This window comes from Geobacter metallireducens GS-15, from assembly GCF_000012925.1.
In the GTDB taxonomy this organism is placed as follows: Bacteria; Desulfobacterota; Desulfuromonadia; order Geobacterales; family Geobacteraceae; genus Geobacter; species Geobacter metallireducens.
In genome coordinates this window covers 173015-229399 of the sequence record NC_007517.1, presented here as the reverse complement: position 1 = coordinate 229399, position 56385 = coordinate 173015, and the positions used below count along the sequence as shown (strand labels likewise).

Here is a 56385-nt window from a genome sequence, read left to right as displayed (position 1 = left end):
CACCATCCCCTTGACGATGGCGAGCCCCAACCCGGTCCCCTTCCCCTGGAACTTGTTCTTGCCGCTGGAGTGATGACGGATATCACCCACCTCGTAGAACTTGTCGAAGATCTTCACCTGCTCATCATGACTCACGCCGATGCCGCTGTCCCGGACCTCCACCTCCAGGTAGCACCCCCCACCCGACTGGGCAAGGAACCGGGAATTGAAGCGGTTGAGGATGTCTCCCCTCGGCGAGAGCCGATCCCTGTCCACAATCCGGGCGTCAACCATGATGGTACCGCCGTCGGGGGTGAATTTGATGGAATTTTCCAGCAGTTCGGTGAAGATATCCTTGAAGCACTCCCGGTCGCCGTTGCAGTGGGGAAGCCTCTCCAGGTCGGCGAAGGAAATCGTGAGGTCCCGTTCGGCCCGCAGGGGTTCCAGCGCCTCAAGGACCTCTTCGAAAACCTGGGAAATGTGGAGGGTCGAGCGGGTGACCGGAGTGCTGTTGGCCTCCAGCTTCGCCACCTTGAGGATATCGCTGACGATTTCGGAAAGGCGTTCTCCCCCCTGATTGATCATGTCAAGGACCCGGCGCGCATCGCTTCCAATCTGAAAGGAGGGGGACGAGAGGAGAAACTCGGTGCCGCTGATGATGCTCGTCAGGGGGGTGCGGAACTCGTGGGAAATCATGCCGAGGAAGTTGGACTTCATCCGGTCGATCCGCTCCAGTTCCTGGTTGGCCCGTTCCACGAGCATCAGGTTGGTGCGGAGCCGGTGCTGGGAGAAGGAGAGTTCGTGGCTGCTCCGTTCCAGGAGGCGGAGGGAGCCCATGAGCTCATCGCTCTTCCACTTGAGTTCATCGAAGAGGCGGGCGTTGTCGATCACGATCCCCACCTGGCCGGCGATGGAAAGCAAGAGGGCCACCTCGTCATCCCCGAAGCGACGTTCCTTCCTGCACAGGAGGTACATGACGCCGGTGACGCGGTTGCGGGCCGAAAGGGGAACCCCGACGAATCCCTTCCACCCCTGGACGGCCGGCGACGAGCCGAAACGGCACTCCGTTTCCAGGTTCGCCAGACTGAGGCTGGTGCCGGAGTCGGCGATCCGCTCCAGGGGGCCTGCCTCATCCCGCCGGGCAAGGAGGAACCGGAGTTGCTCGGGAACGTTGATTGATGCCGTTGGCCTCAGCTTCCCGTCCTGATTGCCAAGGTGTATCCCGCCGCCATTGGCGCCGAAGGCCTCGATGGTCTCGCGAAGCGTCACGTCGAGCACCGTCTCCAGCTCCGTCTCCTGGTTGGCCCGGGTAATGATGCCGACAAGGGTGGAGAGTTCCCGGTTGCGCTGGCGGACCTCCCGTTCGGCCCGGTGCTTGAAGGTGATGTCGCGAACCACGGCATGAACCACCTTCTCGTCCCCCAGGTCGATGAGACGGGCATCGACCTGACCCAGGAAGCACTCACCACCCTTGCGGCGAAACGTGATCCCGTCGGAGCGTCCCCTCCCCCGCCGGGCCACTCGGTGAACGAGGGAGATGAATTTCTCCTGGTCCTCCTCAAGGACCAGGTCCTTCCCCCGCAACGGGATCATCTCCTCCTTGTCGTAGCCGAAGAGTTCGGTTCCGCGGCGATTCACCTCCACCAGCATCCCCGTATCGGCATTGAAGACGAAGATGGCCGTACCCGCCCCCTCCATGAGACTGCGGTAACGGCGCGCGGTCTTGTCCAGTTCCCGCTGGACCTGCATCAGTTCCTTGACATGGGCCAGGGCTTCCTCGCTCTTCATGCGGCGATAGCTTACGGCCATGAATATGAAACAGAGCATGAGAAAGACGAGAACATGGGGGAGAACGCCGAAGATAGAGGCGTTATGGATGCGGTAGGCGACGAACGTGCCGACAAGCCCCAGGAAGAGCAGAACGGCGCCCCCCCAGCCGACAACGAGGCATATCCGATGGTTTGGTGAAGACATGACTACCTATCCATCCCGCCAAGGACTAATGTGATAAAAGCCGCCTTCTCAGCCAATCCATGGCCGTAACCGCGGTGATCGTCCTGATCCTGTCGCGGTCTCCCCTGAAATGGTACCCCTTGGCAGAGCAACCTGCCTGGTCCGCCAAGGCGATGAACACCGTCCCCACTGGCTTGTCCGGGCTCCCCCCCTCCGGCCCGGCGATGCCGGTAACGGCCAGGGCCAGATCGCTCCCGGCCAGTTGCCGCGCCCCCCGGGCCATGGCCTTGGCCACCTCGGCGCTCACGGCCCCGGTCTCGGCCAGAAGCCCCTGGGGAACGCCAAGCAGACGCGCCTTGGCGTCGTTGGCATAGGTGACCGCGCTGAGGAAAAAATAGGCGGAACTGCCGGGAATCGCCGTGACCCGTCCGGCGATGAGGCCGCCGGTACACGACTCGGCCAGGGCCAGGGTCATCCCCGTTTCCCGGAAGAGGCGGGCCACTGTTGTGTCGATGGTTTCCCCGTCCCCGGCGACCACGTGCCCCCCGAGACGTTCCCGCACCAGGGCCGCACCGTCCTCCAGAAGCGCCGTCAGCGCCCCCTCGTCCTCCCCTGTGGCCCGGAGCTTCACCTGAACCACCGGATACTCCACGCAGTAGGCGACCGTAAGCCCCGGCCGTGAGCGGTCCAAGTCCGAGAGGCGGGCGCCGATCTCCGCCTCGGAGAGGCCGAAGACCGTAAGGGTCAAAGTTCGGGTGCGCCGGTGCTCCCCGCGCCGCTCCAGAACCAGGGGAACAACCGTCTCATCCAGCATCACGGCCATCTCGGAGGGGACCCCGGGGAGGAACATGAGGAGACATCTGTCGAGGGGGAGATAAAAACCGCTGGCAGTGCCGGTGGGATTCGGGATGAGTTCCGCCTTGGCCGGCAGAAGGCACTGGCGGCCGTTGGCCGGGTGCATCTCCCGCCCCAGCCGGACGAAAAACTCCCTGAGGTGCCCCATGGCCTCCTCGTTCAGGACGAGGCGCCTTCCCGTGGCCCGGGCAGCGGCCCGGGCGGTCACGTCGTCATCGGTGGGGCCGAGGCCTCCCGTGGCGATGACCACGTCGTGACCACGGGCAAGCTCCTCCAGGGCCCCGGCGATTTCCCCCTCGTCATCCCCCACGGTCAGTTTCCGGGCCGTGACGATCCCCTCGTCGGCCAGCCGTGCTGCGATTCGAGCCGAGTTGGTATCCACAACCTCACCAAGGAGGAGTTCGTCGCCGATGGAGAGAAGCGCCGTTTTCACAGAAACCTCAGGATCACGTGGAGCACCACGCAGGCGTAGATGCCGGCCACCACGTCATCGAGGACCACGCCGTAACCGTTTTTCACCTGCCGGTCGAAGTAGCGGGCCGGCGGCACCTTGACGATGTCGAAGAACCGGAAGAGGAGAAAGCCGATCACGATGCTCCGCCAGTGGACCGGCGCCCCGGCCATGGTTATGAGGAAGCCGATCACCTCGTCAATGACGATCTTTCCCGAGTCCTTCTCGCCGAACTCCCGTTCCGCCGCCCCTGAGACCCATGAAGCGAGGAAGAAGAAGGGGACGAGAGTCAGGAGGTAGAGCCAGAGGGGAAGCCGCGCCAGGACCAGGTAGAGGGGGATGGCCCCCAGGGTCCCCACGGTCCCCGAAGCCACGGGGAAAAACCCGGTACCGAACCAGCTTGCCGCGCAGACGACGAAGCCCCTCATGGCTCCCCCGCCTCCCGCTCCACGATCCGGTAGACCTCCAGAAGCGACATTTCCCGCTCGGCGGCGATCCGGCGGCACGCATCGTATTCGGGGGTTACCCGCACCACCCGCCCGCCGTCGCGGATCACCTTCACCGTCACCGGGCCGAGGGAAGTGGGGCGCTCCTCCTTCTCGCGGGAGAGTTTGAGCCGGGAAGCGGGGTAGAACCGGACCCCGATGGCCGAGGTCTCCCGCAGCACGAGAGCGGCGAGTTCGTCGCGCTGCCCGGGGCGGGCGATGACGGTGAGCTTCACCGCCGGGCGGTTCTTCTTCATCTGCAGGGGCGAGAAGGCCGCGTCGAGGGCGCCGGCCTCCATGAGCCGTTCCAGGACGTGGCCGAGGATCTCCGGGTTCATGTCGTCGATGTGGGTCTCGATGATGCAGACCTCGTCCCGCAAAAGCCCCCCTTCCGCCTCGCCCATAAAGAGCCGCATGACGTTGGGGATATCGTCGAAATCCTTCGTCCCCGCCCCGCAGCCGACGCCGGTGACGGTCATGGCCGGGGCCCGGCCGAAGCCGGTGGCCAGGGCGGCCAGGATGGCGGCGCCGGTTGGGGTCACCCGCTCCCCGCTCCCCGCCTCGCCGTGGATCGGGAGTCCCCGCAGAAGCTCCGCCGTGGCCGGGGCCGGCACCGGGAGCCGGCCGTGGGCCGTTTCCACGAAGCCGCTTCCCAGGGGGAGAGGAGCGGCATGGACGGCGTCGATGCCGAGCCACTCCAGGGCAGCGGCCGTCCCGACAATATCGACGATGGAGTCCACGGCTCCCACCTCGTGGAAGTGGACCCGCCCGATCTCGACGCCGTGGACCTTTGCCTCGGCCTCGGCGAGGCGGAAGAAGATCCGCTGGGCCTTCTCCTTCACCCCTTCGGCAAGCGTACTCTCCTCGATCATGGCGGCGATGTCGGCGTAGTGGCGGTGGGGCTGGTGCTCCTCCACGTGCACCACGAACCGGGCGGCGGCGATCCCCTTGCGGCTCGTCCGCTCCACGGCCAGGGAGTAGCTGGAATGGGGAAGGGGGAGCTGTTTCACCGCCCCCTCCACCACCTCGAAGGGGACCCCCAGGTCCAGGAGGGCCGCCACAGTCATGTCGCCGGCAATGCCGGCAAAGCAGTCGCAATAGAGTATCTTCAAGAAAACCTCATTCCCTGTTGATCTTGCTGGCCGCCACGGCGGCGCCGAAACCGTTATCGATGTTCACCACCGTGACGCCGGCGGCGCAGGAGTTGAGCATCCCGAGGAGGGCGGCGATCCCCCCGAAGGCTGCCCCGTACCCCACCGAGGTGGGAACGGCGATGACCGGCCGGTCCACGAGGCCCCCCACCACCGAGGGAAGGGCCCCCTCCATTCCGGCCACCACGATGAGGACGCTGGCGGCCGTGAGCGCCTCCCGTCGGGCCAGGAGCCGGTGGATTCCCGCCACCCCCACGTCGTAGAGGTGCTCGGTGTCGTTCCCCAGCATCCGGAGGGTGACCAGGGCCTCGGCCGCCACCGGCAGGTCGGAGGTACCGGCCGAGACGACGAGGACCGTCCCCCGCCCCCGCCGTTCCGCCGGCTTCTGCTCCAGGGTGAGGCAGCGGGCGTCGGCGTGCCAGACCGCGGGGGGAAAGGCTTCCTTCACCGCCAGAGCCTTGGCCTCGTCGAGACGGGTCACGAGGATGTTGTTCCCCCTGGCTGCCAGGGAGGCCATGATCCGCTCGATCTGGCCGGCGCTCTTGCCGGCGCCGAAGATCACCTCCGGGAACCCCTGGCGCAGGCTCCGGTGATGGTCCACCATGGCATCTCCAATGTCCTCGAAGGGGAGGTGGCGCAGGCGCTCAAGGGCCTCGTCCTCGCCGATGGCGCCGCTCTTGAATTCGTTCAGGAGAATTTTGAGTTCGTTCGGGTCCATAGCATCCAGCCGGGTATCAGTACATTCTAACAAAAATATCATCCATTGCAGGGGTTGAAAATGCGTGCTGCCGGGAAAGGGGCCAGTGGGTTTGGCGTGATGAAGACAAAAGGGGGGAAACCCAGTGTCTCCCCCCTTTCTTAACGGCTCAGCTATGCTCCCGCGTGGCGTGGAACTGGAGATCCTTCCAGTTGTCCATGGTGTTGTCGAGGCGCCACTGGGAACTGGCCAGGTAGGCCAGGTTCCCCTCACCGTCGATGTAGCAGCTCATGACCTCTTTCTTCTGGAACTCCTCCAGCTTCTTCTTCTCGCCGGTCACCCACCGGGCCGTGGCGTAGGCGGCGGGCTCGTAGGTGGCCTTCACGTTGTACTCGTGCTCCAACCGGTGCATGACCACGTCGAACTGGAGGATACCCACGGCCCCGACGATCCAGTCGGCCCCCATCAGCGGCCGAAAGACCTGGGTGGTCCCCTCCTCGGCCAACTGCGTGAGCCCCTTCTCCAGGGCCTTGGATTTGAGCGGGTCCAGGAGCCGCACCTTGCGGAAGTGCTCCGGGGCGAAGTTGGGGATGCCGGTGAACTTCAGCTCCTCACCCATGGTGAAGGTGTCGCCGATCTTGATGGTGCCGTGGTTATGGATGCCGATGATGTCGCCGGGGAACGCCTCGTCCACGTGGGTCCGGTCCTGGGCCATGAAGATGGTGGCGTTGTTGATGGCCACCTCGCGGCCGAGCCGCACGTGGCGCACCTTCATCCCCCGGGTGAACTTGCCGGAGCAGATGCGGAAGAAGGCGATCCGGTCCCGGTGGGCCGGGTCCATGTTCGCCTGGATCTTGAAGGCGAAGGCGGCAAAGGGCTCCTCGTAGGGAGAGACGGTACGGGTGACTGCCTCCCGGGGAAGCGGCGCCGGGGCGTTCTCCACGAAGGTGTCGAGGAGTTGCTGCACCCCGAAGGTGTTGATGGCGCTCCCGAAGAAGACCGGGGTCTGGAGGCCGGCGAGATACGCCTCCTCCTCGAAGGGGTGGGCCGCCCCCTCCAGAAGCTCGATGTCACCGCGAAGCTCCGCGGCCTGGGAGCCGAGAATCTCGTCGAGGCGGGGATCGTCGAGGCCGGAGAGCGACACGATGCTCCCGGTCCCCCGCTCCGCCTCGGCGTCGAAGATGATGAGCTCCTTGGTGTAGAGGTGGTAGGTCCCCCGGAACCGCTTCCCCATGCCGATGGGCCAGGTCATGGGCGCGCACTGGATCTTCAGGACCTTCTCAATCTCGTCGATGAGCTCGAAGGGATCGCGCCCTTCACGGTCCAGCTTGTTGACGAAGGTCATGATGGGGGTGTGGCGGAGGCGGCAGACATCGAGGAGCTTGATGGTCTGGCTCTCGACCCCCTTGACCGCGTCGATGACCATGAGGGCCGAGTCCACGGCGGTGAGGACCCGGTAGGTGTCCTCGGAAAAATCGTTGTGGCCCGGGGTGTCCAGGAGGTTCACCTCGTAGTTCCGGTAGGTGAACTTCATGACCGACGAGGTGACCGAGATCCCCCGCTGCTTCTCCATCTCCATCCAGTCGGAGGTGGCATGGCGGGCCGCCTTGCGGGCGCGAACCTCGCCGGCCTGCTGGATGGCGCCGCCGAACAGCAGCAGCTTCTCGGTGATGGTGGTCTTGCCGGCGTCCGGGTGGCTGATGATGGCGAAGGTTCGCCGGCGGTCGATTTCCTGCTCGTTGTGCTTCGTCAAAGTCTGCTCTCCGTCATGGTGAAAAGTGCTGAAATTTCTGGACAAACGAAAGGCGAAGAGGATATCTTCGCCAGAATTGACTATACACGAAATCGCCGCGCCGTGACAACCAAAAGAACGCCTTGCCACTACCCCATCTCAAGGACGGATCCATGGACGATTACTACCAGCTTGTGCCAGACGCCGATGCCCGGGAGGACAACCGGCAGATACTCGAAACCCTCGCCGCCATCCGGAAGGGGACCGTCTCCAACGATCTGCGGCTCCTCAACTACTACCAGTCGATCCCGGTCAACTTCGGCGCCACGGTGGAATCCATCGACGGCGACACCGTGGAGCTTGCGGTCCACCAGCAACAGGCGGTGGTCATGCACCTGGAAAAGCAGACCTTCCTCAAGAGCAGCCACTTCCCGAAGGATGTTCTGGCCGCCGTCAGTTACGTGAACATCGACAAGTGCGTGGCCATGGTGACCAAGTTCGCCTATGCGGTGGTGCGGGCCGAGCGGCGCCAGTTCGTGCGGGTGGAGGTGAAAGACCCGATCGAGGCGACGTTCAGCGCATCCGGCGTGAAGGTGACCGGCACCCTCAACGACATCTCCATCGGCGGCATCGCCATCGCCGTCTCTGTCCCCAATCCACCCGAAAACGCCCTGGAAGGGTCGGTGCGGGTCGGGCTCCCCGGCGGACCCTTCGAAATCCCAGCCAAACTCCTGAGAGTCATTCCCGCAAACGAGAAACACCTTGCCATCTGCGAGATCAGGCCCGATGCCCGGGCCGAAAAGGGGATTTCCCAATACATCTTCCAGCGGCAAGTGGAGATAATACGAGAGTTGAAAGACTCGATCTTTTAGGGTGGCTTGCGTCCGGATGCGGCGTCACACTACCGTCTGAAAAGATAGCGGTCCACCGACCACGCCCCCCCGCCGATCAGGACCAGGGACAGGGCCATGCCGAGGAGCGCCAGGTTGTACTCGATGCCGTCCCCCCGGGGGCCGTTGAGGAAGAACCCGTTCACCCAGCTGACCTTGTAGATGGCCACCGCCATGGTGGCGGCGATGCTGAACCCCGACAGCCGGGTGAGGAAACCGCAGAGAACCCCGATGCCGCCGCCGAACTCGGCGATGATTGCCAGGAGTGTCAGAATCGGCGGAATGCCGAGCTTCTGCTCGAAGGTGGCAAAGGTGGCGGTGAGGCCGTGACCGCCGAAGAGCCCCAGAAGCTTCTGGGAACCATGGGCGATGAAAATGGCCCCGAGGGGTATCCGGATCATGAGGAGCGCCAGGGAATCGGCCGTGGCGCCCATGGTGGACCTAGCCATGGAAACCTCCTGCTGCTGACGTGCCGACGCCAATATTATCCGCTGCCGGCCGCTGCTATTCTTGCCACAGAATGCCGCCTGTCCGCAACGGTAAAACGTGCTCCGGCAATCGCGCTTCTGAAGCTTACCGCCAAAAATGTTTGAGCCATGCCCCCCACTTGGAGTACTATCAATTAGTTGATGTTCCAGCAGATATCCCTATCAAACCACAAGGAGACATGACACCATGTTTTTTCCCACGTTCCGCGCCCGCAGAATCAGGGGCAAAGAGGTCTTCCGCCGGATGGTCAGCGAGACCACCCTTTCCGCCACCGACCTGATCTACCCGATGTTTTCCGCCTTCGGCACGGGGATCAGAAAAGAGATCTCCTCCATGCCGGGGATCTACCAGCAGTCCATCGAGCACATCGTCGCCGAGGCCCAGGAGGTGTACGAACTGGGGGTTCCCGCAGTGATCCTCTTCGGCATCCCCGAAACCAAGGACGCCGTGGGGAGCGACGCCTACGACGAGCACGGCATCATCCAGGAAACGATCCGGGCCATCAAGAAGCAGGTGCCGGGGCTGGCGGTCATCACCGACGTCTGCATGTGCGAGTACACCGACCACGGTCACTGCGGCATCATTAAAGATGGCGACGTGGACAACGACGAGACCCTGGAGCTCCTGGCCAAGGAAGCCCTCTCCCACGCAGAGGCAGGCGCCGACATGGTGGCGCCGTCGGACATGATGGACGGCCGGGTCATGGCCATCCGCGAAATCCTCGACAACCACGGCTACAAGCACATCCCCATCATGAGCTACGCCGTGAAATACGCCTCGGGCTACTACGGCCCGTTCCGGGAGGCCGCCGAGTCGACGCCGCAATTCGGCGACCGCCGCTCCTACCAGATGGACCCGGGGAACCGCCGGGAGGCCGTCCGCGAGGCCCGCATGGACGTGGAGGAAGGGGCCGACATCATCATGGTGAAGCCGGGGCTCCCCTACCTCGACATCGTCCGAGACCTGCGAGAAGAGTTCGACCTCCCCGTGGCGGTCTACAACGTCTCCGGCGAGTACAGCATGATCAAGGCCGCCGGCCGGGCCGGCTGGATCGACGAGGAGCGGGTCATGATGGAGACGCTGCTCTCCTTCAAGCGGGCCGGCGCCGACCTCATCCTCACCTACCACGCCAAGGAGGCGGCACGGGTGCTGAAGAGAGGTTAGCCTGATTCCGTGATAAACTTGAAAGGCCTGCCGGTTGGCGGGCCTTTTTTCATGTCCATCTTTGAATAACACGGAGAGACGGAGCGCACAGAGAAAACCAAGAGACTGATTTATTTTGCCCCAAAAACCGGAAAGCAACATTCAATCAGGTTGTCCATGAAGGACCGCCAGCCGATTTACTCCGTGTTCTCCGTCTCTCCGTGTTATTAAACGCTTTTCAAGGCCGCGAGGCACCACCATGAAACGCCTCCCCTTCCGCTATCTGGAACCCACCTTCTGCGCGGGGCTCCTGGACGACCCGGTCCTCCTGGTGAACGTCCGCCCCCTGGGGCGCGCCATCCTCGTGGACTGCGGCCAGCTCCACCACCTGGCCAAGCGGGTCCTCAAATCCCTCGACGCAATCTTTATCACCCACGCCCACATGGACCACTTCATGGGGTTCGACACCCTCGTTCGCCACATCCACGTCTCCCCCCGGACGGTGCAGCTTTTCGGCCCGGCAGGGATCGCCGGGAAGGTGACGGCCAAGCTGGCCGGCTACGACTGGAACCTGACCGAATCCTACTGGTGCACCTTCCGGGTCCACGAGGTCCATCCCGACAGAATCATCAATTTCACCTTCCCCGGCGCCCAGGGTTTTCCCTGTCTGCCGGAGGGGGAAACGCCGCGCGCGGGGACGGAGATCTACCGCAACCCGCTTCTCACGGTGGACGCCGCCATCTGCGACCACAACGCCATCCCCACCCTCGCCTTCCGGATCACCGAGCGCCCCTCCTTCTGGATCGACGGGGGAAAGATCGCGTCGGAAGAGCTTGTGCCGGGGGAGTGGCTGCGGGAGCTGAAGAGCCGCTTTTACCGGGGGGAACTGGATGGCAGAACAATCACGGTCCCCTGCCGGACAGCCGCCGGCGGCGTGGAGGAGCGAAGCGTCCACGGCCGGGAGCTCTTCGAGGCGATCCGGCGGGACCAGGAACCGGCCGGCATCGGCTACCTCACCGACATCGGGGCGAGCGCCGGGAACCTGGCCACGGCGCGGCGGCTCCTGACAGGCGTCACACTCCTCGCCTGCGAGTGCTCATTCCTGGCCGCGGACAGGGACAAGGCCCGCACCTCCCACCACCTCTGCACGACCGACGTCTCGGCCCTCGCCCGGGAGCTCCGCCCCGGCTGGCTCCTCCCCATGCACCTCTCCAAGAGCTACAACACGAAGGGCCACCTCATCTACGATGAACTGGCCCTTGCGCCGGAAACCCGGCTGATCCGCCTCCCCGAGCACCTCACCCCCCGGCCACTTCTGCCGACGGAGTTTCCGAAGCTGGGATGACTGCGGACAGCCCCGTCAGTGGCATCACCCGTTCTGCCTTGAACCATCCCTCCGTAACGGGACCGGAAACGGTGGTGCAACGAAGGCCTCTGATCCCATTCGGGACCGATGACCGGCTCACGCAAGCCCGACCACTTTCAGGGCAACAAGCGTAAGCGTGCTGACCACCCCCCAGAGCGTGACCGCGTGCAAGAGGGGCCTTATCCCGACCGCCCCCACCACCTCCCTGCTGAGCCCCGCGCCAACCATGAACAAGGTCATGACGAGGCATTGTTTGGCGACAGCAGCCAGCACTCCCCAGTACTGCCCGAACATTGGCAGTACTGTTCTGATGGTTGCGGCACCGATAAATCCCACGATGAACAGAAGAATCCTGGCCCTCTGTTTCCCCCCTTTGATCAACGATACCGCCATGACAGCCGGTGCGATCCAGATGGCCCTCGTCAGCTTGACCGTCGTCCCGATGGTCAACGCCAAGGGACCATAGGCGGACGTGGCACCAACAACACTGCTGGTGTCGTGGATGGCAAGCCCGGACCAGACCCCGAACATAGTCTGGTCAAGCTGCAGCCAGCGGCCGATCAACGGAAAGAGCAGGAGCGCCACGGAATTCAGGGTGAAGACCGTTGCCAAGGCCACCGCCGTTTCGTCATCCTTCGCCTTCAAGACGGGTGCCATGGCCGCGATGGCACTGCCGCCGCAGATTGCCGTGCCGAACGAAATAAGGGCCGAGGTGTTGCGGTCCGTCCGGAACAGCGTGCCCAGGACAGAGCCCACCAGGAGGGTCCCTGCGATGCCGATGGCGCTATACCAAATGGAGTTTTTCCCGGTCTGTAGCACCTCGCCCAGCCCCAGCCCGAAGCCGAGTCCGACGACCGAGACCTGCAGCAGCTTTGTGCTGTAGTGGGCGGTTTTCCGGGGCCATTGGTTCCCCAACAGCAGACTGAAGGATATCCCCATGACCAACGCCAGGGCAGTACCAACCCATGGGGTAGCGCACAGTGCCAGTAGAATGACGAATAACACCTTGTGGAGCCTGGTTGCGTTCATGACATCCTCCCCGATGCATGTTTTGATTGCATCATAGGCCATCTCGCATATAATAAAAAATGAGTAATATCTATCAATATGTTCAATATTTTTTATAAGGGACTGCAATGGCTATTACCGTGAGGCAACTGGAAATATTTGAAAAGGTTGCCCGATGCGAGCATGTGACCCAGGCAAGCAGTCAGCTCTTCATAACGCAGTCGGCGGTGAGCATGGCCATTGCCGAACTGGAGCGGCTGGCGGGGGCCCCGCTCTTCGAGCGCCACGGCAAGCGCCTGCTCCTGAATGATCGGGGACGCAAGATCCTGCCGGAAGCCGTGGAGGTGATCAGAAGAATCCGGGCGATAGAGCAGTTCCTCGAAGACTCCGCCGGCGAACCCCGGGGGGTCCTGACCATCGGGGCAAGCACCACCATCGGCAACTATATTCTGCCCGACATCGTTGCCGAATTTTCGAGGAACTACCCCCAGGCAAAGGTGTTGCTGACCATCGCGAATGCCCAGCAGATCGAGAATGCTCTGGAAAATGGGGAGCTCGACCTGGGACTGATCGAAGGGATTCCCCATTCCAGGGTTCTCGACACATCCCCCTGGAAAAATGATGAATTGGTCGTCGTGGTTGGCAAAGGGCATCCGTGGGGGGGCAGAAAAAAGGCTTCTGTGGAGATGTTGCACGGCGCCCCCTGGATCATGCGTGAAAAGGGGTCCGGAACGAGGGAGGTTTTTGAGGCGGCAATGGCCCGAAAAGGGATAGAGTTCTCAATCGCCCTGGAATTGGGGCATACCGAAGCCATCAAGAAGGCCACTGAAGCGGGCCTGGGGGTAGGATGCCTCTCGAAAATTGCCGTCGAAAGGGAGCTGGAACAGGGCTGGCTCGTGGAGGTTGCGTGCTCTCTTGACTTACGGAGAACCCTTTCGGTCCAGACAAGGGAATGTCGATACCAGACGAGGTTATTGCAGGAATTTCTCTCCCTGTTGAACCAGTACCGGGACACATGACCAAACGACGCGCACGTGCGCATGACGGCTGGTCAGCCTGCTGCTGACGGGAACACCCCCTCACCGGGTCTTGCTCCCCCACAGCTTCCCCAGCCACGCAAGAACCCTGTACCGGATGTCGTGGAAGCGGTGAAACCTCTCCCGCACGAGCCGGAGCGCCTGGGGGCCGGCATGGCGCCCGCTGTCGAACAGTCAGGTTCCCGCCCCAGTACCAGAAAGAAGTCTATGTGTTCCGTTTGATTCTGTTGGGTATGGTGTCAGCCGCATTTTTCAGCAGCACGTTTGTACTGAACCGGGCTTGCCGGCTTCGGCATCTTCTATTCCCTGCTCAGCTTCAGTGCGTCATACACTCGACAGGAGTTCGGGGGACATCCATGATGTGTTATTACCAAAAGCACCTCGCTACTCTCCCGCCAGCCACCCCTCGATCCGCGCCAGCTCCTCCCCCCAGCCGGCCCCGAGCCGGGCCTTCAGAAACTCCCCGTAGAGGCTGTCGAAGAGCTGCAGACCCTGCTCGATGACGTACATCCGCTCGTAGAAGGCGGCCTCCCGCTCGCTCCCCTCGTCCACGTGGTCCCCCTTCTCGATGGCCACCTTGGGGGCCTTGAAGGAGGCAAAGTGGAAGAGCTCACCCTTGAGGGTCAGCTTCCAGGCGTTCTCCTCCTGCTCCAGGTAGAGAGTCGACTCGGTGATCCGCTTGCCGTGGGCAAGGGCGGTGCGGGCCTCCCGGAAGTGATCCTGGGGGCCGGCGACGGTGATCTTCTGGGTGCCGGCCTCGCCGGCGCTCATGAGGACGAGGCGGTCGTTGAGATAGGCCACGAAGGGGTCGTCGGCCAGGGCCGGTCCGGGCCGGCTCACCCGGTACTCGGACGCCTCGGTCATGGTCCGGTGGAGGAGCCAAAGGAGGAAGTCCCACCCGAGCCACTGGTTGCTCCGGATAAGGTCGATGGCGGCGTCGCTGGTGGCGAGGTTGGACTTCTCCAGGGCCGGCTGCAGCTCCTCGCCGACGACCGCCTCGGCCCGGCTGTAGGGGTGGATCGCCACCAAGCGCGCCCCCTCGAAGGTCTTCTTGAACTGGGCCTCGAAGAGCTCGATGATGGGGGCCGACAGGGAGGTGAAGCTGACGATGCCGGTGCGGGTGTCCCAGACCGCGTCCCACGTGGAGGGGACCGGCAGGGTCTTGGCCAGGAGGCTGAGGCGCACCGCCTCCTTCAGCTCCTCCCGCTTCTGCTTCGGCACCCGGTTGAGGCCGGGGTTGGCGGAAAGATGCTCGTGCTCGGCCACCTGGAGGTAGGCTTTCACCAGCGCCGCGGGGAGCTTCCGCTGGTCGCGGCGCAGGGTGAAGGTGACGTAGTGGTCGCGCCAGAAGGCGGCGGTGGTATCGAAGCTCATCTGGCGGTGGTCGTCCAGGTGGACCCACCCCACGGACTGCTCGGCGGCACCCTGGTCGATGGGCTGAAAGGCCTGCTTGGCAAGATTTTCTGCAATAAAGGGGTAGAGATCGCCAGAGGGGAGGTCCCCCGCGACGCGGAACTGACAGACGGCAACGGTGCCGGAAAGGATGCCCATGGATAGTCTCCTTGCTTGGAAAGTAAAAGGGGAGACTTCATACACCCATTGGGGCTCGGAGGGCAAGTACTTTGTACGGCCGTCACGGCTCTCTTCCCAGCGAAGATGGTGTCTGCGAGAAAATGCTAAAGTTTTCGCTAAGGTGGCCGATACGCTTCCCTATGGGGCGTCCCCTATATTCCGCGCGCCATCTCTGCCTGTCAAAAAGGAGCCTGCGTATGCCGCTTAGCTTCACCGTAGGAGGCGCGACCCTGGCCGAAGAGGATCTGGCCACCCACATAGTCGGGGCGGTCAAGAACATCTTCGCCACTATGATCTTCATTAGCGATATCGAGGACAGATATCCCCTGGACAAGCCAGTTTCCCACTTCACCTGCAGCATCTCGGGGATGGTGGGGCTCGGCGGCGACTGCACGGGGATGGTGGGAATCCACATTCCCGAGGAGCTTGCCCGGGAGGCTACGGCATCCATGCTCGGCATGGAGATGGATGAGATCGAAGGCGACGGCGACGTGCACGACGCCATGGGGGAGCTGACCAACATGCTGGCCGGCGAGGTCAAGATGATCTTCTCCGCCAGGGGGATGAGCGTCTGCCTTTCCACGCCGTCGGTCATCTCCGGCAGGGAGTACTCGGTGGAGGTGGTGTCCAGCGGCGCGGCGGTGGTGGTCCCCTTTGACCGGGGGGAGCACCGTTTCCTGGCAACGCTGCAGCTGGAAGGAAGCTGACGCGGCACGAGGTTCCTCCTTTTCTTTTCGCCCCCATGGAGTAGACTTGTGGGGCAATCAACCCGAAAAGGAGGAACACCAATGCAGGAACGCCCAGGCATCATCACCTTCAAGGGAAACCCCATGACGCTCCTCGGCCCGGCCCTGGCGGTGGGTGACAAGGCCCCGGCCTTCATCGCCGTGGACACCGGCCTCGCCCCGGTATCCCTGGCCGACTTCGCCGGGAAGGTCAAAATCATCAGCGCCGTCCCCTCCCTCGACACACCGGTCTGCGACACGGAGACCCGCCGCTTCAACCAGGAAGCGGCAACTCTGCCGGACAATGTCGTGCTGCTCACCGTGAGCATGGACCTCCCCTTTGCCCAGAAGCGCTGGTGCGGTGCCGCCGGCATCGACCGGGTAAAGACCCTCTCCGACTACCGGGACCGCTCCTTCGGCCTCGCCTACGGGGTGGTCATCAAGGAGCTGATGCTCCTCTCCCGCTCCCTCTTCGTCATCGACGCCACGGACACCATCCGGTACCTCCAGCATGTGCCCGAAGTGACCAGCGAGCCCGACTACGCGGCGGTTCTTGCCGCGGCCAAGAGTCTCCTGTAGCCGACAACCAGTACGCCGGAACGGAAAAGGCCTGCACAAAATGCAGGCCTTTTTTTGTGGTACCGCTATGCAATTGTCGTCGGGACGCTACCCGTGCCTCTCGAAGGGCTTCCAGTAGTCGAGCCGCAGGTCCATGTCGTGGCTCTCCCCGGCAATCTTGTCGAGAATCCAGTCAATCACCGAGAAGACAATGAGGGGGAAGCCGAACAAGACCGCTGAAAAGATCCAGATGATCACCTTGATAACCATCCTTGCCATTTCCTTCATCGCTGTTCCTCCTTCCGCATTCCGGGTTTCTTGTGCGGCGCAGCATTAACCGCGCCTAAAAAACAATACCGCAAGTAGCCGGAATGTCAAGGAGATCACCCGCAATCACCGCTTCTTCACCCGGAAGCCTGCCTTTTCCAGCTTCGCCAGGTCGAGACCGCCGGAGCCCTTCTCCTCTCGGGGCGGACGCTCGCTCTTGGGGCGCGCTCCCCCTTCCATGGCCTCGCGGATGGAGAGGGAGATGCGCTTTCGGGGCACGTCCACGGCCAGGACCTTCACCTTCACCACCTCCCCCACCCGCACCGCCTCGTTGGGATCCTTGACGAACCGGGTGGAGAGATGGCTCACATGGACGAGGCCGTCCTGGTGGACGCCGATATCCACAAAGGCGCCGAAGGCGGTGACGTTGGTCACCACCCCCTGGAGCACCATCCCCTCCTTGAGGTCTGACAACTCCCGGATGTCGTCCCGGAAGGCGGCGGTCTTGAACTCCTCCCGGGGGTCGCGCCCCGGCTTTTTCAGCTCCGCCACGATGTCCCGCAGGGTCGGGAGTCCCAGGTCCCCGGTCACGTAGCGCTTGAGGTCGATCCGCGCCACCAGGGCCGGATCGGCGGCAAGCTGTGCCAGGGACGCGCCCAGATCGGCGGCCATGGCCTCCACCACCGGGTAGCGCTCCGGGTGGACAGCGGTGTTGTCGAGGGGATGCTCGCCCCCCCGGATGCGGAGGAAGCCCGCCGCCTGCTCAAAGGCCTTCTCGCCAAAGCGGGGGACCTTCAGGAGCCCCCGCCGGGAGGCGAAGGGGCCCTCGGCGTCCCGCCGGGTCACGATGGCCTTGGCCAGGGACTGCCCCACCCCCGAGACGTAGGAGAGAAGCGCCCAGGAAGCGGTGTTGAGATCAACGCCGACAAAGTTGACGCACGACTCCACCACATCGTCCAGGGCTTTTTTCAGGGCCTTCTGGTCCACGTCGTGCTGGTACTGCCCGACGCCGATGCTCTTGGGATCGATCTTCACCAGCTCCGCCAGGGGATCCTGGAGGCGGCGGGCGATGGAGATGGCCCCCCTCACCGTGAGGTCCAGCTCCGGGAACTCCTCCCGGGCAATCTCCGACGCCGAGTAGACACTGGCCCCGGCCTCGCTCACCATGACCACCGGCACCCGCTTACCCGCCTCGGCCAGGGTCTCCTTGGCGAACTGCTCAATCTCGCGGCCGGCGGTGCCGTTCCCCACGGCAATCATCTCGACATCGTGGGCTTCAACGAGGCGCAGGAAATCTTTCTTCGCCCCGGCGACACGCGCCTCGCCGGTGTGGGGGTAGATGGTCACGTGCTCCAGGAAGCGGCCGGTGCCGTCCACCGCCGCCAGCTTGGAGCCGGTCCGAAGCCCCGGGTCGATGCCGAGGGCCCACTTCCCCCCGGCCGGAGGGGCCAGGAGGAGATTCCGCAGGTTCTGGGCAAAGACCCGGATGGCCGCCTCGTCGGCCAGCTTTTTGGCCTCAAGTCGCAGCTCCACCTCGATGGAGGGGGCCATGAGCCGCTTGTAGGCATCCTCGGCCACCCGCTCCAGGAGCGGCCGGAAAATGCTTTCCCGGGTCGCGAGCCGTCCCTTGAGGCCGGTGTGGATCTCCGCCACCGGCGCCTCCACGGCCAAAAGCAGCACCTCCTCCTTCTCCCCCCGGCGCATGGCGAGCATCCGGTGGGAGGGGACGCTCTTCAGAGGCTCCCGGTGGTCGTAGTACATCTCGAACTTGGTGACCGCTTCCTTCTTGTCGCTGGCCACCCGGGAGGCGAAGATGCCGTCGTCCCAGGTGAGTCGGCGGACAAAGGCCCGGGCGTCGGCATCGTCGGCCAGCCGCTCCGCCAGGATATGCCCTGCCCCCTCCAGGGCCGCAGCCGCGTCGGGGACCTCCCTGGCCGGGTCCACGAAGGGGAGCGCCACCTCCTCCGGCGTGCCGGCCATAAGTTCCTGGGCCGCCAAGATCTCGGCCAGGGGCTCCAGCCCCCGCTCCTTGGCAATGGTGGCCTTGGTGCGGCGCTTGGGCTTGTAGGGGAGGTAGAGGTCCTCCACCTCCGTCTTCTGCCGGGAGCCCACGATGCGGAGCTTCAGCTCGGGGGTCAGCTTCCCCTGCTCCTCGATGGACTTCAGCACCGTGACCTTCCGCTCCTCCAGCTCGGTGAAGTAGCCGAGGCGCTCCTCCACGGTGCGGATCTGCACCTCGTCCAGCTCCCCGGTCCGCTCCTTCCGGTACCGGGCGATGAACGGCACCGTGGCCCCCTCCTTTAGGAGCTCCACGGTGTTTTCCACCTGGAACGGCTTCAGGCCGGTCTCTTCGATGATGAAGGTGGTGATTTTCGTGAGTACGTCGTTGTTCAGGCTCATGGATGGTCCTTTGTTCGGCGGATGAAAAGGGGAAGGATACTACCACAGGGGGGGCAGACTTGAAAGAGGGAAGCGGGCGGCAAGGGTCACCCGCGCATCCTCCGGGTCTTCAGACCGCAGATGGGGCAGCGGCTGGAGGCGACCGCCTCTTCGCAGACCTCGCACCAGTACCACGTCTCCTCGTCCTTGCCGCAGTGGGGACACTTCTCGCCGGGCTTCCCCTGGCCGCACCGGCACCGTGACGCCTCTTCACCCATGGCTTTGTCTCCCTTCGTGTGCAGGATCACTCTTCCCGCTGCCCGATCCGGCAGCTCCCCCCTGCGCACGTTTCACGGCGACGGGGGAGGTATTTCCTGATGCGGGCGAAACCCCGGTAACCGGCCCGGGCCAGAAGGTTCACCCCCGGAAGCATCACGAGGGCACCGAGGAATCCATAGAGGGTTGAGGCCGGAAAGGCCTGCCAGATCGCCCAGAACGCCTCCACGGACAGGTAGACCCGGCCGGTCCGGTCGATGGCGTGCATCTGGTACATAAACGCGTCGAGAGTGATGCCGTAGGGGGTGGGGTCGAAGGAAGGGGCGCTGATGTCGACGAACAGGAGGCGCCCCCCGTGCTCCTTGCGCATGTAGGCCTCCATCTCCGTGGCGCAGACGGAGCAGGAGCCGTCGTAGAAGACACTGAGGGGAAATTCGGGAGGGACTGGCATCGGCAGACCTCGCAGTCGGATCGTTCCGAAACCTATACCACGGAACCGGCCGACGGCAACCCGCCTCAGGGGTAGAGCCGGAAAAGCTGCTCGGCCACGCAGGCGGGCTTCGGCTCCCCTTCGATTTCAACGGTGATTTCGTAGGTAATCTGCACCGCGGAACCCAGGGGCTCCAGGGCCGTAAGCCTGGTCCGGGCCCGGATGCGTAAGCCGGTCTTCACCGGCGCCGGGAACCGGACCCGGTTGAGGCCGTAGTTGACCCGCAGCCGCATGCCGGGGTAGTTCCGCTCGAACTGCCCCGGGGCGTTGGCCTCGGTGAGGAAGGGGAGAAGGGACAAGGTCAGGAAGCCGTGGGCGATGGTGGTGCCGTAGGGGGATTCGCTCCGGGCCCGCTCCGGGTCGGTGTGAATCCACTGCACGTCCGCCGTTGCCGCCGCAAAGGCGTCGATCCGCGCCTGCTCCATGACGAGCCAGGGGCCCACGTGGATCTCGGTGCCGAGCTTCGGGGCGAGGAAGGCAATGAGTTCGTCTGCGGCGGACATGGCGGGTCTCCTGGAAACTACAGGCAAAATAACACTGAGCAACAGAGCAACAGAGGAATCAAAACCTCCAGGCAAAATCATCAATCATGCGGGTGCCGTTGTTGAGAACATAAAAAAATTCTTTCTCAGGTTTTACTCCGTTGCTCTGTTGCTTGTATGTTTCAAAAATTGTCTGGTTCAAATGGCGCGCCCGCCGGCGCTGAGGGTTCTTCGCACCATGAGGCGGAAGAGCTCCTCCAGGCCGGTCTGGACTGCCGGTGATTCAATGATCCCGAGGGCCCGGGCAATGGCCTCGAAGGTGGCGAGCCCCTGGGGGTGGTTTTCCCGGCGGATGCCCCACTCGGTGGGGAGGCCCTCGGGAAGCCGGACCATCTCCGCGTGGTCGAGGCCGGGAAGCCGCCGCCCCATGCGGGACGCCTGGCGCCAGGTGCCGTCCGGTACCACGAGGGTGACGGGGCGGCGGTCCCGCTCCAGAAGCTCCCTCGTCAGGACCGGCACGTCGTCACCGGGATAGAGAAGGAGGGTCCGGCGCTCCGGAGTTGCCAGGTCGCCCAGGTCCAGGAGGGAGTCCCGCTCGCCGTGGATGCGGAGCTCGCTGTTGGGGAGGGCCGCCAGGGCCAGGGGACCGGTGGCCGTGGGCTTCGGGTATTCCCGGTGGTGCATGACGAGGACCACGCGGGTCGTCAGGTCATACCGGGGGATGGCCGGGCAGACGCACCGCTCCAGATGCATGCGGCAGCGGCCGCACCGCTCGCTTCGCTTCGATCGGGTTCCCATAATCCTCTAGCGCCCCACGAGCTCTCTTACCCGCTGGGCCACTTGGGGCGGGGTGAAGCCGAACTGCTCGGCAAGGACCTTTTCCGGGGCCGAGGCACCGAAGCCCTCCATGCCGATGAAGAGGCCCCCCGGGCCGAGGAGTCGCCACCAGAGGCCGCCGTGCCCTGCCTCCACCGCCACCCGGGGGACGCGGCCCGGCAGGAGCCGGCGCCGGTACGCCTCGGGCTGGGCCAGGAAGGTTTCGAGAGAGGGGACCGACACTACCCGGGCCGTCACCCCTTCGCCGGCCAGGATATCTGCCGCGGCCAGGGCCAGCCCCACCTCGGAACCGCTTGCCATGATGACCACGTCGGGCGTTGCCCCGTCTTGCCGGACCGCGTACCCCCCCTTGGCGAAGGTTTTCGCATCCAGTGGTTCCTCCCGCATGATGGCCGGCACCTTCTGGCGGGTGAGGATGAGGGCCGTGGGGCCGTCGGCGCGGCGCAGGGCCGCGTTCCAGGCCAGGGCCGTCTCGGGGCCGTCGGCGGGGCGGATGACCCGGAGATTGGGAATGAGCCGCAGCGACGAGAGCTGCTCCACCGGCTGGTGGGTGGGGCCGTCCTCCCCCAGGAAGATCGAGTCGTGGGTGAAGACGTAGATCGCCTGCTGCTTCATGAGGGCCGCGAGCCGGATGCTTGGCCGGCAGTAGTCGGAGAAGACCAGGAAGGTGGCGCCGTAGGGGATGAAGCAGCCGTAGCGGGCCATGCCGTTCATGACGGCGGCCATGGCGTGCTCACGGATGCCGAAGTGGAGGTTCCGCCCCCTGTAGCTCCCCGCAAGCACCGACGGTGATTCCGCGATCCAGGTGTTGGTGGAGGGTTCCAGGTCGGCGGAGCCGCCGGCCAGGGCCGGCATTGCCGCGGCCGCGGCCTGGATCACCTTTCCCGACAGGGCGCGGGTGGCGCCGGTACTCCCCTCAACGGCGGCTAGGAGCCGGGTTTCCAGGTCTTTCGGGATCGCCTTCTGCCACATGCCGTCCCAGAGCCGGGCCTTGTCGGGGTTGCGGCGGCGCCAGCGGCGGAACTCATCCTCCCAGGCGGCGTAGGCCGCGACAAGCTCCTCCCGACGCTTGTCGCAGATCTCACGCACCCGCTCCGGCACGTGGAACAGTTCATCGGGCCACCCAAGATTCCTGCGGGTGGCGGCCGCCTCTTCGGCGCCCAGGGGGGAGCCGTGGGCGGCGGCCGTGTCGTGCTTTCCCGGCGAGCCCTGGGCGATGTGGGTCCGGGCAATGATGAGGGAGGGGCGGTCCCGCTCCACCTTGGCCCGCCAGAGGGCCTCCCCCACCTGGCCGATATCGTGGCCGTCCACCTTCTGCACCTGCCACCCCAGGGCCGTGAAGCGTCCGGCCGTATCATCCGAAAAGGCGAGATCCGTGGACCCCTCGATGGTGATCCGGTTGTCGTCGTAGATATAAACGATGTTGCCGAGCTTCAGGTGTCCCGCCAGGGAGGCCGCCTCCTGGCTGATTCCCTCCATGAGGTCCCCATCGCTCACGATGGCGTAGACCTGGTGGCCGCACGGGTCGAAGCGCTCGTCGGCAAAGCGGGCAGAGGCCATCCGGGCCGCCAGGGCCATGCCGACCCCCATGGCGAACCCCTGCCCCAGGGGGCCGGTGGTCACCTCGACGCCGGGGGTGTGGCCGAACTCCGGGTGGCCCGGGGTGCGGCTCCCCCACTGGCGGAACCGTTTCAGCTCGTCCAGGGGGAGGTCAAAGCCGAAGAGGTGGAGGAGGCTATAGAGGAGCATGGAGCCGTGCCCCGCCGAGAGGACGAAGCGGTCCCGTCCGGCCCATTCCGGGTCGGTGGGGGCAAAGCGAAGGTGGGAATGCCAGAGGAGGAAGGCATAGTCCGCAGCCCCCATGGGGAGCCCGGGATGGCCCGAGTTGGCCGCCTCCACGGCGTCCACCGCCAGCATTCTGAGGGTATCGGCGCCGAGGCGGGCGTCTTCGCTGGTAAGTACTGGTGCTGACATGGTGTCCTCCCTGACAATTGTTGTTCAAAGCTTCTCAAACGGCTGCGGTCGGGTACACTTTCTCTCAAAGGAGATCCGACAATGCCCGACGACACACACGATCTCGTCATCCTCGGCTCCGGCTCCACCGCCTTTGCCGCGGCGCTCAGGGCCCAGTCCTACGGGACGCGGGTCCTCATGGTGGAAAAGGGGGTGCCGGGCGGCACCTGCATCAACTGGGGGTGCGTCCCAAGCAAGACGCTGATCCATGCCGCGTTATTCTATCAGGAGGGGAAGCTCGGGGCAAGGCTCGGGCTCGGGGAATGCGGCGGGACGGTGGTTCTAGAGCGCCTCATGGCCCGCAAAGATCAGGTGGTGGGGCATCTCCGCCAGACGAAATACCTTGATATCCTCCAGGATGTGCCGGGGCTTCAACTGGTGAAGGGGACCGGCCGCTTCCTAGGGCCCGACCGGCTGGAGGTGGGGGACCGGGAGATCAGGAGCGAGCGGTTTCTGGTGGCCGTGGGGGGGGATCCCCGGGTCCCGCGGATTCCTGGTTTGGAATCGACCCCCTTTCTCACGAGCCGGGGGACTCTCCTCCTCAAGACCATTCCTCAGTCCCTTGTCATCATCGGCGGCGGGGTCATCGCCGTGGAAATGGGGCAGATGTTCCAGCGCCTCGGCGCCAAGGTAACGATCCTGGAGCACGGTCCCCGCATCCTGGGGCCGGTGGAGCCGGAGCCGGCCCTGGCGGTGCGTGACTTTCTGCGGGCGGAGGGAATGAAGATCGTCTGCCGCACCACGATCTGCTTGGCGGCCCAGGACGGGGCCGGGGTGCGCGTGGAGGCGGAACGGGACGGGGAGCGGGTGAGCTTCACCGCCGAAAAGCTCCTCGTGGCGACGGGAACGGCTCCGGCCACCAACGGGATCGGGCTGGAGCTGGCCGGGGTTGAAACCGACCCGCGGGGGTTCGTGACGGTGGATGAACGGATGCGGACCACGGCGCCGGGTATCTGGGCCGCCGGCGACTGCACCGGCGGGATGATGATCGCCACGGTCGGCGCCCGGGAAGGGATCGTGGCGGTGGACGACATGCTGAACCCCGGCTGCGGCTGCTCCATGGATTTTTTGAGCGCTCCCATGGCCATCTTCACCGACCCGGAGGTGGGGATGGTGGGGCACACCGAAGAGGGTGCCAAAGCCGCCGGCTTCGACGTGGTCGTGAATGTGATGCCGGTGGCGGCCATCCCCAAGGCCCACGTCACCGGCCACACAGCCGGGGTCATCAAGATGGTGGCGGACAAGGCCACGGGCCGTCTCCTGGGGGTGCATCTGGCCTGCCACCGGGGAGCGGACATCATCAACGAGGCAGCCCTGGCCATCCGCTTCCGGGCCACGGTGGAGGATCTGGCAAACGCGTTGCATGTCTATCCTTCGATGGGGGAGGGCCTGAGGCTCTGCGCCCAGGGATTCAGTAGGGATATCAGCCGGTTGTCGTGCTGTGCCGAATAGCTGTTCCACACGGATCATGACGGGGCGGGCCATGGAGAGGAGCGCAAAAAGTACACACCTGGACCCTGAATTGTCACGGCGGCTCCACCGGGCCCTCACCTGCGGCAAGGAGGAGCTCTTCGAGGCAATCCTCGACTCCTCCCCCGAGGTGCTCCGGGCGGCCCTCCGGAACCCCGCCCTGGACGGTAACCACCTCCTCGCCCTCCTGGGGCGCCGGGACCTGACCGAGGATCTCCTCAGGACCGTGGCTGGGCTTGATACGGTGGCGGGGAACCACAACCTGACCGTGGCCCTGGTCCAGAATCCTGCAACCCCGGCCGGCGTAGCCCTGTCGCTCCTTCCCCGTCTCTACCTCTTCGAACTCGTTACCCTCAGCGAGCTTCCGGGGACCACTCCCGACCAGCGGCTGGCGGCGGAGCGGGCCATCGTCCAGCGGCTCCCCACCACTCCCCTGGGGAACCGGATCACCCTTGCCCGCCGGGCCAGCGCCTCGGTCCTCGATGCCCTCATGAAGGAGGGGGACGTGCGGGTGGTGGAGCCGTGCCTCGCCAACCCCCGCCTCAAGGAGGCGTCGGTCTTCCAGCTTGTCTCAAGCGCCCGCTCCTCCACCGAGGCCATTGCCGCCGTGGCCCGCCACCAGCGATGGGCGAGCCGCCCCAACCTGAAAATTGCCATGATCAAGAATCCCCGCACTCCCTCGACGGTCTTTGTTTCGCTTCTTGCCGGGGCACCGGCCATGGAACTTCGGAACCTGGCAGTCTCGGGCCGCCTCGGCCAGGAGCAAAAGCGGCTTATCGGCGAGGAACTCCGGCGCAGGGGATTCTAGGGGTACCACCGTCGCACGACAAAGGTCTTCTCTCCCCTCCCGTTTTTCTCCGCGAACCGATCCACAGGCACCCTCTTTCCCATCACCTCGGACAGAACATCCCGCAGCGGCCTCACGGCCACACCGTCCCGCTTTCCCGGCACCGGGCCGAGTCGGCTCTCGATGGTCCGCTCCCGGTCAAGGACGATAATCACGTGTCCCTTCCAGACGATGAGGTCCAGGGGCTCCAGTTGCTGGCGGATCTCTTCTGTAGAGAGCCCGGCAATGGGCACCCCCCGGCCGTAGCCAGCAAGGGCGCTCGTGTTGCGGGGGGTGACGCCGTCGGTGGCCTCGTAGAGGAGCCCCGAGCAGTCGAGCCCTTGCAGCAGCCAGCGGCGCTCCGTCTCGGCGGAGAGTTTTCCCGCCGGGGGAAAGAGGCGGATCATATCCGGCACCCCCGCACGGACGTTTCCTCCCCAGACGTAACGGCTTCCCCGGGCCGCCAGGAGTCGGGTGATGATCTTGTTGCGGGAAGGAAGTTTCCGGGCACGGGGATGGGGCGTTTCGTCCGTGAGCCGTACGAAGCGGGCATCCACAAAGTAGCCTGTCGTGGTCGGGTAGGGGTAGTCGTCGGTGGTGACCCGGTGGACCACCGATCCCCCCCTGCGGAGCGTCTCCTGCACCGTAAAGGCTGCCCCCGGCAGGGCGATGAACTCTAGTTCTCGGATCTGTCCCTGGTGGTCGGTTTTGACGGTCCTGCCGTCCTGGCCGCCGAATACGCGGGGAAAATCCGGGGTGTTGAGCACCGGCGTCGGCAACTCTGCCACTGCGTAGTGCTGCGCATCGCCTGCCCGGGCCACGGTCGTACTCAGCAGCATGAGAAAGGCCGCGGCTGCGGCCTTCAACCAGCGAGACATGACAATTCCTTTCGTTGCTACGTGAGGCATTTGCAAAACGTGATGAGGAGGCCGGGATGCTAGGCGCAAGCGAACGAGGAAGCGACGCGTACCCGTTGGTACGTTGAGCTTTCGAGCGAGCGGCAACAACGCAGACCGGTCCCGCAATAGTTTTGTAAGTGCCTCACCTGAGAAAATACTGGTGCACTGCGGCCCCGGTCAGCCAGACACCGAAGCTGGCCGCCAGGACCAGGGGCAGGGGGAACTGGCGCCGGAAGAGGAACAAGGCTGCCACGAAAAAGAGGACCGTCGGGATGATCCCCCAGAGGACCCCCTTCGTGTACCCCTCCATGAGCCGGTAGTCTCCCGGCGCGTCGGACCAGAGCCAGAGGAGGACCAGGAGGCTCGTGAGGGGCATGGTGGCGATGAGGCCCCCGAGGGTCGGGAAGCGTTTGCCGATTTTGGCGCAGGCGATGATGATGACGAGGCTGATGAGGGCCTTTATGATGCTCTGCACGGGGGCTCCGTTCTAGCGAAGAATCGCGGCTGCCAGGTCGAAGAGGGGGCCGGGCCAGATGCCGAGGATGAAGATGGCGAGGGCTGCAATGCCAAGGGAGAGCGCTTCCGCAACGGTGGGGCGTTGGCCGGAGCCCGTCTCATCCGCCGGTTTCATGTAGAGGTTCACCACCACCCGCAGGTAGTAGTAGGCCGAGGCCGCCGCCGTGAGGATGCCGATGACCGCCAGGGGAGCCTCTCCCCCTTTCAGGGCCGCGAAGAAGATGGCGAACTTTCCCACAAAGCCCACCGTTGGAGGAATCCCTGCCAGGGCGAGCATGGCCACGGCCAGCACCACCCCCTGGAAGGGGCGGTGATAGCCGAGCCCCCGGAGGTCATCCACCTGTTCCAGCGGCGTTTCTCCCTCCAGGGAGGCAAGGGCGCCGAAGGCAGCCAGGACCATGGCTCCGTAGGCCACGGCATAAAACGCCGCAGCCTCGTACCCCCGTCCCCCCGACAGGAGCGCCAGGGCCACGTACCCCATCTGGGCCACGGATGAGTAGGCGAGCATCCGCTTCACGTTGGGCTGCAGGAGTGCCGCCAGGTTCCCGACGGTCATGGAGAGGAACGCCAGCCCCCAGAGGGGCGCCCGCAGGGTGCCGAGCGTTCCGAGGGGGGAGAGAATGAGCAGGAAAAGGGCGATGGCCGCCCCCTTGGAGCCGGAGGCGAGGAAGGCCACCACCGGCGTCGGCCCCCCCTGGTAGATGTCCGGGGTCCAGAGGTGGGCCGGTGCCAGGGATATCTTGAAGGCGAGCCCCGCCAAGAGGAGCCCCCATCCCGCCAGGGCGATCCCTCCCCCGGCTGCCGAGGCGGCCACGGCCCGGCTAATCTCCAGGGTCCCCGTGGCCCCGTAGAGGAGCGCGATGCCGAATGCCACAAAGGCCGCCGACACGGCCCCCATGAGGAGGTACTTGAGCCCTGCCTCCCCGGACGCCGGGCGGTTGTGGTCGTAGGCCACCAGAATGTAGAAGGCGAAGGTGAGGGCCTCCAGCCCCAGGAAGAGGGTCAGGAAGTTGGCCGCGCTCGCCACCACACCCATGCCGAAGGTGCCGAAGAGGATCGTGGCCGGGTACTCCTCCCCCTTAAGCCCCTGCCGCGCCGCATGGTCTCGGGCCAGGAGGAGCGACAAGCCTGCCGTCACGGCGAAAAATACGAGGAAGAAGCGGGTAAAGGGGGTGACGGTCACTCCCAGAGTCGGCGGCGCCAGGGGCTGCGGCGGAGCCAGCATCGCCCAGAGAGCCGTGCCGGCGCAGACGGCAACGCCGATGACGGTTCCGCACCGTCCCGGCACGATTGCCCCGAGCATGAGCACGAAGACGCTCCCGCAGGCGAGGATCAGAAGAGGGATGAGGGCCCAGAGTTCGGTTATGGTCATGGCGTCGCCCCCGTCAGGAGCGCCACCGGCACCTTGAGGATATCCAGGAGCGGTTTCGGATGGACACCGATATACACGTCGATCGTCGCCAGCACCGCCAGAAGCGCCTCCTCCCGCAGGGTCACGTCCGGCAGTCGCAGGGGCCGCCGCTCCGTCTGGAAGAGCACCTCCTGCACGAGCCTCACTGTGTAGATGAGCGGCAGCACGATGCCGATAAAGGCGATGGCCGCTGCCGCCGGCGTAGTCCGGAAGACCCCCGCAAGGATCAGGAATTCGCCCGTGAAGTTGTTGAGCCCCGGCAACCCCGCCGATGTCATGGCGAAAAGGAGAAAGAAGAAGGCGAGCTTGGGCGCTTTCCCCCACACCCCGCCGTAGGCGGCGATCTCCCGGGTATCGGTCCGTTCGTCCAGCATCCCCACCAGGGCGAAGAGGGCGCCGGTGGTGACGCCGTGGTTCACCATCTGGAGGATGGAACCGGACAGGGCCACCGGGCTCCAGGAGGCGATTCCCAGGGCCACGAACCCCATGTGCCCCACGCTGGAGTAGGCCACCATCCGCTTCATGTCCTCCTGGGCATAGGCGACCCACGAGGCGTAGAGGATGCCGACGACGGCCAGCGCCGAAATGAAGGGCGTGAACCCCTTGGCCGCCTCGGGAAAGAGGGGGTAGCCGAAGCGAACCAGCCCATAGGCCCCGGTTTTCAGGAGGAGCGCCGCCAGGATCACGCTCCCGGCCGTGGGGGCGTCGGTGTGGGCATCGGGGAGCCAGGTGTGCACCGGGAAGAGGGGGAACTTGATGGCGAAGGCCAGGAGAAACGCCCCGAAGAGCCACGGTGCCGCGGCGTGGGCTATGGGGGCCTTGGCCAGGAGGGGGAGGGTGAAGGTGTAGATGCCGGTGGCATCGCCATGTATGAGGTAGACCCCGATGATGGCCAGGAGCATCAGGAGTGAACCGGCCAGGGTGTAGAGGAAGAACTTCACCGCCGAGTAGATGCGGCGGCCGTGTCCCCAGATGCCGATCAGGAAGAACATGGGGATCAGCATCACCTCCCAGAAGAGGTAGAAGAGGACGAGATCCAGGGCGAGGAAGACCCCCATGAGCCCGCTCTCCATGAGGAGGATGAGGAAATAGTGGAGGGCCGTCCGCTCGGTGACGGCGCGCCACGATACCGCCATGGCGACCACCGTGATGAAGGCCGTGAGCGCCACCATGAGGAGGCTGATCCCGTCCATCCCAAGGAGGTAGCGGATGCCGAAGCGCTCGATCCACACGGCATCCTCCCAGAGGAAATACCCCGTCGGCGCGCCGGGGGCGGCGGGCATCCCCGTGGCGGCCACCAGAAGCCACGCCGCCAGGGCCAGTTCGGCAACGGCAAACCCCAGGGCCACGGCGCGGGCAGACGTCCGGCAGTGCCAGACCGGCGCTAAACAGAGGCATCCCGCCAGGGGGAGGAAGATGAGGATGGTGAGGATCGGATAGTCGGTCACGATCAAGTACCTGTTTTACGACATCACGTTTTGTGGCAACCCGCCACCGTCACAGCTCATTGCGGAAGCGGATCAGGAGATAGAAGCAGACGCAGCCCCCCGCCCCCATGAGTATATCGCGCAGCCACGGAATCGGCTTCTCCAGCATGGAATAGATGAGCGGATCGAGCAGGGCGCTCGTTAGGAGTCCGACGGCACCCCATGACAGAAGCTTTTTCAATGCACAACCCTCGCCTGACGCGCCTTGGCGACATCTCCCTTGGCCCGGCTGTAGAACTCCTGCTCCTTGATCGACGGCAAGGAGAAGTCTCCCTCAATTTGCCAACGATCCTTCAAATAGAACCAGGGTGCCAGGCTGGACAAGCGGTATCCATCGAGGACGTCGATTTTTTCAGACTTCATGTCACGAATGGAAAGCCCCTTCTTCCCGGCAACTACCACGTGACTCCCGCTGAAGGGTAAAGCGCCGGCGTCAGTGAAGTCCCATTCCACATGCTGGCGCTGCTCGCCGTCGGGCAACTCGTGGCACGAGGCGCAAGGACGGCTTTTCCCATATTTATGGGAGACCTTGTCCATCTGGATCCATGCCAGTGCCCGGTTGTTCTCGGGCAAGCCGTCGAACAGCCCGACATACCCGTAAGCGTCATCGGTGCGCTGCAGGTCGGGCAGTTCTTTGGGCCAGCGCCAGTGCAGCCCCGGCTTCAATGCCGACTCCTTCTGGTTCAGGACCGCCATCGGAAATGGTTTTACCGGTATCCAGCGCCCGTTTTGATCGCGTATCAGAATAGGCTCCTTCATGATCCCGTAGTATTCCTTGTACTTGAAGAAGGGCGTGTTTGAACCGGCCAGTTTGCCTGGTCCCCAGAAGGTCCCCTGGTAGCCGGAAATGTTCTGAATGTGGCATGCTTCGCAGGAGAGAGTTTTGTGTAGCGTCAGCTTGTGGCTGGCGACCTGCCGCTCGTGGCACCGGTCGCAACGTCCCTGCCGCTTGATCATCCCATGTCCCAGGCCGCTCTTGGATCCGCTGTTTTCGTGGCAGTCGAGACAGCCAACCTTCTTAGCCTGATGGATGTCCGGCTCCATTCCCTCCGGGTTGGCGTAGCTGCCGCCGAAATAGCCCGCTCCCCGGCGCCGCTCCTCCGGCCCGGCATGGCAGATCTGCCCACGGCCGCCACCATAGCAGCTTTCCGGCTTCGGTACTCGGTTGAAGGTGTGTATCCCCCGCTTTGGGTTGGCCGGATCCGTCGGCTGTGGATCGTAGTGACAATCGAGGCACCCCACGTGGCAGGTGTTGCAACTGCGCTGGTTCAACGCACTTTGCTCCCGAGAAAAGGGGACGGCCGTGTTGGTTGAGATTCTCTCGTAATTTCCATTGAACCATGCGCCGCAGTTATGGGGGCCTCGCTGTTGGTCGGTCCAGCTCTGGTATCGGCTCTGTTTGGCGTTGCGTCCCATAGTACTCTGGGTGAACTCGGAGAACTCCTTGGCATGGCAGGCGCCGCAGGTCTTCTCCATGACGCCGAAATCCTGGGAAAGATTGTCTCGACGCTTGTCCTGATAGAGGATCAGGGTGACATTGGGGTCGATGACCACCTTGCCGTCCCTGACGATTTGATGCTGAATACGGGTCATGGGATTGCCGGTCAGCTTCAGAGGGGCCTCGCGCTGTACAGACTCGGCCAGCATCCCTTTCTTGCGCACCAATAGCAACCGTCCCATGCCCCGGTGGGCAGCCGTGCGGCCCGGGTTCGTCGGGTCTCCCAAATGGCAATCTGAACAGGCTGCGTTCATGCCTGATTGCCTGGTTGCCTCCTCAGCAGTCACGCTCAGGTGGGGGAAGCCGAACCGAAGCATTTTCGACCGGTCCGCGTGGCAGCCACTGCACGTATCAGGAGGCTGAGCTGCATCAGAAGGCTGAGCTGCGCCGACCTGCACAAAAAGCAGTAGCAGAATAAGGGAAGCGACAGACTGCAGGATGCACCGGCAGTGAGCAGTGATGATGGTCATGCCAAGCTCCTTGTCTGGAGATTTTTCTCCCGAGTATAATTTCCGTGATGTTGTGCGTCTCATGTGAGGGTTGCCTAACGTGTATTGCTCACCCGCTCACACAGCCGTCCCGAAGAGCGCCCCGACCCCTGCCGTGGCCGCCATGGCCAGCGCCCCCCAGAGCGTTACCCGCGTTGCGCCGACGGCGATGTCCGCGCCCCCAGCCCGTGCCGCCAGCGTTCCCAGGAGCGCCAGGCAGACGAGGGAGCCTCCGGCCACGCCGGGGACGATGAGTTGCTCCGGACTGAGCAGGGTGATGATGAGGGGGAGGGTTGCTCCGACGGCAAAGGTGACCGCCGACGCCAGTGCCGCCTGGATGGGGCGCGCAGTGTGTATTTCGTTGAGCCCCAGTTCGTCGCGGGCGTGGGCCGCCAGGGCGTCGTGGGCCATGAGCTGCGTAGCGACCTGCTTGGCAAGCTGCGGTTCAAGCCCCCTGTCCACATAGATGGACGCAAGTTCCTTGAGCTCGAACTCGTGGTCTTCCTCCAGTTCCCTCCTCTCGCGGGCCAGGTCGGCCTTTTCGGTGTCGGCTTGGGAGCTGACGGACACATACTCGCCCGCTGCCATGGACATGGTGCCGGCGACGAGGCCCGCCACCCCGGCTATGAGCACATTTCCCCGGGCGGCATGGGCGGCCGCCACCCCCACGACCAGGCTCGCGGTGGAAATGATCCCGTCGTTGGCCCCGAGCACTGCCGCCCGCAGCCAGCCGATTCGCTCCGCATAGTGAGTTTCGCTCTTCGTGCTCATCCCCGGTCCCTTCCGTGTTCAGTCCGGTCATTCATGCTGCGCATCCATTCCGGCGGTTCTCCATCTACCACACCATCTCCCACGCCAGCCACCCCAGAATCAGCGCCAACCCCGCGGCAAAACTGAGGAGATAGACTGACACCCTCCCGCAGCTCCACCCCCCCAGCCCTTGGCCGGTTTTGCCCAAGTTGCCGGCCAGACGGTCCAGGGAATCGTCGATCACCCCTTCGTCCACCCGGCGCCAGAGGAAGCCTGCCAGGGCCTCGTAGGGGCGGATGAGAAGGAACCGGTAGAAATTGTCGGCGTACCAGCCGTTCAGGAGGAAGGCGGTGATTCCCCGTGGTTCCGCGGCGGCCCCCTCGATCCGGGCCGCGCGCCGCACTCCTCCGTAGCGGAGGTGGGCCGCGGCGAGGCCGGCGAGGGCCACCAGGGCCGCGACTCCCTCTACGGCCATCTCCTCACCGTGGGCGAGGTGAGGGGCGCGTTCGGTCAAGGCCGTGGCCAGGAAGCGGCCGAGCCAGCCTTCGGCCAGAAAGTCGGGGAGGTGAATGATGCCTCCCAGGAGCCCTAGGAGCGCCAGGGGGAGCAGCATTGTCTCCATGATCCGGGGAGCGTGGTGGACCTCTGTCACCCCTTCGCCGCCAAAGACCAGGTAAACCATTCGAAACGTGTAGAAGGAGGTGAAGAGCGCCGCCAGAAGGCCCAGGGTGAAGAGCCCGCCGTAGAGGAGCCCCCCCTTGGCCCAGACCGCGGCCAGGATGGCGTCCTTGCTGAAGAATCCGCCGGTGGGGGGAAGTCCGGCCAGACAGGCGGCCCCGGCCAGGAAGGCCCAGAAGGTGAGGGGCATCCGCGTGCGCAGTCCCCCCATCCTGAAGATGTCCTGCTCGTGGTGGAGAGCCGTGATGACGCAGCCGGCTCCCAGGAAGAGGAGGGCCTTGAAGAAAGCGTGCTCCAGGAGGTGAAAGGTGGCGGCGGTGACGGCGCCGGCCCCCACGCCGAGCATCATGTAGCCGATCTGGCTGATGGTGGAGTAGGCCAGCACTCGCTTGAAGTCCCGCTGCACCAAGGCACACGAGGCGCCGTAGAAGGCGGTGACCGCCCCGGTGACGGCTACGGCGGCCATGACCACGGGAGCCGCCCCGAAGAGGGGCGACATCCTCGCCATGAGGTAGACCCCGGCGGTGACCATGGTGGCGGCGTGGATCAGGGCCGAGACCGGCGTGGGGCCGGCCATGGCGTCGGGGAGCCAGACCATGAGCGGAACCTGGGCCGATTTCCCCATGGCCCCGGCCAGAAAGAGGAGCCCGAGGGTGGTGATGATCCCCACGGGCATCAGGAACCCCATCTGGTTGATCTGAGTAATGGAGACGGTCTGGAAGAGCTGGAAGCACCAGACAATGCCGATGCCGAAGGCGGTGTCGCCGATCCGCGTCACGATGAAGGCCTTGCGGCCGGCGGTGGCGTTCTTCGGGTCGTCGTACCAGAAGCCGATGAGAGCGTAGGAGCAGAAGCCGACCCCCTCCCAGCCGAGATAGAGGAGCGGCAGGTTCTCCGCCAGGACCAGGACCAGCATGGCGAAAACGAAGAGGTTCAGGAGGGCGAAGAACCGGGCCGGGCTTTCCTCCTTCGCCATGTATCCCACGGAATAGAGGTGGATGATCCCGCAGACGAAGGTGACCATGACCATCATCACCAGGGAGAGGGGGTCCAGGTAGAGGGTAACGGGAGCGGAAAAATCGAAGTCAGCCAGCCACGAGGCCAGCTCCACCGTGACCGGGGTCCGGTAGGCCGCGAAGGCCAGGACCGCGCCGGCAAAAGCCCCCCAGACCGCGGTGCAGGCCAGGGCCTCGCACGCGCGGCGGGGGAGTTTGCGCCCGATAACGGCATTGATGGCTCCCCCGAGGAGGGGGAGCAGGAGTATGGTGGTGAGGTAGAGTTTCATCCCTTCAGCTCGCTGAACTCATCCGCATCCACCGTCCTCTTGCGCCGGTGGAGGTAGACCACCATGGCCAGGGCCAGGGAGACCTCGGCTGAGGTGAGGGCCATGATGACGAGGGAGAAGACCTGGCCGTCGGCCATTCCCCATCGGGCCGCCCCTCCCACAAAGGCGAGCATGGCGGCGTTGAGCATCACCTCGATGCCGATGAGGAGCATGATCAGGTTCATCCGCCAGACCAGGACGCAGACGAGCCCCAGGGCAAAGAGGATGCCGGCCAGGATCAGGACGTGCTCAAAGGGGACGATCATTGCGCGATGCTCACGTTACTTCTGTGTTGCGTCCTTGACCGCATCTTTGGTCTTGTCGGCAGCCTTGTCGACTGCCTCTTTGCTTTTGTCGACGGCCTCGCCCACCTTTTCACCGGCTTTCTCGACAGCCTCCTTGCTCTTTTCGGTTGCCTTGCCAAGCCCTTCGCCGGCCTTTTCCACGGCCTTGTCGATCTCTTGTCCCGCCTTCTCCGCCGGCCCTACCTCCTTCTTCTTGCATCCGACCGCGGACATCGCCACTACTGCAGCCAGCAGAACAACCATTCCCTTGAGATGTTTCATGCCATTCCTCCTTGGTTGATATGCACCGTGCCGCCTGTTCGGCACGAGTGTTCCTATCGCTTCCGTGCCAGGTAAAGCGCCCCGACGAGCGCGAAAAGGAGCTGCATCGAAATGACTTCCACCGCCACGCCGTACTTGCCGAAGAGGGCCAGGGCGAACTCCTTGACGCCGATGGCTTTCCCCGGTGCCGGAATCGCCGGGGCGCGGGATACGACGAGGGCCAGGGCCGACGCCAGGGTCACGGCGCCGAGGGCAAGGGCCGGCCACCACTCCCGGATTCCGGGAAGCCGCGCCCGCTCCGGGTGCCCCAGGTCGAGCATCATGATCACGAAGAGGAAGAGGACCATGATGGCGCCGGCGTAGATGATCACCTCGAAGATTGCCACCACCGGCGCTCCGAGCAGGAAGAAGATCACCGCCAGGGCGAAAAACGAGGTGACGAGGTAGACGATGGCGTGCACCGCGTGCTTTTCCGTGATGGCGAAGGCGGTGCCCGTGACCGTTACAACGGCCAGGATGTAGAAGAGGGCCGATTCCATATCGGATAAAATCTACCATATCGGGGGTAAATTGCAGAAAAAAAGGGGCCTCTCCCGGCAGTTTTTCGCCGGAGAGACCCCATGCGTTCATACTTCCGTGGGGGAGATGTCAATCCATGCTACTTGTAGTAGCCCACCGTGCAGACCTGATCGTCCACCTTTGTGACGAAGCTCACCTTGGGCACCGGGTCGGTGCTGCCGGGACGGGGCCACATGCAGGAAACCTCGCTGATGGTCCCCTGTCGCAGTCTAGCGTGCGCATGTGCCTGGGCTCTGAGATGCCGCAACATCCACACATTATAGAGTTTGGTAATTGTAAGCCACTGTTTCATTTTCGGCATAAAGTCTGTTGCTGTGGAAGGGGAGGGCTTGCGGAATGCGGGGATGGAGAGGCAGGATCGGTCTGCCGGTTAGACGCTCAGGCGTGGGGATGTCACGGCATGAGTCCCCGCGCATCAACCGGTTCCTCTTCCCGCTCGCCGGCGCCCCGTGGCTGGGTGACGCCGATGCCGGCATGGCGGTAGAAGTTGTAGGCGGGGTCCTTGCCGCAGCCGTCGATGAGGAGGTCTTCCTTCTCGTAGACCAGTTCCATGATGTCCCGCTCGCAGATCTCGTAGTCAGGGGTCATCTGGATGGCGAGGGTGGGGCAGGCCTCGGCGCAGAGGCCGCAGAAGATGCAGCGGGAGAAGTTGATCCGGAACCACCGGGCGTACCGGCGGCCGTTCCCGTCCTCGGTCGCCTCCATGGAGATGCAGTCAACGGGGCAGGCGGCGGAGCAGAGGTAGCAGGCCACGCACCGCTCTCCCCCCTCGGGGTCGCGGGTGAGGACGATCCTCGCCCGGTAGCGGGGAGCGGGGGTCCGCTTCACCTCGGGGTATTCCACCGTGACGCTCCTGCGGAAGATGTGCTTCCAGGTGACAAAGAGCCCGGTGGCGATTGCTTTGAAGTCGGTGATGATGGGCATGGTGGCAACAGAGGGGCGAGGCATCCCCCGCCCCTGCGGTAACGTACCCTTGCAGGATCAGGCGTTTCCGGCCTTGGCCCGCTGGGCCTTCGTTATCAGTTCCAGGGTGTCGGGGTGTCCGTTCGCTTCCGCATAGGTCAGGGCGGTGTTGCCGAGCTTCATTTTGGCCAGGGGGTCGGCGCCGGCCGTCAAAAGGGTTTCCACGCACTCGTTGCATCCGTAGTTGGCCGCCAGCATGAGGGGGGTGTGCCATTCCATGTCTCGCGGGTCCACTTCAGCCCCCGCCTCCAGCAGAGTCTTGATGGCCGCTGCCTTACCGTTGGCCGCCGCGTAATGCAGGGCCGTCTTCCCCTTCTCGCTCCGTGCATCCATGTCGGCGCCGCGGTTCAGGAGATCTCTGATCGTCTCGGCGTCCCCTGTCTTGGCCGCCTCGATGAGCGGCGTATGCCCATGCTTGTCTTTGGTATTCACGTTCTCAACCATGACACGTCCTCCTTTGAAATGTTGCGTAATGAGTTCACTTCTCCGGGACAATGACCAATGCGTGAGTGATACCTTGATGCGTGCGGACTACCCGTTCCCCTCCTTTCCGTTAAAATGTCCGATGCTCCGTTAGCGGAGCATCAGTATCCAGCCGGTGACAAGAATGTTGACCAGCGCCAGCGGCGTCAGCACCTTCCAGCCCAGGTGCATGAGCTGGTCGTAGCGAAGCCGCGGCAGCGTCCCCCGCATCCAGATGAAGAAGAAGGCGAAGGCGAGGGTCTTCGCCGAGAACCAGACGAAGGGGGGGAGCCACGGCCCGTGCCAACCCCCCAGGAAGAAGGTGGTTGCCAGCCCGCCGAGGACGATGATGTTGATGTACTCCCCCACGAAGAAAAGGCCGAAGCGCATCCCCGAGTACTCGGTGTGGAACCCGGCCACCAGCTCCCCCTCCGCCTCGGGGATGTCGAAGGGAATCCGCTTGCACTCCGCCGCGATGCTGATGAGGAAGATCACGAATGCCAGGGGCTGATAGACGATGAACCAGATCCCCTCCTGGGCCGCCACGATGTCCGAGAGCCGGAGCGACCCGGCCAGCATCACCGTCGGCACCAGCGACAACCCCATGGACAGCTCGTAGGAGATGAGTTGCGCCAGCCCCCGGATGGAGCCCAAAAGCGCGTACTTGGAGTTGGACGCCCACCCCCCCAGGGCCACACCATACACCGCTATTGAGGAGAGTGCCAGAAAGAAAAGGAGCCCCACGTTCAGGTCCGCCACCTGGAGCGGCACCTCCCTGCCGAAGAGCGTCAGAGGGGCCCCGAAGGGGATCACCGCGAAGGTGAGAATGGCCGGGATCGCCGCCATGGCAGGGGCCAGGTAGAAGAGCCACTTGTCGGCCCCGGCGGGTCGGAAGTCCTCCTTGGTCAGGAGCTTGATGAGATCCGCCAGGGGCTGCAAGAGGCCAAAGGGCCCCACCCGGTTCGGTCCCTTCCGGTCCTGGATCCAGGCCAGAATCCGCCGCTCGGCGAAGACCAGGTAGGCCGCCAGAGTCAGCACCACGAAGAAGATCAGGGCGATCTTGGCCAGGTGGATGGCTATGTCGAGGGCTACAGGGGTCATTCCATCATCTCTGTTTCGCTGCCTGTCGTCTCAGCCTGTCACGCCGCTTGGTCACCCCCAGCCGCTTGGCAAGGTTTGTGATTGGATATCATGCAAGGCTCACCAGGTTTGAGTGGCCGATTCGATGGTAACGGCCAATGTGGCTCGTAACCAGTTGAACTTTGCCTTCATAAAGTCAAAATCCGGCCCGGAAGTTATGAAGTTCGCCTTACCCTTGATCAGGAAACCGGCGCCGGGACCGTGCAACCCCGCAACCTTGCTGCTTCCCAAGGTGATCAGCACATCGGGATTATGGGCAATGTTGGCCTCAGTCTTATGCATGTACCCCGCTGGAATGAACAAACGCCCGTCTTGTGAGACCTTGATATAGCTATTCCACGTGTTGACCATATGCGGACCATCCTCCCCCAAGGTCGCAATGGCGACAACTCCGTCCTGTTTCATGATTTCCAATAGTTTTTCCGGGATCATTGGCATGGTCTCCTCGTGATAAATTTTCTGTCTTGCATAAACGGCTGGGAGATCAGCCGCGTCAATGGCTGCATCTTCCTGATTAGGAAAGCCTTCTCCCTTTCAAGATGTCAAATCAGTCAATGCCTGTCCCCACGCTTGAGCGGTTCACGTGCGCGCTCATCTCCACAAACGGGACACGTATCACCCTCTCAGCCTCACCCCATCTCCCTCCGGATCGAGCCCCCGCAACACCTCCCACCGCCCCACAAAGGGGTCAGTCTCTGTCTCCCCTCCGCACCGCTCCATGAGTTCCGCCACGATCCGCCAGGCGGGGCGAGTATCACCGCCGGGTGAAACGCTGCGGTGGACCCGGGGCGGATGGAAGGGCGCCGGCTTGTCCGGTGAGGCGTGGTAGCGGGCCGGGAGCCCCCGGATCGGGAGACCGGGGACCATGGCCTTGCGGAAGCGCTGTGCCCGCCCCTCGTTGTTGACGAAGGTGCCGTCCATCTCTACCCAGGCGGCCGTGGGGAGAACCACCTGGGCCCGCCGGAGCGTCTCCGTGGGGAGCCAGTCGGCGGCGACGATAAGGGGGACTTGCGCCAGAAGCTCCTCCGGGATGTCTGCCTCCACGGCGATGATCCCCTTCACCTTTCCGGAGGCCACGGCCTCGGCCAGGGCGACCGCTCCGTGCTCCTTTGCCAGAAGCCTGGCTCCGAAGGCGTTGGGGCCGGGGAGGAGGCAGGCGATCTTGGCATCGGCCCGGGCCAGGAGTTCGATGGCGGCGCGGGTGCTGTTCCTGGTCCCGCAGATGACCACGGGGCGCTCGAAGATGGCCAGGGGAACCTCTTCGAGGATGCTGAGCTCGATGGCTTCCATGGAGACGGTGCGGGCCTGCTCCAGGGGGGCGTGCTTCCCCACCAGGAAGACCGGCGCGCCGTGGCGCCATGCCTGCCGGACCGCCAGGAGCATCATGGGCCCCTCGTCCCGGAGGTCCGCTTCGAGGATGACTACGCAGTCGGCCTTCCGCACGTCCGCCATGGAGGCGGCTTTGTCGCCGGCGAGGAGGTCGACTGCCGCGGCGGTCCGCTCCCCCTCCTCCTTCTCGGTAAAGTAGCAGAGGTGCCCCGCGCCGAGGAGGTCCGCCAGGCGCGCCAGCAGGATGTTCCCCTCCAGCGCGAGCCGGGGCGAGCCGACCACTGCCAGGCTCCCGGGGCCGTACAGCTCTTCCAGTTCGCTGACCCGCACCATGAGGGCATCCAGGGCCGCATCCCACGAAACCTCTTTCCTGTCCACCAGCGGCACCCGGGGGCGCGCCGGGTCGTTCACCGGGGCATTGGTGAACCGTCCCCGGTCGCAGATGAAGGGGCCGTTCACGGTGGGGTTCTCCCGGGCAATGGTTTTCAGGAGCTCCCGGTAGCGGGCCGCCGGCACGGTGTTGCATCCCAGAGAACAGTGGGGGCAGACCGAGGGGGCCATCTCGTAGTCCCAGTAGCGGGCCCGGAAGCGGGCGGTCTTGTCGGTGAAGACGCCGGTGGGGCAGATGTCCACGAGGGTGCCGGAGAAGGGAGATTCGAGCTTCCCCTCCTCAAAGCGGCCGTAGTAAACCCGCCGGGCGTTTCCCATGACGCCGAAGTCGCTCCCGCCGGCGTATTCCTGGTAGAACCGGACGCAGCGGTAGCACTGGATGCAGCGATTCATCTCGTGCTCGATGTACGGCCCAAGGTACTGGTTCACGTGGGTTCGCTTTTTCCCTTCGTAGCGGCGGATGCCGTGGCCCCCGGCGACGGTGTAATCCTGGAGGAGGCACTCACCCCCCTCGTCGCAGACCGGGCAGTCGTGGGGATGGTTGGTCATGAGCCACTCGATGACGAGGCTCCGCATCTTCAGGGCCTCGGGGTCGGTGGTGGAGACCACCATCCCGTCCTGGGCCGGGAGCATGCACGACATCTGGATCCCCTTCACCGGGCCGTCCAGCATCTTCACGGCGCAGAGCCGGCAGGCCCCCACGCTTCCGAGGGCCGGATGGTAGCAGAAGTGGGGGATCCAGATCCCGACGGACTTGGCCGCCTCCAGAACGCTGGTGCCGGCGGGGACTTCAACCGGTATGTGATCGATGATGAGCTTGGGCATGGTCTCTCGCTACAGGATGATCACCCGGGGCCGTTCCCGGTCGTACTGGAGCGCCATGACGAGGCTTCCCCAGCCGAGGGTGATGATGATGCCGATGCCGAGAAGGAGCGCCCCCACGGCCATGAAGATGCCGCCGATGAGCACCGCCAGGAGCCAGCCGACCAGATCCCCCTTGATGGCTTCGAGGCTCCAGCGGAAGGCGTCCATGAACTTCATCCTCCGGTCGATGATCCCGTACATCCCCGGGGCAACCACCACCGCCAGGGCGAACCCCGCCACCTGGCCGATGCCCGGCACGTGGTTCAGGGCGAACTGGGCCACGAGCACCAGGAGGAGGTAGACGAAGAGGTCGCCGAAGCAGTCCCACGCCCGGAAGATGTCCCCTGCCTCGGCCTTTTCCCCCCTGGCCACCTTGAGGATCGCCCGGGTGTAGCCGGCAAGGAACCCCACGTTGGCGACGGGGATCCAGCACACCAGCACGAAGACCAGGGAGAGAATGAGCAGGTTGCCGAAGTTCCCTGTCCAGAGCCGTGTGGCCCGGGTGACGAGGCCGCCGAAATCATCCACCGGTGGTGCCATCATTTCCCTCCAAAGGGGCAGCGCCCCAGAACAATATGCTCCCGGATCTCGCCCTCGAAGAGCCGCAACAGTCCCTCCACCGGCCCCATGGCGCCCGGGGCCAGGGGACAGAAGGAGTAGTTGAGGTATTGGATATGCTCCCGGAGGATGCCGATGTGCTCCTCCCGTCCCTCCCCCGCCTCGATCCGGGCCAGGACGTCCTGCACGAAGGGGAGCCCCTCCCGGCAGGGGGTGCACCAGCCGCACGATTCCCGGGCGTAGAAGACGATTAGGTTCAGGGTTGCCGCCACCATGCAGGTGTCCCGGTCGAAGACCACGATGCCGCCGGTGCCGAGCCGGGACCCGGCCTTGGCCACGGTGTCGAAATCCATGGGAACGTGCCAGTGCTCCTTCGTGAAGAACGGCGTCGACGCCCCACCGGGGATGCACGCCTTGAACTCCCGTCCCGGGAGCATCCCGCCGCAGGGGCCGTCGATGATCTCGCCCAGGGTCATCCCGAGCGGCAACTCGAAGCAGGCGGTGTTGTTCACATGGCCGCTCACGCAGAAGAGCTTCATCCCCGCCGCCTCGGGGATCCGTGCCAGCCCCTTGAACCAGGCGGCCCCGTTGGCCACGATGGCCGGGATGTTTGCCAGGGTCTCCACGTTGTTCACCACCGTGGGGCGCCCCCAGAGCCCCTTCACCGCCGGGAAGGGGGGCTTGCTCCGCGGATTGGCCCGCTTCCCCTCCAGGGCGTTCATGAGAGCGGTTTCCTCGCCGCAGATGTAGCGCCCGGCGGACTGGTGGACGTCCAGCTCCAGGGAGAAGCCGGTGCCGAGGATGTTCTCCCCCAGAAGCCCCGCCGCTTTCGCCTCGGCGATGGCCCGGCGGCAGTTCTCCGCCGCCTCCTCGTACCCCCGCCGGATGAAGATGAAGGCGTGGGCCACACCGATGGCGTAGGCGGCCAGGGTCATCCCCTCCACGAGGGAATAGGGGTTCGCCTCCAGGAGCACCCGGTCCTTGTAGGTCCCCGGCTCCATCTCGTCGCAGTTGCAGATGAGGTAACGGGGGCCGGGGATGTCCCGGGGGACGAAGGACCACTTCTTCCCCGTGGGGAAGCCGGCGCCGCCGCGGCCGCGCAGGCCCGAGTCGATCACGACCTGCTGGACGTCGTTGGGGGACATGCCGGCAAGGGCTTTCTCCAGCGCCGCGAAGCCCCCCTCGGCCCGGTACTCGGCAAAGGTCACGCACCGGCCGGGGCGGTTATGTCGGAAGAGGAGCTGTTCCATGGGCTAATCGAGCATTTCCTTCAAAACCACCGCGTTGTTGTGCTCTTCATCCTTGGCCGCAAAGAGGAGCGTTACCGTTCCCTTGCCGACAAGAGTCCGAAGGTGGTCCAGGATTTCCGCCTTCGCTTCCAGTTCCCGCCGGAACCGTTCCCGGAACTCCTCCCACCGGGCCGGATCATGGCCGAACCACTTCCTCAGTTCGTCGCTGGGGGCGATCTCCTTGAGCCACTCGTCGATCCGGGCCTCGTCCTTAGAAATCCCCCGGGGCCAGAGGCGATCCACGAGCACCCTCGTTCCGTCCTCCGGCGCCGGCGGATCGTATATCCGCTTGATCCTGAGCATCCCATCCTCCGTCAAAAACAGAAGAGAGTGGCGACCGTGGCCAGTCGCCACTCTTGCCTCTACTTGAAGGTCTTCAGAACATACTCCGCGATTGCCCTTGCCTCTTTGTCGCTCACATCCTTCTTCTCGAACTTGGTCATCCCCGGTCCGGGGTTGCGCATCTTGGCAACGATGTCTTTCCAGGTCTTGACCCCGTTGGCCTCCAGGGTCGCTTTCTTCAGGGGCTTGGCGGGGTTGACGATGTTGCCGCCGTCGGGGTGGCAGACGGCGCAGTGCTCCTTGAATTCCTTGGCGCCGTCGATCTTCCCCCCCTTCTTGGTGTCGGCGAGGCCGGCCGTGGCGAACGCCGCCGTGGCCAGCAGGCTGATGGAGATGATAATTCCCTTTTTCATACGTTCTCCTCCTCTTGTGGTGTGCCGGGTCCTTCTGGCACGGTTGCTGCGGTTTCCCGCGCGTTGCTCAGGATTTCCTCTCCCCGCTCCGGCGTCACCCGGCCATAGAGGGTGTCGCCGATCATCAGCGTCGGCGCCTCGCCGCAGTTGCCGAGGCAGCAGCAGGGAAGGAGCGTGAACATCCCGTCCGCCGTGGTCCCGCCGGGTTCTACGCCGAGCTTCGCCGCCAGGTGCGCCATGAGGCTCTCTCCTCCCATGGCCCAGCAGGAGATGGAGTCGCAGACGTGGACCACCCGCTTACCTACCGGCCGGCGGTAGATCATTTCGTAGAAAGTGGCCAGCTCCTCCACCTGGAGCGGCGTGAGCCCCAGGAGCCCTGCCGCCTCGGCCACCGCCTCGTCGGTGAGCCAGCCGTAGTGCCGCTGCAGCTCCTTTATCACGTCCACCGCCGCCTCGCGGTTGGTGACGGCGTGGGCGATGCGGGCCTGGAGATCAGATTTCAGACGGTTAGTAAGCATAAAAACCTTTTCACCGGTCCAGATCCGCCAGTACAAAGTCGATGGACCCGATGATGGCGAGAAAATCCGCCACGAGCCACCCTCGGCTCATGAGGGGGAGCGCCTGGATGTGGGGAAAGCTCGGGGTCTTGATCCGCACCCGGTACGGGACGTTGAGGCCGTCGCTCACCACGAAGTAGCCGTTTTCCCCCTTGGGAGCCTCGATGGCGCTGTAGTTTTCCCCCCTGGGGGGCGCCATCCCCCGGGTGGCGTTGATGAAGTGGTGGATGAGGGACTCGATGTCGTGGAGCGTGTCCCTCTTCTTGGGGAGGACATAGCGGTAGTCGTCGGTGATCCAGCGGCCGGCGGGCATCTCCTTCCGGCACTGCGCCACGATGTGGAGCGACTGGCGGATCTCCTCGACCCTGATCCGGTACCGCGCCCAGCAGTCCCCCCCTTCCTCCGTGGGGATCTCGAAGTGGAAGTGCTGGTAGCCGTTGTAGGGGATTTTCTTCCGCAGGTCCCACGCCATGCCGCAGGCCCGAAGGTTCGGGCCGGTGATTCCCCACTCCATGGCCTCGTCTTTCGTAATGACGCCGACCCCTTTCAGCCGCGCCTTGAAGATTGGGTTTTCCTTCAGGAGGTCTTCGTACTCCTTGAGCCGGCCCGGCATCCAGTCGAGGAATTCCTTCACCGCCCCGTCCCACCCCTCGGGGAGATCCTCGGTCACGCCGCCGATCCGGAACCAGGAGGGGTGCATCCGGCCGCCGGTGACCATCTCGATGATGTCGAAGATCTTCTCCCGGTCGGTGAAGGTGTAGAAGACCGGGGTCATGGCCCCCACGTCGGCGGCAAAGGTGCCGAGCCAGACCAGATGGCTGGCGATCCGGAAGAGCTCCGCCAGCATGACCCGGATGGTGATGGCCCGGTCCGGCACGGTGATACCGCAGAGCCGCTCCACGCTGTTCACGTAGGCGAGGTTGTTCTGGACCCCGGCCAGGTAGTCGATCCGGTCGGTGTAGGGGATGAACTGGTTCCAGTGCTGGCGTTCGCCGATTTTCTCGGCCCCCCGGTGGTGGTAGCCGATGTCGGTGTCCATGTCCACGATCTCCTCGCCGTCCAGCTTGAGGATGAAGCGGATGATCCCGTGGGTCCCCGGATGTTGGGGGCCCAGGTTGATGATCAAGGTCTCCTCGTCGATTCTATCGAAAAAATCGCTGGCCGGCAGGGCCTGGTGGCGCCGTGCATCGTCGGTGGTGTAGGGAGGCATCTCCGTGGCCCGGAAGGGGTGCTCCTTGCGCAGGGGATGCCCCTCCCAGTCGGGGGGCATGAGGATGCGGCGCAGGTTCGGATGCCCGGCGAAGCGGATGCCGTACATGTCGAAGGCCTCCCGCTCGTACCAGTCGGCCGCGGGGAAGACGCCGGTCGCGCTCGGAAGCTCCGGGGTCTCCCCCATCAGCTCCGTCTTGATCCGGAGGTGGCCGGGGATGTCGAAGTTCAGGAGGTGGTAGTTGACGGTGAAGTCCGGGAACCGCTCCCGCTCCCGGCGGCACGATTCGTCCACGCAGACCACGTCCTCCAGGCGCCGGAAGGGGGCGGAGCTTCGGCTCTTCAGGTGGCGCAGCACCTCGGGCACCAGCTCCGGAGGGCAGCGGTAGGTGAGCATGTCGGTGGCGGCCTGCTCCACCGCCACCCGGCCGCCGAAGATCGTCTCCAGTTCTCCGGCGAGGCCGAAGTCGGGATAGTCGTGCCGCGGCGCGGGAGGGCGCCACATCTCGTCGGAACGGGACATCCAGAAGCGGGGATGCTGGACCGGGGTGCCGCGAATGGCGATTCCCTCCATCCCCGGCCCGCGGGTGTCGCGGGATTTCGTCACCCCGTCCACGAGGACCGGCCGGGTGGTCCCCTCGGTCCCGCCGGCCATGTGAAGAACTTTGCGTGCGGGGCGCTCTTCCCGCCTGATCTTCTCCTGCAGGAGCATCACCCCCTGGAGGAACGCCTCGGGGCGCGGCGGGCAGCCGGGGACGTGGACATCCACCGGGATGATCTGGTTCACCCCCTGGACCACGCTGTAGACGTCGTACATGCCGCCGGAGTTGGCGCAGCTCCCCATGGAGATGACCCACTTGGGCTCGGCCATCTGCTCGTAGAGGCGAAGGATGGAGGGGGCCATCTTCTTGAAGACCGTGCCGGCGATGACCATCAGGTCCGCCTCCCGGGGAGTCCCCCGGAGCACCTCGGCCCCGAAGCGGGAGATGTCGTAGCGGGAGGTGAAGGAGGTCATCATCTCCACGAAGCAGCAGGAGAGCCCAAAGAACATGGGCCAGAGGGAATTGGCGCGCCCCCAGTTGATGAGGTCGTCCAGGCGGGTCAGCACTATGTTCTGTGGGATTTCAGTCTCTTCCATTATTTAATCCTGCTTTTCGAGAAACGTGGATTTTTCGCAAGATCAAGGCTGTCGAAGGACTGCGCGGAGACGTAGCAGCGCTACGTCGCACAAGCGGTCCCGAAGACTTACGCAGAGATTGCGGAAAAGCCACGTTTCTCACCTCCGTTCACGGGAAGGGCCCCAGTCGAGGCCTCCCTTCATCCAGAGCCAGACGAGCCCCAGGAGGAGGATGACGATGAAGAAGGTGATATGGATGAGCCCCGCCAGACCCAGTTCGCGCCAGGCCGTGGCCCAGGCGAAGATGAAGGCCGCCTCCACGTCGAAGACGATGAAGAAGATGGCGATGAGGTAGAAGGGGACCGGATAGGCGAGGCGGGCGCTTCCCGTGGGGATGACCCCGGATTCGTAGGGGAGTTCCTTGTTGCGGTTGGTGGTCTTCGCGCCGAGCCACCAGGCGGCCAGGAGGAGGACGCCGATCAGGACGGTTGCCGCAACGGTATAGAGCGCCAGGGGGAGGAACTCGGGCGGCAGGGTCGGGAAGAGGGAATGGTTTGCGACGGTGGTTTGCTGCATTCTACTCTCCGTGATGTCGAGTGAAATGCCAAGTTCAAACTCTAGCGCACGAGGAACTCATGTCAACGGTCGTAATGGACGGCTGCCGATTCAGCCCGGTGTCAGCGAAGGGTGCTCCGGACCCAGGAAAGGACTGACTCCTTCGACTGGGCACCATTCAGGGACCCGAGGATCTTACCCCTCTGCAGGAGGACGAGGGCCGGGATTCCCCGGATGCCGAAACGGCTCGCCACCTGGGGATTTCCCTGGGTGTTCACCTGGGCCACCACCCCCCTTCCGGCAAGCTCGCGCGCTATTTCCCGCACCACCGGTGCGAATCTCTGGCAGTGGGGTCACCAGGGGGCCCAGAACTCGGTCAGGACAGGGCCCGGATACCCGGCGACGAAGGGATCGAAGCTCCGGTCGGTAAGGGGGACCGGATGGAGGTAGAGGGGGGGAAGCGTCCCTCGGCAGTTGCCGCATCGTCCCGCAACTCCTTCCTTTTCTGCCGGCACCCGGTTCGCTGTGCCGCAGGCGGAACAGGTGACGAGAAAGGATTCACCGCTTGCGGCCATGGGATCTCCCTACGCAGCCGTCTTCCTGAGGTAATCCAGCACCTGGGCCGGATGAGCGTCGGCTTTGGCCACCTTGGGCCAGTGCTTCATCACGGTGCCGTCGGGGCCGACCACCACCGTGGAGCGGATAACCCCCAGAGTGGTCTTGCCGTACAGGAGCTTATTGCCGAAGGCGCCGTAGGCGGTCATCATTGTGGTGTCGGGGTCCGAGAGGAGGGTGAAGGGGATCTCCTGGTCCCGGACGAATTTGTCGTGGGCCTTGAGGCTGTCCTTGCTCACCCCCAGGATGCCGATGCCCAGTTTGTCGAATTCCGGCTTCAGGTCACGGAAGCCGTTGGCCTCCTTCGTTCAGCCGGGGGTGCTGTCTTTGGGGTAAAAATAGATGACGGTGGTCTTCCCTGCGTAATCCTTCAGGGAGTGCTTCCTTCCGTCGCTCCCTTCCAGGGTGAAGTCGGGGGCTTGTTTGCCTTCCAGCGACATAAGTCTCTCCTTGGTGGATGGAATTCGGTGAGAAAAACAGTTTACCCCGTTTCAGGCGTTTGTCATCCCCCGGCGCCGTTCAGGAGGGCCGCCACCTCCTCGGCATAGACCATCTCTTCTTCGGTGTGGACCACGTAGACCGCCACGGGGGAGTCGTCGGCGCTGATCCGCTCCTCCCGCTCCACGGAACGGGCCGCCCGGTTCCGCTCCCGGTCGAGCCGGATGCCGAAGATTTCCATGTCGGCGAGGGTCTTCTCCCGCACGAGCCATTCCCCTTCCCCCGAGGCGGTGCTGAAGACCACGGCGTCGAGCCGGCCGAGAGCCGCGGCGTAGCCGCCGATGTGCTTCTTGAGGCGGTAGGCCTCCATCTCCAGGGCCAGGAGGCACCGCTCGTTTCCTTCTGCGGCCCGGGCCAGGAACGCAGCCCGATCCAGCTTCAGCCCGGTGATTCCCGCTGCCCCGCTCCGCTGGTTGAGGATCCGGTCCATGTCCCGGGGAGCAAGCTGCTCCTCCTGCATCATGAAGGGGGGGATGCCGGGATCGATGGAGCCGCAGCGGGTCCCCATCATGGTCCCCTCCAGGGGGGTGAGCCCCATGCTCGTGTCGATGGAGCGTCCCCCCTCCACGGCGCAGAGGGAGGTGCCATTGCCGATGTGGACGGTGACCAGGTTGCATGCCGCCGGATCGCGCCCCAAGAGGGCCGCACCCCGCTGCGCCGCGTAGCAGTGGGGTGCGCCGTGGAAGCCATAGCGTCGCACGCCGTGCTTTTCGTACCACTCCCAGGGGAGGGGGTAGATGTAGGCGTGGAGGGGCATCGTCTGATGGAAGGCCGAGTCGAAGACTGCCACGTGGGGGGTGCGGGGAAGGGTTGCCATGGCCCCCTCGATCCCCGCCAGGTTCGCGGGAATGTGGAGCGGTGCCAGCTCCTCGAATCCCCGGACCGCCGCAATGATCTCTTCGTTGATGGTGACCGACGAGGTGAACCGCTCGCCGCCATGGGCAACCCGATGCCCCACGGCGGCAATCTGTTCGACCCGGTCAAGGGGTCCCTCCAGGGGATGGGTGAGGGTGGAGAGGATGAGGGCCACAGCGGCTCCGAAGCTGGAGCAGTCCGAGTCCAGATGGTAGGGGTCCCGGCCCGGGACTTCCATGACAATGAAGGAATCGCCCAGCTCGATCCGGTCCACGTCCCCCCGGGCGAGGATGGTGCGGGTGGACCAGTCGAAGAGTTGGAAATGGATGGAAAAGCCCCGGCAGTTCAGGATAAGGATAATCATTGGTCTTCCTGTTTCATGGGATTTGGCGCCCGGCTACCCCCAGTGGATGCAGGAGACCGGGCAGGCGTCGATGGCCTCCTGGATTTTCTCCTCGGCGGCGCCGGCCGGGTCGTAAGCCTCGGCCAGGTTGTCGTCGTCGAAACGGAACACTTCGGGGACCGTCTCAACGCAGAGACCGCAGCTGATGCAGACATCTTTCTCGACGTAAACGTTGCGGGCCATGGCACTACCTCCTTGTATTCGCCGGAACGGATTGTATCACTCCGTACTCCGGGGGGTAACAATATTTTTTTCCGGCACGATCTTCACAAAGCCGCTCCGGGCCGCGGCAATGATTCTCTCCACGGCGTCGGCTTCCTCCTCCTGGTGGGAGTGGAGGAGCTCCCGGTGGTATTTGAGCAGCAGTTCACCGATGGCCGCCACATCCTCCTCCCCGATGTCGCGGATTTCCACCCCGGCTCCCCGGGCCAGGCGCCGGCGCAGGGCCTCGCGGTCGAGCCCCATGGCCCCGTCCAGGCGACAGTAGACCACGCCGCCGGTCATGCCGGAGCAGATCCAGGGGCCGGGATCGCCGAGGACAACCACGCGCCCCGCGGTCATGTACTCGAAGGCGAACCCCTTGAGATTTGCCCGGCAGGCCGTGTCTCCCCGGGAGTCGTCCAGGGGTTCCCGGATGCGGGAACCGAAGACCACGTCGGCCCCGGAGAGGCGGATGCAGGCCCGGCTGTCGGCATCCCCCTGGATGAGGAAGGTTCCCCCCTGGGCGCCGTAGGCGAGCCCCTTGCCCACGGTTCCCCCCACCCGGCGCCCTTCCCGGTTCTCCCCCTTGAGGATGACGATTTTTCCGCCGGAGGCGCACTTCCCGACCCCGTCCTGGGCCCCCCCCTCCACCAGGATGTTGATCCGGTTGATGGAGAAGGCGGCAAGGCCGTTGCCCGGGATGGCATCCCGGTGGAACTGGAGGAGGGCGTTCTGTTCGGGGCGGAAGCGTCCCTCGGCCATCCCCCGCACGTAGGCGCCGGCCAGATGGGTGCCGATGGCCCGGTCGGAGCTGGTGGCGTTGTCGTCGTCGTAGCGGACCCGCTCCTCCCCCGCGGCAAAGGCGTCGGTCACGAGCCCGGAGATGAGGGATGTGAGATAGTTGAGGGGCTTGCGGATGATGCGCACCTCGGGCTCGAAGGAGGAGGCTTCCGCCGATTGGGCCGGGCGAAGTAGCTCCGCCAGGTCGAGGCGGTCGAGACCCCGGGCCTGGCCGAGGAGGTCGCTCCGCCCCACCATGTCCCGGGTCCGCCGGAAACCGAGCTTGGCGGTGAGGATCCGGATCTCCCGGCTCATCCCCCGGAAGAAGGTGCACATGTAAATGACCCCGTTCTCCAGGACCCGGGGGACGAACCGCTTGAGCCCCCTCGCTTCCGCCTCTTCCGTGGTCTCGATCTGGGTGGCGATTCCCACGTGGCAGGTGCCGAGGTGGCACCCCCGGCAGGCGGTGCAGCCGATGACCACCATGGCCATGGTGCCGAAGCCGACCCGGTTGGCGCCGAGGAGCATCAGCTTCACCACGTCGCGGCCGGTGCGGGCGCCGCCGTCGGCCCAGATTTCGACCTTCTGCCGCATCCCGGCCGAGACGAGGGCCTTGTGGGCCTCGGAGACCCCGATCTCCGCCGGGAGCCCCACGAATTTGATGGCGTGCTTGCGGGCCGCGCCGGTGCCGCCGTCGTAGCCGCTGATGGTGATGATGTCGGCCCCGGCCTTGGCCACCCCGAGGGCGATGGTGCCGATCCCCGCCACCGCCGGCACCTTCACCGAGATGCGGGCCGTCGGGTTGGCGGTCCGGAGCTCCTCCACGATCTGGGCCAGGTCCTCGATGGAGTAGATGTCGTGGTTGTTGGAGGGTGAGATGAGGGAGACGCCGGGCGTGGCGTGCCGGGCCGCCGCGATCTTGGCGGTCACCTTGAAGCCGGGGAGATGCCCCCCTTCGCCCGGCTTGGCCCCTTGGCCCACCTTGATCTCCAGGAAGTCGGCGGAGTTGAGGAACGCCATGTTTACCCCGAAGCGCCCCGAGGCGATCTGCTGCCCCCGGTTCTTCCGGTATTGGCCCAGCATGTCGGCGATCTCTCCCCCCTCGCCGTTCATGCAGACGATGTTGAGGCGCTTCGCCGCCTCGGCGTAGATCCTAAAAGGGGTTTCCCCCTGGGAGCCGAAGCTCATGGCCGAGAAGAGAATCGGCAGGGTGTGGTCACCCACGGAGGTGTCCACCTCGTCCGGGTCCACGGTCAGCTCCGAGGTGTAGCGGAGGTCCAGCAGATGCCGGATGGCCAGGGGATTCTCCGCTTCTAGCTGCTGGATGAGGCGGGAGAGGTCGGCGTAGGTCTCCTCCATCTTGGCCACGGCCCCCACCATCTTCCAGATCTTCGGATAAAGGCGGAACTGCACCGGCACCGGCTGCTTCTGGCGGCTGCGGGCCACGGCGGAACGGGAGCGGTTCTCGGCCTCCAGCCGCTCCAGGGTGAGTCCTCCCTGCCCCGAGCCGCAGAAGTTGGGGGTCTCGAAGATCCCGGCCAGGTGCCCACAGAGGCCGATGGAGGCGAAGTACTTGCCGTAGCCGCCGATCTCGTGGGTCCCCATGGTGGAGATGACCTTTTCGAGCCCCTTGGCGAGGACCGAGAGGAGGTTCCGCACCCCGGCCGTGTCGCCGGCCCCTTCCCACATGAGGTAGGGGCAGAGGGCGTCGGCACCCATGCCGAGGGCGAAGATGAGATCATGGAGGCTCCGGAGCGCCCCGGAGCGGACCACCAGCGATGCCCGGCGGCGCTGGCTCTCGCCGGCGGAGTCGGTGGTCTCCTTGAGCCCCTTGTGGAGGACCGCCGTTACCAGGAACGGGTCGATGAAGCTCTTTCCCGGCCCGAAACAGTCGCTGTCGTCCAGGAGGAGCATTGTCGCGCCGCGGGTCACCGCTCCCACCGCTTCGCACGTGAGACGCGCCAGGGCGTCGCCGAGGCGCTCGTCTTTTCCCATGAAGCAGGGGATCACCCGGCAGCGCCCCTTTCCCTCGCCGAAGGCGGCCACGAGCCCCTCCAGGGTGGCGGTGCCGAACTCCCGGGCCACCGCAACGTCGTCCGGATCGGTGCCGGTGCGGCGGCCGCCGGTCAGAAGCGGCACCTCCAGGGCTACTCCCGGCCGGGCCGGACCCCGGAACTGGGGCCGGGGCCCCAGGTAAACCCGGGTGGAGAAGTGCTCCGCCTCCCGCTCCCGGTCGATGGCGGGGTTGGTCACCACCGCCACCTGCTCCTTGAAGTAGTCGGAGAGGTTCTGGCGCTGGTTGGAGAGGGAGGCCAGGGGGCCGTCGTACCCCAGGGAGGCGATGGGGTCGGAGCCGTTTTTCGCCATCTCCCGGAGATTGGAGAGGTCGCTGGATTTCCAGGCAAAGGCCGACATGAGGTTGTCCTGGTGGAGTTTACTGTTTCGCCCAAAGCGGGCCGCAAGCGCGGGGGCCCCACCTTGCAACTCAGCGCCGGCGGCAAGGGCCTTCTCCTGGGCCGGAAGGTTCGTCCGCTTCCGGAAGCTCTGGTAGATCTCCTGCCTGAGCGCCGGATGGTCCACGAGTTCCACCGTGCGCCCCGCCGCGATCCGTACCCCCACCTTCTCGCCCGGAGCCAGGGGCTTCGGGTCGGCCAAAATCTCCTCGTGGGGGACCACCCCCAGCTCCGAGGAGGCGAAGATCTCCTTGGTCGTCTCCCCCACCCAGAGGGGGCGCAGCCCCATGGCATCCACGCTGAAGACACAGAGTTCCCGATGCCGGGCGATGATGGCCGCCGGCCCCTGGGCGCTCGCCTTCAGGAAGCGGCGGAACCAGGTGTACATGGACTTTAGCTCCGGCGCCATGCCGTCCATGGCGCTGAAGATCGGCGGAAAGACCACCTCCATGGCCTCGAAGAGAGTGAGGCCGTAGCGGAACATGAGCCCTTCCAGGGTCCGGTTCAGGTCCTGGGAGTCGGAGCCGTCGGCGAAAAGCGGTATCCCCATCATCCGGGCCTCCTCCCGGAGCCGGGCGATGGTGTTGATCTCGCCGTTGTGCCCCAAGAGCGAGAAGGGCTGGGCCCGGAGCACCGTGGGGAGGGTGTTGGTGGAGTAGCGGCTGTGGCCGATGGTGACCGAAGAGAGGAACTCCCGGCGCTTCAGCTCGGGATAGTAACGGGAGAGGATCTCCGGCGAGCCGTGGACCTTCCAGGCGGCAACGTCAGCCGACAGCGACGCCACGTGCACCGGGAAATCCCGCTCGATGGCCGTCTGGAGCTCGAAGAGGAGCGCGGGCGCCGCCACCTTCTCCGGGCAGAGCAGCGCCACCTGCCAGAAGAGGGGCTCACCCTCCCGGGCGCGGCTGGAGAGGACCTCGCTCCGGACGATGCCGGGGCGCTCCACCAGAAGCTGGACCCCGGCCGTGGCAAAGCGGGCAAGAATTTTGTCCTGCAGTTGCGGATCGGCCGCCGTGGCCTCTTTGGGGAGCAGCAGATGCCCCACCGCAAAGCCCGGCATTTCGGCCAGGTTCGGGTCATGGCCGGCGCCGGCCAGCACCTCCCGCCAGATCATGCGGGGAATGTCGGTCAGCACGCCGCAGCCGTCCCCTTCGCCGTTGATCTCCCCGGCCCGGTGCCCCATCTTGATGAGGGCCTCGATGGTCCGCTGGACGTTGCCGTGGGTCGGCCGCGCCTCCTTGTTGATGTAGCAGATGATGGCGCAGGCGTCCCGCTCGGGGGGGACGAGGCCGGAGGGGTCGATGGTCTTGTTGGTCATGGGGAGTCTCCGTGGCGGTGGTTTGGCCCGGTTCTGTCGCCGCTCGGCAACGTCACCGCAACCGGTCGAACAGATATTCGAGCCCGTTTACCTTGATTTCATAGACGGCGCGCAGCATGGTGCCCAGCTTCCCTTCGGGAAAGCCCTGCCCGGCAAACCAGACGACATAGGGCTCCGGCAGATCGATGAGGCGGCGCCCCTGATATTTGCCAAAGGGCATCCGCATGGTGGCCAGTTCCAGCAGCTGTTCGTGGTCATTGGAAGGATACTGTTCCATTGTTTCCTTTATGGGGGATCAGAGAGGAAATTCCTGCTGCCCGATGAGCGGCGGCAACCGTTTCGGCGCCTTGATCCGCAACTGTTTATTGACATTCATGCGCCCGAACACAACCTGAATATCTCCGACCGATACGCCGAATTCGTCAGCCAGAAATCGTACCATATGGTCGGTCGCCCGCCCGGCGCGGGGGATAGCCGTCACACTAACACAGAGCTGGTGACCCTTCACCTTGCCGATGGCGTCCCGTTTGGCATTGGGCGTGCCGAGGATATTAAGCACCAGGGTATCACCATCCCATGTATAAAAAGGTTTCTTCACCATTCCTCCGGCGCAGGTTACCACCCCGTCAGCCTCTTCCACCCGCTCCCTGCCAGATCCACCAGCCCGTCGATGGTGCGCTGGTAGAACTTCTTCACCGGCATCCGGTTGAGGAGGATCTGGCCGTCGCTCCGCTCCAGGCTGATCCGGTCGCCGGGGAGGAGCTTGATGAGTTGCTGGTAGTTCTCGCCGGCGATGCCGAAGAGGAAGCGGTAACTTTTGCCGCTTTGTGCCCGGCAGGAAACGATGGTGATGATTCCCTCGGGGTCGCCGCTCCTGTAGTCGAAGCGGGTGGTGGCGGTGACGAAGGTCCCTTCCACGACGCCGGTTTCCGCCAGGAGGGCGTCAACGGTCACTTCCTTCGGCTTGAGCCGGCCCAGGGAGGGGAGCCCCCACGGCTTGTAGGGTTCGTGGGGACGGCGCTCGTAGTGGTCGCTCCGCTCCAGGAGGGTGACGATGTTGTTGTTGATGGGGCCGCCGATGGAGTGGGAGACGCCGGCCTGGAAGCGCCCTTCGAGAATCATCCGGTGGTTCTCCACCACCTGGATCATGCCGGTGGCCCCCAGGGGGTGGCCCCGTCCCTTGAGGCCGCCAGTGAGGTTGGTGGGGAACATGCCGTTCTCCCCGGTGCAAGCGTCGTCCAGGAGGGCGTCGAGGATGCGCCCCCGGGGGACGAAGCCGAGATCCACCATGTTGATGGGGCCGAAGCCGTTGAAGGGGTCGTGCATGTTCACGTGGATCTTCCCGGCGAAGGCGCGGATGTCCCTGATGCCGGCCATGCCGTAGGCCTCGGCGGCGGCGGCCACGGTGGCGGGGAAGGAGTGGAAGTAGTTGCGGTCGGCGATGGTGGGGATATCGGTGGCGCTCCCCACGCCGGAGACCATCACCTCCTGGGGGGCGGCGGTGAGGATCACGGCGGCCACGCCATCGGACATGGGGCAGAAGTCGTGGTAGCGCAGGGGCCACCAGTAGCGGTAGTTTTTCCCGTTGATGATCTGGCGGTAGTACTCCTCCAAGGGGATTTCCCTGTTCAAATGCGCGTCCGGGTTCCTGGCGGCGTAGCGGTGGGCCCGCTGGGTGAGGAGGGCCGAGAAGGCGGTCCATTCGTCAATGGAGAGGCCGTGCCGCTCCATGAGCGCCCGGGCCACCAGTGCCCCACAGGCGGGCATGCTGAGGCCGAATTCAGCCTCGTCTTTGTCGATGACCCCGGCGACAATGCGGGTCGCCTCGGTGGTGGGGGCGTCGCTCATTTTCTGGATGCCGATGGCGAGCACATGGTCGCAGCGGCCCGAGGCGATCTGGAGGTAGGCGTTCTCGAAGGCCGAGGCGCCCGAGGAGGAGGCGGTGTCGATGAGGACCGACTTGGCCCCCGAGACCCCCACGACCCCGGCGATCTTGGCGGCGGTGTTGTCGACGCCGGAAAAGGCCACGGGGCTCTGGGAGCCGACCACCACCGCCTCGATGGCGCGGGGTTTCACCGGTGAATCGTTGAAGACCGACTTGGCCTTTTCGGCCAGGTCGAGGAAGGAGAGCTGTTCCCGGTGCTTGCCGTCGTAGCGCCCCACTGGGGCCATGTACGAGGCGGCGACGTAGACTCTTCGGGGAGTGAATTCGGGGTGTCTCATGGGGGCTCCGTTTACGGGGAGATTTGTGACCCTGTCTCTGTAGTGTAAACGAGGATTGCCGTTGAGCAACCGGCAGCAAAAAGCCCGAACCTTTCGGGCTCGGGCTTCGTGCTGCTCATGCCAGTTGTCTGTTACTGCACCGGCTTTGCGTCGATAGGGACTTCGCGGATCGGCGTCGGCTCCGGCACCGCCACGGATTCCGGTTGCGGCGCGGGAACCGGCTGTGCCGCGGGAGCCGGTGCCGCCTTGGATGCCGGCGCCGGTTGGGGTGCAGGCTGGTAGGACGGCTGCGACGCCGGCTGGGGCTGGTAGGAGGCCGGTTGCGGTGCGGAGCCCCCCTTTTTCTCGTCTCCAAAGAGCTTGATGGGTGGCTTCAGGAGTTCCACCATCTCGTCGAAGAGATGGTAGTAGGGGACCGTGGCCTTCCGCTCCCGGAAGAGGAGGTCTTTCTCCTTTTTCCCCAGGTAACGGGTGAGTCCGGGGATGGTCTTGAACTTCACGTTGATCCGCTCATCCATGTTGGCGGCCCCTTCGTCGAAGTCGGGGTACTGGAGTTCGGCGAGGACCGGCGTGGAGGGGCTGCC

At 64.7% G+C, this 56385-nt stretch carries 56 protein-coding genes (2 of these 56 only partly in view); 8 read left to right on the top strand and 48 right to left on the bottom strand.

What is annotated here, in order from left to right:
• The 6 genes from GMET_RS00990 to GMET_RS00965 form a co-directional block, all read right to left on the bottom strand.
• A protein-coding gene (locus GMET_RS00990; RefSeq protein ID WP_011365633.1) for a sensor histidine kinase crosses the window boundary here: on the bottom strand, positions 1-1953 show its 5' portion. Its footprint begins 180 nt before the window's first position; only the first 1953 of its 2133 coding nucleotides appear in the window; it begins with the start codon at positions 1951-1953; its stop codon lies beyond the left edge, outside the window.
• Positions 1954-1978: 25 nt separating this feature from the next.
• Complete coding sequence (locus GMET_RS00985; RefSeq protein WP_004512785.1) at positions 1979-3220, bottom strand: competence/damage-inducible protein A; 1242 nt, start codon at positions 3218-3220, stop codon at positions 1979-1981.
• A complete protein-coding gene (locus GMET_RS00980) occupies positions 3217-3666 on the bottom strand; it encodes a phosphatidylglycerophosphatase A family protein (protein WP_004512784.1) in 450 nt (149 codons plus the stop codon). The genes GMET_RS00985 and GMET_RS00980 overlap by 4 nt, the downstream gene beginning before the upstream one ends.
• On the bottom strand, positions 3663-4835 hold the full coding sequence (gene larC, locus GMET_RS00975; RefSeq protein WP_004512783.1) for a nickel pincer cofactor biosynthesis protein LarC: 1173 nt from the start codon (positions 4833-4835) through the stop codon (positions 3663-3665). Before larC ends, GMET_RS00980 begins: the two co-directional genes overlap by 4 nt.
• 7 nt (positions 4836-4842) lie before the next feature.
• Entirely contained in the window at positions 4843-5592 is a 750-nt protein-coding gene (gene larB / locus GMET_RS00970; protein ID WP_004512782.1) for a nickel pincer cofactor biosynthesis protein LarB, read from the bottom strand.
• 148 nt (positions 5593-5740) lie between these two features.
• A complete protein-coding gene (locus GMET_RS00965) occupies positions 5741-7324 on the bottom strand; it encodes a peptide chain release factor 3 (RefSeq protein WP_011365632.1) in 1584 nt (527 codons plus the stop codon).
• 152 nt (positions 7325-7476) lie between these two features.
• Between GMET_RS00965 and GMET_RS00960 the strand changes: the two genes are divergently transcribed.
• Positions 7477-8175, top strand: a complete 699-nt coding sequence (locus tag GMET_RS00960; protein ID WP_004512780.1) for a PilZ domain-containing protein — start codon at positions 7477-7479, stop codon at positions 8173-8175.
• A gap of 29 nt (positions 8176-8204) precedes the next feature.
• On the opposite strand, the gene GMET_RS00955 is transcribed toward GMET_RS00960, so the two are convergent.
• Entirely contained in the window at positions 8205-8642 is a 438-nt protein-coding gene (locus GMET_RS00955) for a DoxX family protein (RefSeq protein ID WP_004512779.1), read from the bottom strand.
• Positions 8643-8868: 226 nt separating this feature from the next.
• Here GMET_RS00955 and hemB point away from each other — a divergent pair, with 226 nt between their 5' ends.
• Together hemB and GMET_RS00945 are read left to right on the top strand one after the other, a co-directional pair.
• A complete protein-coding gene (hemB, locus tag GMET_RS00950; RefSeq protein WP_004512778.1) occupies positions 8869-9846 on the top strand; it encodes a porphobilinogen synthase in 978 nt (325 codons plus the stop codon).
• A gap of 238 nt (positions 9847-10084) precedes the next feature.
• Positions 10085-11170, top strand: a complete 1086-nt coding sequence (locus tag GMET_RS00945) for a ribonuclease Z (RefSeq protein ID WP_004512777.1) — start codon at positions 10085-10087, stop codon at positions 11168-11170.
• A 117-nt stretch (positions 11171-11287) separates the two neighbouring features.
• Here the strand turns inward: GMET_RS00945 and GMET_RS00940 are convergent, their stop codons facing one another.
• Positions 11288-12220: a YeiH family protein gene (locus tag GMET_RS00940; RefSeq protein WP_004512776.1), complete on the bottom strand. Its 933-nt coding sequence runs from the start codon at positions 12218-12220 to the stop codon at positions 11288-11290.
• A gap of 107 nt (positions 12221-12327) precedes the next feature.
• Between GMET_RS00940 and GMET_RS00935 the strand changes: the two genes are divergently transcribed.
• Positions 12328-13218, top strand: coding sequence for a LysR family transcriptional regulator (locus tag GMET_RS00935; protein WP_004512775.1), 891 nt, complete (start codon positions 12328-12330; stop codon positions 13216-13218).
• Between the two features lie 402 nt (positions 13219-13620).
• Here the strand turns inward: GMET_RS00935 and rdgC are convergent, their stop codons facing one another.
• Positions 13621-14787, bottom strand: a complete 1167-nt coding sequence (gene rdgC / locus GMET_RS00930; RefSeq protein WP_004512774.1) for a recombination-associated protein RdgC — start codon at positions 14785-14787, stop codon at positions 13621-13623.
• Positions 14788-15005: 218 nt separating this feature from the next.
• Between rdgC and GMET_RS00925 the strand changes: the two genes are divergently transcribed.
• Both GMET_RS00925 and tpx read left to right on the top strand, forming a co-directional pair.
• A complete protein-coding gene (locus tag GMET_RS00925) occupies positions 15006-15515 on the top strand; it encodes a chemotaxis protein CheX (RefSeq protein ID WP_004512773.1) in 510 nt (169 codons plus the stop codon).
• A gap of 81 nt (positions 15516-15596) precedes the next feature.
• The gene (tpx, locus tag GMET_RS00920; RefSeq protein WP_004512772.1) at positions 15597-16112 is read left to right on the top strand and encodes a thiol peroxidase; all 516 of its coding nucleotides are present in this window, start codon (positions 15597-15599) and stop codon (positions 16110-16112) included.
• A gap of 87 nt (positions 16113-16199) precedes the next feature.
• Here the strand turns inward: tpx and GMET_RS00915 are convergent, their stop codons facing one another.
• The 7 genes from GMET_RS00915 to tkt form a co-directional block, all read right to left on the bottom strand.
• A complete protein-coding gene (locus tag GMET_RS00915) occupies positions 16200-16379 on the bottom strand; it encodes a hypothetical protein (protein WP_004512771.1) in 180 nt (59 codons plus the stop codon).
• A 105-nt stretch (positions 16380-16484) separates the two neighbouring features.
• Positions 16485-18758: a Tex family protein gene (locus GMET_RS00910; protein WP_004512770.1), complete on the bottom strand. Its 2274-nt coding sequence runs from the start codon at positions 18756-18758 to the stop codon at positions 16485-16487.
• 86 nt (positions 18759-18844) lie between these two features.
• Positions 18845-19015 (bottom strand): hypothetical protein, encoded by a 171-nt coding sequence (locus tag GMET_RS18700; protein ID WP_004512769.1) that lies wholly within the window; start codon positions 19013-19015, stop codon positions 18845-18847.
• 26 nt (positions 19016-19041) lie between these two features.
• A complete protein-coding gene (locus tag GMET_RS00905) occupies positions 19042-19464 on the bottom strand; it encodes a thiol-disulfide oxidoreductase DCC family protein (RefSeq protein ID WP_004512768.1) in 423 nt (140 codons plus the stop codon).
• A gap of 65 nt (positions 19465-19529) precedes the next feature.
• Positions 19530-20006, bottom strand: coding sequence for a MaoC family dehydratase (locus tag GMET_RS00900; protein WP_004512767.1), 477 nt, complete (start codon positions 20004-20006; stop codon positions 19530-19532).
• 177 nt (positions 20007-20183) lie between these two features.
• Complete coding sequence (locus GMET_RS00895) at positions 20184-20783, bottom strand: tRNA-uridine aminocarboxypropyltransferase (protein ID WP_004512766.1); 600 nt, start codon at positions 20781-20783, stop codon at positions 20184-20186.
• A gap of 6 nt (positions 20784-20789) precedes the next feature.
• A complete protein-coding gene (tkt, locus tag GMET_RS00890; RefSeq protein ID WP_004512765.1) occupies positions 20790-22796 on the bottom strand; it encodes a transketolase in 2007 nt (668 codons plus the stop codon).
• A gap of 81 nt (positions 22797-22877) precedes the next feature.
• Here tkt and merA point away from each other — a divergent pair, with 81 nt between their 5' ends.
• A complete protein-coding gene (merA, locus tag GMET_RS00885) occupies positions 22878-24287 on the top strand; it encodes a mercury(II) reductase (RefSeq protein ID WP_004512764.1) in 1410 nt (469 codons plus the stop codon).
• A gap of 31 nt (positions 24288-24318) precedes the next feature.
• Positions 24319-25113, top strand: coding sequence for a hypothetical protein (locus tag GMET_RS18695; RefSeq protein WP_011365631.1), 795 nt, complete (start codon positions 24319-24321; stop codon positions 25111-25113).
• Here the strand turns inward: GMET_RS18695 and GMET_RS00875 are convergent.
• The 32 genes from GMET_RS00875 to GMET_RS00720 all read right to left on the bottom strand — a co-directional run.
• On the bottom strand, positions 25110-26009 hold the full coding sequence (locus tag GMET_RS00875) for a C40 family peptidase (protein WP_004512762.1): 900 nt from the start codon (positions 26007-26009) through the stop codon (positions 25110-25112). The two genes, GMET_RS18695 and GMET_RS00875, sit on opposite strands and share 4 nt — an antisense overlap.
• 163 nt (positions 26010-26172) lie before the next feature.
• Positions 26173-26505 (bottom strand): DUF3147 family protein, encoded by a 333-nt coding sequence (locus GMET_RS00870; RefSeq protein ID WP_004512761.1) that lies wholly within the window; start codon positions 26503-26505, stop codon positions 26173-26175.
• Positions 26506-26517: 12 nt separating this feature from the next.
• On the bottom strand, positions 26518-27918 hold the full coding sequence (locus GMET_RS00865; RefSeq protein ID WP_004512760.1) for an NADH-quinone oxidoreductase subunit N: 1401 nt from the start codon (positions 27916-27918) through the stop codon (positions 26518-26520).
• Positions 27915-29405: a complex I subunit 4 family protein gene (locus GMET_RS00860; protein ID WP_004512759.1), complete on the bottom strand. Its 1491-nt coding sequence runs from the start codon at positions 29403-29405 to the stop codon at positions 27915-27917. Before GMET_RS00860 ends, GMET_RS00865 begins: the two co-directional genes overlap by 4 nt.
• A gap of 49 nt (positions 29406-29454) precedes the next feature.
• Entirely contained in the window at positions 29455-29625 is a 171-nt protein-coding gene (locus tag GMET_RS18690; RefSeq protein ID WP_004512758.1) for a hypothetical protein, read from the bottom strand.
• Positions 29622-31412 carry a cytochrome c3 family protein gene (locus tag GMET_RS00855; protein WP_004512757.1) on the bottom strand — a complete coding sequence of 597 codons (1791 nt, stop codon included), beginning with the start codon at positions 31410-31412 and terminating at the stop codon, positions 29622-29624. The genes GMET_RS18690 and GMET_RS00855 overlap by 4 nt, the downstream gene beginning before the upstream one ends.
• Positions 31413-31508: 96 nt before the next feature.
• Positions 31509-32201 (bottom strand): VIT1/CCC1 transporter family protein, encoded by a 693-nt coding sequence (locus tag GMET_RS00850; RefSeq protein ID WP_004512756.1) that lies wholly within the window; start codon positions 32199-32201, stop codon positions 31509-31511.
• 64 nt (positions 32202-32265) lie between these two features.
• Entirely contained in the window at positions 32266-34143 is a 1878-nt protein-coding gene (nuoL, locus tag GMET_RS00845) for an NADH-quinone oxidoreductase subunit L (RefSeq protein WP_004512755.1), read from the bottom strand.
• Positions 34140-34448, bottom strand: coding sequence for an NADH-quinone oxidoreductase subunit NuoK (gene nuoK / locus GMET_RS00840; RefSeq protein WP_004512754.1), 309 nt, complete (start codon positions 34446-34448; stop codon positions 34140-34142). The genes nuoL and nuoK overlap by 4 nt, the downstream gene beginning before the upstream one ends.
• A gap of 15 nt (positions 34449-34463) precedes the next feature.
• Complete coding sequence (locus GMET_RS00835; protein WP_004512753.1) at positions 34464-34748, bottom strand: Rv0909 family putative TA system antitoxin; 285 nt, start codon at positions 34746-34748, stop codon at positions 34464-34466.
• 53 nt (positions 34749-34801) lie between these two features.
• Entirely contained in the window at positions 34802-35287 is a 486-nt protein-coding gene (locus GMET_RS00830; RefSeq protein ID WP_004512752.1) for an NADH-quinone oxidoreductase subunit J family protein, read from the bottom strand.
• A 433-nt stretch (positions 35288-35720) separates the two neighbouring features.
• Positions 35721-36251 (bottom strand): NADH-quinone oxidoreductase subunit NuoI, encoded by a 531-nt coding sequence (gene nuoI / locus GMET_RS00820; RefSeq protein WP_011365630.1) that lies wholly within the window; start codon positions 36249-36251, stop codon positions 35721-35723.
• A gap of 57 nt (positions 36252-36308) precedes the next feature.
• Positions 36309-36734 (bottom strand): ankyrin repeat domain-containing protein, encoded by a 426-nt coding sequence (locus tag GMET_RS00815; protein ID WP_004512749.1) that lies wholly within the window; start codon positions 36732-36734, stop codon positions 36309-36311.
• Between the two features lie 129 nt (positions 36735-36863).
• Positions 36864-37853 carry an NADH-quinone oxidoreductase subunit NuoH gene (gene nuoH, locus GMET_RS00810; RefSeq protein WP_004512748.1) on the bottom strand — a complete coding sequence of 330 codons (990 nt, stop codon included), beginning with the start codon at positions 37851-37853 and terminating at the stop codon, positions 36864-36866.
• 99 nt (positions 37854-37952) lie between these two features.
• Positions 37953-38324, bottom strand: a complete 372-nt coding sequence (locus GMET_RS00805) for a pyridoxamine 5'-phosphate oxidase family protein (protein WP_004512747.1) — start codon at positions 38322-38324, stop codon at positions 37953-37955.
• Between the two features lie 183 nt (positions 38325-38507).
• The gene (gene nuoG, locus GMET_RS00800; RefSeq protein ID WP_004512746.1) at positions 38508-40436 is read right to left on the bottom strand and encodes an NADH-quinone oxidoreductase subunit NuoG; all 1929 of its coding nucleotides are present in this window, start codon (positions 40434-40436) and stop codon (positions 38508-38510) included.
• 9 nt (positions 40437-40445) lie between these two features.
• Positions 40446-41015 (bottom strand): hypothetical protein, encoded by a 570-nt coding sequence (locus GMET_RS00795; protein ID WP_004512745.1) that lies wholly within the window; start codon positions 41013-41015, stop codon positions 40446-40448.
• A complete protein-coding gene (nuoF, locus tag GMET_RS00790; RefSeq protein WP_004512744.1) occupies positions 41015-42283 on the bottom strand; it encodes an NADH-quinone oxidoreductase subunit NuoF in 1269 nt (422 codons plus the stop codon). Before nuoF ends, GMET_RS00795 begins: the two co-directional genes overlap by 1 nt.
• A gap of 3 nt (positions 42284-42286) precedes the next feature.
• Entirely contained in the window at positions 42287-42625 is a 339-nt protein-coding gene (locus tag GMET_RS00785) for a DUF488 domain-containing protein (protein ID WP_004512743.1), read from the bottom strand.
• A 59-nt stretch (positions 42626-42684) separates the two neighbouring features.
• The gene (locus tag GMET_RS00780) at positions 42685-43017 is read right to left on the bottom strand and encodes a c-type cytochrome (RefSeq protein WP_004512742.1); all 333 of its coding nucleotides are present in this window, start codon (positions 43015-43017) and stop codon (positions 42685-42687) included.
• Positions 43014-43535, bottom strand: coding sequence for an NADH-quinone oxidoreductase subunit NuoE (gene nuoE, locus GMET_RS00775; protein ID WP_004512741.1), 522 nt, complete (start codon positions 43533-43535; stop codon positions 43014-43016). The genes GMET_RS00780 and nuoE overlap by 4 nt, the downstream gene beginning before the upstream one ends.
• Before the next feature lie 10 nt (positions 43536-43545).
• Positions 43546-45921 (bottom strand): NADH-quinone oxidoreductase subunit B/C/D, encoded by a 2376-nt coding sequence (locus tag GMET_RS00770; protein WP_004512740.1) that lies wholly within the window; start codon positions 45919-45921, stop codon positions 43546-43548.
• A gap of 138 nt (positions 45922-46059) precedes the next feature.
• Complete coding sequence (locus GMET_RS00765) at positions 46060-46476, bottom strand: NADH-quinone oxidoreductase subunit A (protein WP_004512739.1); 417 nt, start codon at positions 46474-46476, stop codon at positions 46060-46062.
• Positions 46477-46577: 101 nt separating this feature from the next.
• Positions 46578-47030, bottom strand: a complete 453-nt coding sequence (locus GMET_RS00760; protein WP_011365629.1) for a thioredoxin family protein — start codon at positions 47028-47030, stop codon at positions 46578-46580.
• Between the two features lie 9 nt (positions 47031-47039).
• A complete protein-coding gene (locus GMET_RS00755) occupies positions 47040-47510 on the bottom strand; it encodes a peroxiredoxin (RefSeq protein ID WP_011365628.1) in 471 nt (156 codons plus the stop codon).
• A gap of 62 nt (positions 47511-47572) precedes the next feature.
• Entirely contained in the window at positions 47573-48787 is a 1215-nt protein-coding gene (locus tag GMET_RS00750) for an acetate/propionate family kinase (protein ID WP_004512734.1), read from the bottom strand.
• 33 nt (positions 48788-48820) lie between these two features.
• Positions 48821-49009, bottom strand: a complete 189-nt coding sequence (locus GMET_RS00745) for a ferredoxin (protein ID WP_004512733.1) — start codon at positions 49007-49009, stop codon at positions 48821-48823.
• A 36-nt stretch (positions 49010-49045) separates the two neighbouring features.
• Positions 49046-53578 carry a glutamate synthase-related protein gene (locus tag GMET_RS00740; RefSeq protein WP_004512732.1) on the bottom strand — a complete coding sequence of 1511 codons (4533 nt, stop codon included), beginning with the start codon at positions 53576-53578 and terminating at the stop codon, positions 49046-49048.
• Between the two features lie 52 nt (positions 53579-53630).
• Complete coding sequence (locus GMET_RS00735) at positions 53631-53855, bottom strand: DUF3820 family protein (RefSeq protein ID WP_004512731.1); 225 nt, start codon at positions 53853-53855, stop codon at positions 53631-53633.
• Between the two features lie 18 nt (positions 53856-53873).
• On the bottom strand, positions 53874-54179 hold the full coding sequence (locus GMET_RS00730; protein WP_187148460.1) for a DUF167 domain-containing protein: 306 nt from the start codon (positions 54177-54179) through the stop codon (positions 53874-53876).
• 14 nt (positions 54180-54193) lie between these two features.
• The gene (locus GMET_RS00725; RefSeq protein WP_004512729.1) at positions 54194-55801 is read right to left on the bottom strand and encodes a thiolase family protein; all 1608 of its coding nucleotides are present in this window, start codon (positions 55799-55801) and stop codon (positions 54194-54196) included.
• Positions 55802-55932: 131 nt separating this feature from the next.
• Positions 55933-56385: the final stretch of a hypothetical protein gene (locus GMET_RS00720; RefSeq protein WP_004512728.1), read on the bottom strand. The gene runs 573 nt beyond the window's last position; 453 of the gene's 1026 nt are visible here — the last part of the coding sequence; its start codon lies off the right edge, out of view; it ends in the stop codon at positions 55933-55935.

Bases quoted from the DNA above. Each gene is read 5' to 3' on its own strand.
- GMET_RS00980 (WP_004512784.1), bottom strand. From the start codon at position 3,666: ATGAGGGGCTTCGTCGTCTGCGCGGCAAGCTGGTTCGGTACCGGGTTT.
- larB (WP_004512782.1), bottom strand. From the start codon at position 5,592: ATGGACCCGAACGAACTCAAAATTCTCCTGAACGAATTCAAGAGCGGC.
- GMET_RS00960 (WP_004512780.1), top strand. From the start codon at position 7,477: ATGGACGATTACTACCAGCTTGTGCCAGACGCCGATGCCCGGGAGGAC.
- GMET_RS00955 (WP_004512779.1), bottom strand. From the start codon at position 8,642: ATGGCTAGGTCCACCATGGGCGCCACGGCCGATTCCCTGGCGCTCCTC.
- hemB (WP_004512778.1), top strand. From the start codon at position 8,869: ATGTTTTTTCCCACGTTCCGCGCCCGCAGAATCAGGGGCAAAGAGGTC.
- GMET_RS00945 (WP_004512777.1), top strand. From the start codon at position 10,085: ATGAAACGCCTCCCCTTCCGCTATCTGGAACCCACCTTCTGCGCGGGG.
- GMET_RS00940 (WP_004512776.1), bottom strand. From the start codon at position 12,220: ATGAACGCAACCAGGCTCCACAAGGTGTTATTCGTCATTCTACTGGCA.
- GMET_RS00935 (WP_004512775.1), top strand. From the start codon at position 12,328: ATGGCTATTACCGTGAGGCAACTGGAAATATTTGAAAAGGTTGCCCGA.
- rdgC (WP_004512774.1), bottom strand. From the start codon at position 14,787: ATGGGCATCCTTTCCGGCACCGTTGCCGTCTGTCAGTTCCGCGTCGCG.
- GMET_RS00925 (WP_004512773.1), top strand. From the start codon at position 15,006: ATGCCGCTTAGCTTCACCGTAGGAGGCGCGACCCTGGCCGAAGAGGAT.
- tpx (WP_004512772.1), top strand. From the start codon at position 15,597: ATGCAGGAACGCCCAGGCATCATCACCTTCAAGGGAAACCCCATGACG.
- GMET_RS00915 (WP_004512771.1), bottom strand. From the start codon at position 16,379: ATGAAGGAAATGGCAAGGATGGTTATCAAGGTGATCATCTGGATCTTT.
- GMET_RS00910 (WP_004512770.1), bottom strand. From the start codon at position 18,758: ATGAGCCTGAACAACGACGTACTCACGAAAATCACCACCTTCATCATC.
- GMET_RS18700 (WP_004512769.1), bottom strand. From the start codon at position 19,015: ATGGGTGAAGAGGCGTCACGGTGCCGGTGCGGCCAGGGGAAGCCCGGC.
- GMET_RS00905 (WP_004512768.1), bottom strand. From the start codon at position 19,464: ATGCCAGTCCCTCCCGAATTTCCCCTCAGTGTCTTCTACGACGGCTCC.
- GMET_RS00900 (WP_004512767.1), bottom strand. From the start codon at position 20,006: ATGTCCGCCGCAGACGAACTCATTGCCTTCCTCGCCCCGAAGCTCGGC.
- GMET_RS00895 (WP_004512766.1), bottom strand. From the start codon at position 20,783: ATGGGAACCCGATCGAAGCGAAGCGAGCGGTGCGGCCGCTGCCGCATG.
- tkt (WP_004512765.1), bottom strand. From the start codon at position 22,796: ATGTCAGCACCAGTACTTACCAGCGAAGACGCCCGCCTCGGCGCCGAT.
- merA (WP_004512764.1), top strand. From the start codon at position 22,878: ATGCCCGACGACACACACGATCTCGTCATCCTCGGCTCCGGCTCCACC.
- GMET_RS18695 (WP_011365631.1), top strand. From the start codon at position 24,319: ATGGAGAGGAGCGCAAAAAGTACACACCTGGACCCTGAATTGTCACGG.
- GMET_RS00875 (WP_004512762.1), bottom strand. From the start codon at position 26,009: ATGTCTCGCTGGTTGAAGGCCGCAGCCGCGGCCTTTCTCATGCTGCTG.
- GMET_RS00865 (WP_004512760.1), bottom strand. From the start codon at position 27,918: ATGACCATAACCGAACTCTGGGCCCTCATCCCTCTTCTGATCCTCGCC.
- GMET_RS00855 (WP_004512757.1), bottom strand. From the start codon at position 31,412: ATGACCATCATCACTGCTCACTGCCGGTGCATCCTGCAGTCTGTCGCT.
- GMET_RS00850 (WP_004512756.1), bottom strand. From the start codon at position 32,201: ATGAGCACGAAGAGCGAAACTCACTATGCGGAGCGAATCGGCTGGCTG.
- nuoL (WP_004512755.1), bottom strand. From the start codon at position 34,143: ATGAAACTCTACCTCACCACCATACTCCTGCTCCCCCTCCTCGGGGGA.
- nuoK (WP_004512754.1), bottom strand. From the start codon at position 34,448: ATGATCGTCCCCTTTGAGCACGTCCTGATCCTGGCCGGCATCCTCTTT.
- GMET_RS00835 (WP_004512753.1), bottom strand. From the start codon at position 34,748: ATGAAACATCTCAAGGGAATGGTTGTTCTGCTGGCTGCAGTAGTGGCG.
- GMET_RS00830 (WP_004512752.1), bottom strand. From the start codon at position 35,287: ATGGAATCGGCCCTCTTCTACATCCTGGCCGTTGTAACGGTCACGGGC.
- nuoI (WP_011365630.1), bottom strand. From the start codon at position 36,251: ATGCCCATCATCACCGACTTCAAAGCAATCGCCACCGGGCTCTTTGTC.
- GMET_RS00815 (WP_004512749.1), bottom strand. From the start codon at position 36,734: ATGGTTGAGAACGTGAATACCAAAGACAAGCATGGGCATACGCCGCTC.
- nuoH (WP_004512748.1), bottom strand. From the start codon at position 37,853: ATGACCCCTGTAGCCCTCGACATAGCCATCCACCTGGCCAAGATCGCC.
- GMET_RS00805 (WP_004512747.1), bottom strand. From the start codon at position 38,324: ATGATCCCGGAAAAACTATTGGAAATCATGAAACAGGACGGAGTTGTC.
- nuoG (WP_004512746.1), bottom strand. From the start codon at position 40,436: ATGCCCAAGCTCATCATCGATCACATACCGGTTGAAGTCCCCGCCGGC.
- GMET_RS00795 (WP_004512745.1), bottom strand. From the start codon at position 41,015: ATGGCACCACCGGTGGATGATTTCGGCGGCCTCGTCACCCGGGCCACA.
- nuoF (WP_004512744.1), bottom strand. From the start codon at position 42,283: ATGGAACAGCTCCTCTTCCGACATAACCGCCCCGGCCGGTGCGTGACC.
- GMET_RS00785 (WP_004512743.1), bottom strand. From the start codon at position 42,625: ATGCTCAGGATCAAGCGGATATACGATCCGCCGGCGCCGGAGGACGGA.
- GMET_RS00780 (WP_004512742.1), bottom strand. From the start codon at position 43,017: ATGAAAAAGGGAATTATCATCTCCATCAGCCTGCTGGCCACGGCGGCG.
- nuoE (WP_004512741.1), bottom strand. From the start codon at position 43,535: ATGCTTACTAACCGTCTGAAATCTGATCTCCAGGCCCGCATCGCCCAC.
- GMET_RS00770 (WP_004512740.1), bottom strand. From the start codon at position 45,921: ATGGAAGAGACTGAAATCCCACAGAACATAGTGCTGACCCGCCTGGAC.
- GMET_RS00765 (WP_004512739.1), bottom strand. From the start codon at position 46,476: ATGCAGCAAACCACCGTCGCAAACCATTCCCTCTTCCCGACCCTGCCG.
- GMET_RS00750 (WP_004512734.1), bottom strand. From the start codon at position 48,787: ATGATTATCCTTATCCTGAACTGCCGGGGCTTTTCCATCCATTTCCAA.
- GMET_RS00745 (WP_004512733.1), bottom strand. From the start codon at position 49,009: ATGGCCCGCAACGTTTACGTCGAGAAAGATGTCTGCATCAGCTGCGGT.
- GMET_RS00740 (WP_004512732.1), bottom strand. From the start codon at position 53,578: ATGACCAACAAGACCATCGACCCCTCCGGCCTCGTCCCCCCCGAGCGG.
- GMET_RS00735 (WP_004512731.1), bottom strand. From the start codon at position 53,855: ATGGAACAGTATCCTTCCAATGACCACGAACAGCTGCTGGAACTGGCC.
- GMET_RS00730 (WP_187148460.1), bottom strand. From the start codon at position 54,179: ATGGTGAAGAAACCTTTTTATACATGGGATGGTGATACCCTGGTGCTT.
- GMET_RS00725 (WP_004512729.1), bottom strand. From the start codon at position 55,801: ATGAGACACCCCGAATTCACTCCCCGAAGAGTCTACGTCGCCGCCTCG.